The 57,671-nt window shown below is 43.4% G+C and carries 45 protein-coding genes and 2 pseudogenes (1 of these 47 running past the window's edge); 18 read left to right on the top strand and 29 right to left on the bottom strand.

The window, feature by feature from the left end; translation table 11 throughout:
- The 6 genes from recB to AB4135_RS02670 all read right to left on the bottom strand — a co-directional run.
- A protein-coding gene (recB, locus tag AB4135_RS02695; protein WP_371990093.1) for an exodeoxyribonuclease V subunit beta crosses the window boundary here: on the bottom strand, positions 1 to 2,734 show its 5' portion. Its footprint begins 965 nt before the window's first position; the window shows 2,734 of its 3,699 coding nt (coding positions 1-2,734); it begins with the start codon at positions 2,732 to 2,734; the stop codon falls past the left edge of the window.
- A 1-nt stretch (position 2,735) separates the two neighbouring features.
- Positions 2,736 to 6,410, bottom strand: coding sequence for an exodeoxyribonuclease V subunit gamma (gene recC, locus AB4135_RS02690; protein WP_371990091.1), 3,675 nt, complete (start codon positions 6,408 to 6,410; stop codon positions 2,736 to 2,738).
- Positions 6,411 to 6,578: 168 nt separating this feature from the next.
- Positions 6,579 to 8,681: a DUF3488 and DUF4129 domain-containing transglutaminase family protein gene (locus AB4135_RS02685; protein ID WP_371990089.1), complete on the bottom strand. Its 2,103-nt coding sequence runs from the start codon at positions 8,679 to 8,681 to the stop codon at positions 6,579 to 6,581.
- On the bottom strand, positions 8,674 to 9,660 hold the full coding sequence (locus AB4135_RS02680) for a DUF58 domain-containing protein (RefSeq protein ID WP_371990087.1): 987 nt from the start codon (positions 9,658 to 9,660) through the stop codon (positions 8,674 to 8,676). Before AB4135_RS02680 ends, AB4135_RS02685 begins: the two co-directional genes overlap by 8 nt.
- A gap of 44 nt (positions 9,661 to 9,704) precedes the next feature.
- On the bottom strand, positions 9,705 to 10,616 hold the full coding sequence (locus AB4135_RS02675; protein WP_371990085.1) for an AAA family ATPase: 912 nt from the start codon (positions 10,614 to 10,616) through the stop codon (positions 9,705 to 9,707).
- Positions 10,617 to 10,817: 201 nt separating this feature from the next.
- Positions 10,818 to 11,546, bottom strand: a complete 729-nt coding sequence (locus AB4135_RS02670; RefSeq protein WP_371990084.1) for an EAL domain-containing protein — start codon at positions 11,544 to 11,546, stop codon at positions 10,818 to 10,820.
- A 627-nt stretch (positions 11,547 to 12,173) separates the two neighbouring features.
- Here AB4135_RS02670 and AB4135_RS02665 point away from each other — a divergent pair.
- The 5 genes from AB4135_RS02665 (at position 12,174) to AB4135_RS02645 (ending at position 17,255) form a co-directional block, all read left to right on the top strand.
- On the top strand, positions 12,174 to 12,692 hold the full coding sequence (locus AB4135_RS02665) for a hypothetical protein (protein WP_371990082.1): 519 nt from the start codon (positions 12,174 to 12,176) through the stop codon (positions 12,690 to 12,692).
- On the top strand, positions 12,692 to 13,486 hold the full coding sequence (locus AB4135_RS02660) for a TatD family hydrolase (RefSeq protein ID WP_371990080.1): 795 nt from the start codon (positions 12,692 to 12,694) through the stop codon (positions 13,484 to 13,486). Before AB4135_RS02665 ends, AB4135_RS02660 begins: the two co-directional genes overlap by 1 nt.
- Positions 13,486 to 15,363: a diguanylate cyclase gene (locus tag AB4135_RS02655; RefSeq protein WP_371990078.1), complete on the top strand. Its 1,878-nt coding sequence runs from the start codon at positions 13,486 to 13,488 to the stop codon at positions 15,361 to 15,363. The genes AB4135_RS02660 and AB4135_RS02655 overlap by 1 nt, the downstream gene beginning before the upstream one ends.
- A gap of 93 nt (positions 15,364 to 15,456) precedes the next feature.
- Positions 15,457 to 16,467 (top strand): porphobilinogen synthase, encoded by a 1,011-nt coding sequence (gene hemB, locus AB4135_RS02650; RefSeq protein WP_371990076.1) that lies wholly within the window; start codon positions 15,457 to 15,459, stop codon positions 16,465 to 16,467.
- Between the two features lie 248 nt (positions 16,468 to 16,715).
- Positions 16,716 to 17,255 carry a thioredoxin family protein gene (locus AB4135_RS02645; RefSeq protein WP_371990074.1) on the top strand — a complete coding sequence of 180 codons (540 nt, stop codon included), beginning with the start codon at positions 16,716 to 16,718 and terminating at the stop codon, positions 17,253 to 17,255.
- 292 nt (positions 17,256 to 17,547) lie between these two features.
- Here the strand turns inward: AB4135_RS02645 and AB4135_RS02640 are convergent, their stop codons facing one another.
- From AB4135_RS02640 to rhlB, 3 genes are all read right to left on the bottom strand, one after another.
- On the bottom strand, positions 17,548 to 17,688 hold the full coding sequence (locus AB4135_RS02640) for a hypothetical protein (protein WP_371990073.1): 141 nt from the start codon (positions 17,686 to 17,688) through the stop codon (positions 17,548 to 17,550).
- A 401-nt stretch (positions 17,689 to 18,089) separates the two neighbouring features.
- Positions 18,090 to 19,004: an exopolyphosphatase gene (locus AB4135_RS02635; RefSeq protein WP_371990071.1), complete on the bottom strand. Its 915-nt coding sequence runs from the start codon at positions 19,002 to 19,004 to the stop codon at positions 18,090 to 18,092.
- Between the two features lie 16 nt (positions 19,005 to 19,020).
- A complete protein-coding gene (rhlB, locus tag AB4135_RS02630; protein WP_371990069.1) occupies positions 19,021 to 20,334 on the bottom strand; it encodes an ATP-dependent RNA helicase RhlB in 1,314 nt (437 codons plus the stop codon).
- A gap of 406 nt (positions 20,335 to 20,740) precedes the next feature.
- Here rhlB and trxA point away from each other — a divergent pair, with 406 nt between their 5' ends.
- Together trxA and rho are read left to right on the top strand one after the other, a co-directional pair.
- Positions 20,741 to 21,067, top strand: coding sequence for a thioredoxin TrxA (trxA, locus tag AB4135_RS02625; RefSeq protein ID WP_020910647.1), 327 nt, complete (start codon positions 20,741 to 20,743; stop codon positions 21,065 to 21,067).
- 234 nt (positions 21,068 to 21,301) lie between these two features.
- Positions 21,302 to 22,567, top strand: coding sequence for a transcription termination factor Rho (rho, locus tag AB4135_RS02620; RefSeq protein ID WP_371990067.1), 1,266 nt, complete (start codon positions 21,302 to 21,304; stop codon positions 22,565 to 22,567).
- 68 nt (positions 22,568 to 22,635) lie between these two features.
- On the opposite strand, the pseudogene AB4135_RS02615 reads toward rho, so the two are convergent.
- From AB4135_RS02615 to AB4135_RS02590, 6 genes and pseudogenes are all read right to left on the bottom strand, one after another.
- Positions 22,636 to 22,914 (bottom strand): annotated as a pseudogene (locus AB4135_RS02615) (GNAT family N-acetyltransferase); the annotation flags it as partial.
- 237 nt (positions 22,915 to 23,151) lie between these two features.
- Positions 23,152 to 24,033: pseudogene (locus tag AB4135_RS02610) on the bottom strand (LysR family transcriptional regulator); the annotation flags it as partial.
- A gap of 213 nt (positions 24,034 to 24,246) precedes the next feature.
- Positions 24,247 to 24,990 (bottom strand): fumarate reductase iron-sulfur subunit, encoded by a 744-nt coding sequence (locus AB4135_RS02605; RefSeq protein ID WP_371990065.1) that lies wholly within the window; start codon positions 24,988 to 24,990, stop codon positions 24,247 to 24,249.
- Positions 24,987 to 26,984, bottom strand: coding sequence for a fumarate reductase flavoprotein subunit (locus AB4135_RS02600; RefSeq protein WP_371990063.1), 1,998 nt, complete (start codon positions 26,982 to 26,984; stop codon positions 24,987 to 24,989). Before AB4135_RS02600 ends, AB4135_RS02605 begins: the two co-directional genes overlap by 4 nt.
- Positions 26,985 to 27,091: 107 nt before the next feature.
- Positions 27,092 to 27,763 (bottom strand): fumarate reductase cytochrome b subunit, encoded by a 672-nt coding sequence (locus tag AB4135_RS02595; RefSeq protein WP_371990061.1) that lies wholly within the window; start codon positions 27,761 to 27,763, stop codon positions 27,092 to 27,094.
- Positions 27,764 to 27,909: 146 nt separating this feature from the next.
- Complete coding sequence (locus AB4135_RS02590; RefSeq protein ID WP_371990059.1) at positions 27,910 to 28,614, bottom strand: fumarate reductase cytochrome b subunit; 705 nt, start codon at positions 28,612 to 28,614, stop codon at positions 27,910 to 27,912.
- A gap of 370 nt (positions 28,615 to 28,984) precedes the next feature.
- Here AB4135_RS02590 and prmA point away from each other — a divergent pair, with 370 nt between their 5' ends.
- From prmA to fis, 3 genes are all read left to right on the top strand, one after another.
- Positions 28,985 to 29,866 carry a 50S ribosomal protein L11 methyltransferase gene (gene prmA, locus AB4135_RS02585; RefSeq protein ID WP_371990057.1) on the top strand — a complete coding sequence of 294 codons (882 nt, stop codon included), beginning with the start codon at positions 28,985 to 28,987 and terminating at the stop codon, positions 29,864 to 29,866.
- Positions 29,867 to 30,017: 151 nt separating this feature from the next.
- Complete coding sequence (gene dusB / locus AB4135_RS02580; protein ID WP_371990055.1) at positions 30,018 to 30,986, top strand: tRNA dihydrouridine synthase DusB; 969 nt, start codon at positions 30,018 to 30,020, stop codon at positions 30,984 to 30,986.
- Between the two features lie 17 nt (positions 30,987 to 31,003).
- The gene (fis, locus tag AB4135_RS02575; RefSeq protein ID WP_012153658.1) at positions 31,004 to 31,309 is read left to right on the top strand and encodes a DNA-binding transcriptional regulator Fis; all 306 of its coding nucleotides are present in this window, start codon (positions 31,004 to 31,006) and stop codon (positions 31,307 to 31,309) included.
- Between the two features lie 383 nt (positions 31,310 to 31,692).
- Here fis and AB4135_RS02570 read toward each other — a convergent pair whose 3' ends face one another.
- From AB4135_RS02570 to AB4135_RS02545, 6 genes are all read right to left on the bottom strand, one after another.
- Positions 31,693 to 33,810 (bottom strand): multiheme c-type cytochrome, encoded by a 2,118-nt coding sequence (locus AB4135_RS02570; RefSeq protein ID WP_371990053.1) that lies wholly within the window; start codon positions 33,808 to 33,810, stop codon positions 31,693 to 31,695.
- 495 nt (positions 33,811 to 34,305) lie between these two features.
- The gene (locus AB4135_RS02565) at positions 34,306 to 35,091 is read right to left on the bottom strand and encodes a PepSY domain-containing protein (protein ID WP_371990051.1); all 786 of its coding nucleotides are present in this window, start codon (positions 35,089 to 35,091) and stop codon (positions 34,306 to 34,308) included.
- Positions 35,091 to 35,804 carry a PepSY domain-containing protein gene (locus tag AB4135_RS02560; protein ID WP_371990049.1) on the bottom strand — a complete coding sequence of 238 codons (714 nt, stop codon included), beginning with the start codon at positions 35,802 to 35,804 and terminating at the stop codon, positions 35,091 to 35,093. Before AB4135_RS02560 ends, AB4135_RS02565 begins: the two co-directional genes overlap by 1 nt.
- A 63-nt stretch (positions 35,805 to 35,867) precedes the next feature.
- Positions 35,868 to 38,579, bottom strand: coding sequence for a TonB-dependent receptor (locus tag AB4135_RS02555; RefSeq protein WP_371990048.1), 2,712 nt, complete (start codon positions 38,577 to 38,579; stop codon positions 35,868 to 35,870).
- A 605-nt stretch (positions 38,580 to 39,184) separates the two neighbouring features.
- Positions 39,185 to 39,754, bottom strand: a complete 570-nt coding sequence (locus AB4135_RS02550) for a LemA family protein (RefSeq protein ID WP_371990046.1) — start codon at positions 39,752 to 39,754, stop codon at positions 39,185 to 39,187.
- A gap of 9 nt (positions 39,755 to 39,763) precedes the next feature.
- Positions 39,764 to 40,906, bottom strand: a complete 1,143-nt coding sequence (locus tag AB4135_RS02545; RefSeq protein ID WP_371990044.1) for a hypothetical protein — start codon at positions 40,904 to 40,906, stop codon at positions 39,764 to 39,766.
- 172 nt (positions 40,907 to 41,078) lie between these two features.
- Between AB4135_RS02545 and AB4135_RS02540 the strand changes: the two genes are divergently transcribed.
- Entirely contained in the window at positions 41,079 to 42,179 is a 1,101-nt protein-coding gene (locus AB4135_RS02540) for a Kelch repeat-containing protein (RefSeq protein WP_371990043.1), read from the top strand.
- Between the two features lie 110 nt (positions 42,180 to 42,289).
- The gene (ric, locus tag AB4135_RS02535) at positions 42,290 to 42,997 is read left to right on the top strand and encodes an iron-sulfur cluster repair di-iron protein (RefSeq protein ID WP_371990041.1); all 708 of its coding nucleotides are present in this window, start codon (positions 42,290 to 42,292) and stop codon (positions 42,995 to 42,997) included.
- Positions 42,998 to 43,026: 29 nt separating this feature from the next.
- Here the strand turns inward: ric and AB4135_RS02530 are convergent, their stop codons facing one another.
- The 7 genes from AB4135_RS02530 to AB4135_RS02500 form a co-directional block, all read right to left on the bottom strand.
- On the bottom strand, positions 43,027 to 43,491 hold the full coding sequence (locus tag AB4135_RS02530) for an Sbal_3080 family lipoprotein (RefSeq protein ID WP_371990039.1): 465 nt from the start codon (positions 43,489 to 43,491) through the stop codon (positions 43,027 to 43,029).
- A gap of 126 nt (positions 43,492 to 43,617) precedes the next feature.
- Positions 43,618 to 44,334, bottom strand: coding sequence for an HAD-IA family hydrolase (locus AB4135_RS02525; protein ID WP_371990037.1), 717 nt, complete (start codon positions 44,332 to 44,334; stop codon positions 43,618 to 43,620).
- Positions 44,331 to 45,245, bottom strand: coding sequence for a tyrosine recombinase XerC (gene xerC / locus AB4135_RS02520; protein WP_371990035.1), 915 nt, complete (start codon positions 45,243 to 45,245; stop codon positions 44,331 to 44,333). The genes AB4135_RS02525 and xerC overlap by 4 nt, the downstream gene beginning before the upstream one ends.
- Before the next feature lie 12 nt (positions 45,246 to 45,257).
- Complete coding sequence (locus AB4135_RS02515) at positions 45,258 to 45,893, bottom strand: DUF484 family protein (protein ID WP_371990033.1); 636 nt, start codon at positions 45,891 to 45,893, stop codon at positions 45,258 to 45,260.
- Entirely contained in the window at positions 45,890 to 46,717 is an 828-nt protein-coding gene (dapF, locus tag AB4135_RS02510) for a diaminopimelate epimerase (protein ID WP_371990031.1), read from the bottom strand. Before dapF ends, AB4135_RS02515 begins: the two co-directional genes overlap by 4 nt.
- A gap of 65 nt (positions 46,718 to 46,782) precedes the next feature.
- Positions 46,783 to 48,027 carry a diaminopimelate decarboxylase gene (gene lysA / locus AB4135_RS02505; protein WP_371990029.1) on the bottom strand — a complete coding sequence of 415 codons (1,245 nt, stop codon included), beginning with the start codon at positions 48,025 to 48,027 and terminating at the stop codon, positions 46,783 to 46,785.
- A 5-nt stretch (positions 48,028 to 48,032) separates the two neighbouring features.
- Positions 48,033 to 48,209, bottom strand: coding sequence for a hypothetical protein (locus AB4135_RS02500; RefSeq protein ID WP_220736811.1), 177 nt, complete (start codon positions 48,207 to 48,209; stop codon positions 48,033 to 48,035).
- A gap of 421 nt (positions 48,210 to 48,630) precedes the next feature.
- Between AB4135_RS02500 and cyaY the strand changes: the two genes are divergently transcribed.
- Positions 48,631 to 48,963, top strand: coding sequence for an iron donor protein CyaY (gene cyaY / locus AB4135_RS02495; protein WP_371990027.1), 333 nt, complete (start codon positions 48,631 to 48,633; stop codon positions 48,961 to 48,963).
- A 66-nt stretch (positions 48,964 to 49,029) separates the two neighbouring features.
- On the opposite strand, the gene AB4135_RS02490 is transcribed toward cyaY, so the two are convergent.
- Entirely contained in the window at positions 49,030 to 51,453 is a 2,424-nt protein-coding gene (locus AB4135_RS02490; RefSeq protein WP_371990025.1) for a class I adenylate cyclase, read from the bottom strand.
- A gap of 199 nt (positions 51,454 to 51,652) precedes the next feature.
- On the opposite strand from AB4135_RS02490, the gene hemC reads away from it, so the two are divergent.
- The 5 genes from hemC to AB4135_RS02465 all read left to right on the top strand — a co-directional run.
- On the top strand, positions 51,653 to 52,585 hold the full coding sequence (gene hemC / locus AB4135_RS02485; protein ID WP_371990023.1) for a hydroxymethylbilane synthase: 933 nt from the start codon (positions 51,653 to 51,655) through the stop codon (positions 52,583 to 52,585).
- Between the two features lie 9 nt (positions 52,586 to 52,594).
- A complete protein-coding gene (locus AB4135_RS02480) occupies positions 52,595 to 53,323 on the top strand; it encodes a uroporphyrinogen-III synthase (protein ID WP_371990022.1) in 729 nt (242 codons plus the stop codon).
- Positions 53,324 to 53,389: 66 nt separating this feature from the next.
- The gene (locus AB4135_RS02475) at positions 53,390 to 54,538 is read left to right on the top strand and encodes a uroporphyrinogen-III C-methyltransferase (RefSeq protein ID WP_371990020.1); all 1,149 of its coding nucleotides are present in this window, start codon (positions 53,390 to 53,392) and stop codon (positions 54,536 to 54,538) included.
- A complete protein-coding gene (locus tag AB4135_RS02470) occupies positions 54,538 to 55,704 on the top strand; it encodes a heme biosynthesis HemY N-terminal domain-containing protein (protein WP_371990019.1) in 1,167 nt (388 codons plus the stop codon). The genes AB4135_RS02475 and AB4135_RS02470 overlap by 1 nt, the downstream gene beginning before the upstream one ends.
- Before the next feature lie 278 nt (positions 55,705 to 55,982).
- On the top strand, positions 55,983 to 57,671 hold a 1,689-nt coding region (locus AB4135_RS02465), incomplete at its 3' end, for a retention module-containing protein (protein ID WP_371990017.1).

Below are 57,671 nucleotides of genomic sequence, written 5' to 3'. Positions count from 1 at the left end.
GTGGCAGCTCTTTAAGACTGATGGCAATAGGTGCTTTATCAGCCAGCTGTTGTGCTTTATTGTGTAATTCGCTGTACTCGCATATTTTGTTTTCAATGCCAAGTAAGTAACCAACCGCGGTTTCATGCAGTTGGCTGGTCATTCCTTTACTTTTAGTTAAACGGCTGTGATTAGTGATGTATAGGTAACACTTAAGCACTGGTCTTGTTAGTGCTACATACAGTAGCCTAAGATCTTCAGCTAAGGTTTCACGTTTTTGTCGATCCCAACCTTCATCAGTCTGTTCAATATCCCAAACCAGTTTATTGTGCTCATGGTAAAGCATCGGGGCTGGTTTTTTGCGATTATCTCGACTCAAGCTCACAAACGGAATAAAGCAAATTGGATACTCGAGTCCCTTACTTTTATGAATAGTCACGATTTGAACCAGGTTTTGTTCACTGGCGAGCTTTAACTGAGACTCTTCATTGGCTTGGTTGCCAATTAATGCCTGTTCAAACCAATTGATTAACGCACTCATGCCATCAAGTTCGGTAGCCTTTTGCTGTAACAATTCACCTAAGTGTCTAAAGTCAGTTAAACGGCGTTCGCCCTCATTGGTGTGCAGTAAGCGTTCGATGATGTTTGTTTGGCTGGCTAGATTAAGTAAGGCTGGCATAATGCCGCGTTTTAGCCAAAGCTGTTGTAGGGCGGCAAATTGTTCCAGCAATAATTGACGCTGATCTTCATCTTGGTTAAAGGCGTGGATCTCTTCTGCGCGGTAGCCGAGTAGTGAGGTTGCAAGTGCGCTACGTAATGCGCGTTCATCTTTGGGCTCTGCCATAGCGTACAGAATAAGCAGCATTTCACGGGCATCAAGAGTATCAAATACACTATCTCGGCTTAAAAATACTGACCCAACATTGCGCTGTTCAAGCGCTTGCTTTATGACGTTGGCTTCGTGTCTATCTCTTACCAAAACAGCAATGTCTTTGGCTTTTAGTGCGGTAGCGCCGGCAGTGGTTAACCCCTGCTGGGCATCGATAAGCAAGCGGGCTATTTCATCGGCTGTATCATTGGCCAACAACTGTCTAGCAGTGGTCTTATTAAGCCCTTTTTCAGGATCTTCACTGAGCAGCCTTATTCTAAGCGCGCTGTTATCGGCTATCGGCTCGTTCAGTTTTTTCTTGTCTGAAAAACTTGCCGCTTTTACTGGTTCAAATGGAATTGAATCACTGATAAAAGGGTCATCTCTATGTGAGAAGATGCAGTTAACCGCTTCGACCATTTGTCGGTTAGAACGATAGTTGGTATCTAAGTTGTAGTGTTTTGCGGTTTGTTCTCTAGCATGAATGTAAGTGTGGATATCGGCGCCACGAAAAGCATAAATGGCCTGCTTAGGATCGCCAATCATCAGTAAACTTAGCGGCTGTGTCTGTTGATGGTTGGTTGACGATTCTGTAGCGCTTTCGTCTGGAGTTTTTGTTTGATAGATGCTATTAAAAATTTCAAATTGCAGTGGGTCGGTATCTTGAAATTCATCGATTAATGCTATTGGAAAACGCTTGGCAATGGTGTTAGATAGAAACTGATCTTTGGAGTCTGATAAAGCATTAGCTAATGTCAGTAATAGATCGTCTGGGGTTAACAGATTACGCTCTAACTTTTGTTCGGCAAATCGTGCGGCAATTCCGTCTCGAGCGCTGTAAAGAAAACTGGGAATGAGCGCCACAATAAGTGCTGCAAGTCTTTCAATATGCTCAAGCACTGGTGCTTGTTCTCGACTTGGGATCTCGCCGCCTTTATTAAGTTTCAAACCATTAAGTGATAATGCTTCTAACACTTTTTGTGGTGGCAGGGCGGTGCCAAATGCGACCCAGTTATCGAGTGCATCTAACATAACAGCAAGTTTGGGATAGTTATCAGCTTTTTTGCCAAAGCGCGCACCACTCAAAGGTAAGCTGTGCAACAACGCTGCTGTTTGTTCGCGCTCACGTGGCCAAATTAATTTAAGCCTGCTTAAGTTTTGCATCAACTCGGCTGAAACTTTATCAAAAGGAGCGGGTTTAGGTTGCGCGATAGCGTTGCTTGCGCCGAGCAAAGGTCGCAGCTGCCGTGAAAGCTCATCTGGACTGGCAAACTTCTTTTGAATAATACCTGCAAGGCTTTCATTAAGCGGATAGCACTTTTCTCTCCAGAAATCTCGTACAGCATGGTGTAGGAATTCGCTGTCATCAAGGGTAAACTCCGACTCAAACAGCAACGAAGACTCAAATGCCATGTCGGCTAATATGCGCTGACAAAACCCATGAATGGTAAAAATGGCTGCTTCATCAAGGGATTTAAGCGCCAAATCAAGGCGTTTTCTAGCCAGGGCTTTATCTGACTCAGGGGTTTCGTTATAGAGTTGACTAATGAGCTCATCATCAACACTTAAGCCGATAAAGCAGCGATAGGCCAGCTGGATTTTTTTACGGATCCTATCACGCAGCTCGCCGGTTGCAGCATTGGTAAAAGTCACGACCAAAATCTGTTCGCAACTTAACGCATGTTCCGTACCATGACCCAGTAGCAATCTGACGTATAGACCTGCAATTGTGTAGGTCTTGCCGGTGCCAGCACTGGCTTCGATTAATCGACTGCCACCAAAGGGTAGAGTTAGCGTATTAAGCGGCTCGGTGACAATATGATTAGTTCCGTTGCTTTGAGAATTAACCTTTGACTCGGTCGGCGTACCTGATGTCGACACTGGCATGTTATTGCTCCTCACTTTTGTTAGTGGGAGCTGTTTTCGCTCCAGCTTCTACATAAGTACTTAATTCGCCGAGTCTGCCTTTGTAATACAAGCTCAATAACGGTGACAGTAATGTTTGTGCAGTATCACCAAAATCGTGTTCACTAAAGTCATCGGGGAATTGATACAAACGTTGGAAATGTGGCTCCATGCCTTCACCTAATTGGCTTTGCTCATCTAACCATTGCAGCTGCGCCTCACGTAATTTTTGCAAGTGGTCACCCTCGGCTTCAACGTAGGCAAGCGCGGTTCTTGGCATAAACATTAAGGGGTGGACTTGTCCTTGTTTAAATAAGGTTAGCCACTGACTTAATTGTGTTTTTGCTTGGGCTGCGGTGATCGGCGCAAAGACATGGAAATGACCAATATCAAGCAGGTAGCTATTTATAGGCTGATTGAGCCTCGCGATATCAGTGCTACCTTGCATCGCGCATAGGCACAGGTGCCTTAAGTAAACGCGAATTAAATCTCGTCCATTAGCGGTTCCAGGACGATAGTTAACTAGCCCCTTGGCACTTAAATCATCAATACGGCCAACCAGTTTGATAGATGGAACTGTTGCTGCGTGCTTATCACTGGTTAAGGCCAACTCAATAGCAATTTCTACTGATTGGCTTGATTCACCTTTTAGATACAAGCTTCTGCCTATCAGTGGAGTGATATCATGCAGGTATTGGCTGAGTATTAAATCATCAAATGGTTTGAGTGGTATCGTTCCTTGCGCTTTTATGCGTTCAAGCAGTATTTCATCTGCAGATTCCCTTTGATTGTCTATCGCATTTTCTATCAAGGTTGACTGCAATTTATAACGTTCTAACGCATTTAAACTGAAGGGTTCATCATTATCATCAGCTTGAATATCAACGGATAAATCGACTTTTAAGGTTCGATTAAAGAAATATTGCGCAGGATTTCGGAAAAACCGGATCAGAGCTGATAGCTCAACCTCTTCAATGTCCCCACTACCAGGCTCAGCGGTATTTATCATCGCAGTGCTTGAGTCGATAAAATTAATTCGATTCCTTTCTGTAAGTGCTGTACCTACCTGCGGTATGGGAACTGGGCACCACTGAGCACTGTAACTTTGTTGTAACGGTATGCCATCTACAAAGGAGCTATTTTGGTAAAGGCGTTCATCAAACGGCTGAAGTGGCTGCTTACAGATCAGCTGGTTTACGACAGTTTGCTCAATCTGGTCAACGAACTCTGCTGCATCTTGCTCACTAAGGTTATCAGCATCTGCAGTTGTTTCTAACGCAAGCTTTTCTGGAAGGTAAACTAACTGACAGTATTCGACGAGTTCAGAGACGAGCATGGACGGGATCCGTTCAGAGTCATCACGTTCACTGTTACCTATGTAACTAATATATAGCTGCTGCCTGGCTGAAAGTATCGCTTCAAGGAAAAGATATCTATCGTCTAGTCGGCGTGAACGGTCGCCTTTACGAGGCCCCATTTGCGCAACTAAATCAAAGCCGACAGGATGCTGTACTCTTGGATAGATCCCATCGTTCATACCCAGTAAACAGACCACTTTGAAAGGAATTGAGCGCATTGGCATTAAGGTACAAAAATTAACGCTACCTGCAAGGTAACGCTGTCCGACTCTAGATTCTGACAAGCGGCTATTAAACCAGTTTTGTAACACTTCGATAGGAAGGGGAGTGCTATGACCGGATTCGGTTAGCTCCTCAGCAAGAATGACTATAGCATCTCGGATCTCTTGTAACTGCACCTGTTCCTCGTCATCAACGAGGTAAAAATCTAATAGAAGTTGCTCTAACTGCTCGATACGATCCGTTAAACTGCAACTGTTTGCTAAAGCCGCATTTACTTGGTCTAACGATTCGATAAAGTCTAACAGCTTACCTAATGCTTGTGCTGTTTGTCCTTCAATACCGTTGACGGCTAAAGCTTGCTGATAAAGGGGCGCGTCATCGGCGAAGCTATAGCCTAAAATGAGTCGTTTGATGCCGAGTGACCAGGCATTTTGTTCAAATGGAGGAAGCTGATGTTCGGCTCGACTCGCTCCATTTCGGCCCCACCTAACTCCTGCCTGCTCTAACCAGCGCTTAAGGATGGTTAAAGCATCATTGTCCAGTTCAAAACGTCTTAATACACTGGGTACTTCTAAAATGCCAATAATATCAGTCAGCCCAAAGCGGCTTTGATTAATATTAAGCAGGTGTAAGAAGCTGGCAATAAGCGGCGATTCCTGCACCGCCCCGCGGTCGGCAATGGCGTAAGGAATATAATGAGCTCCTTGCTTAGCACTAAATACCGCATCAATATATGGTGCGTATGCGGCCACATCGGGCATCATTATTACAATATCTTTCGGGGCAAGAGCTGGTTGGTTGGCGTTGCTTTGCTTTGACAACATCTCTAGCAGATGGTCGTGCAAGGTTTCGACTTCCCGCAGTGGACTGTGGCAACTACGAATAGTGATAGAGTGGTCGTTTTGTTGCAGTAGCCTACGGCCATCAACCGTTAAATATAGTGAGGCGTCAGGGCCTAAACTTTGGCCACGGGTACTAAGCTGTAAAATATCATGCTGTATGCCATGTAGCATGCAATCAACGCCGGGATCTTGGTAACAATCTAAATTAAATGCGGTATGTTCTTCTGGTAGCTCAAGCATAAGATCTAACAGCTCACGGCCCATTTTACCATTATTAGCGAGTAACGGATTACCAACTTCAAGTTTGTCTTCCCATTCTACTTCTAGTTTTTGTTTATTGGCGTATTGCAGTGCCATGCGCGCTCTGAGGCGAGGATCTACGATATCTCCCCAATAATGTTGGCATGGACTTAGGCTCAGCATGATCACATCAATGCGTTTAGCCAAATGATGCAATACATCTAATGTTTGTGGTGCCATTGACGAAATACCAAACACAAACAAGCGCCGTGGTAAAGATGCCATTGAAGTATTAGGATCATCCAGTTTATCAAATAGCGCTTGATGCAAATTAGCGCGATGATACTGGCTTTTTTGTAATGTTGTGGCGTTAAACTCAATCAAAGCTCGCCATAAAATAGGTTGCCATGCTTGTGCCTGCGCTAATTTGTCTCCTTTGGGAGGTAAAGTCGGCTCATTAGCTTCCCATGCCGCTATCCAATCTGGCCGATAAACTAAGTATTGGTCAAATATATCGGCGATTTGGCCACAGAGCTGATACAGTTTTAGTGGACTTTGTGATTTAGTATTAGCACTTGCATCGGTATCAATATTGTCTGGGGTATCACTGGAGAGGGCGCTTTGGTGATGGCCTTGGTTGCCGTTATAAAGGTAATTAGCCAAAGGGGCGAAATCGTCGTCATTGATAAGCGAGGGCAGGAGCTCCATCAATTTCCAGGTCATTGCCGCTTTAGTAAAGGCATTTTCTTTAGGCACATCTTCTAGCAAGTTATGGCAAAGCTGCCAAATAAAGCTCGAGGGCAATGGAAACTCAAGTGCTGCAGCAATATTATTTTGTCTTGCTATTTCTAGTCTTAACCAGGTCGACATACCAGGGCTTTGAACCAATATATGTTCAGGCATAAGTAATGGCGCATTAGGCAGAGGTGTTGTTAGCTCTGCGGCTAAGATCTGCGATAGTGCTTCCATCTGGTTAGATTGTACTAGGTATAGCATGGCGTTCCTTTAACAATAATGATGTGCTTATTGTTGTCCAATTAAATATTTAATGCATTGAGGGCCACAGTAGACGGCTTAAATGATCGACTTTACTACATTTTTCGAAATGGCTTCTAAACGAAAAATCTACAATAATAATCAGCGCATTTACTGAAGTTATCTATTCTATGTGTTTGTTTTATCGAGTGCCAACCTCTGTTTAATGATATTAAATTTAATCCATCTGGATTGAGCGATAAGTAAGCGAGAAATGCGCTTATAGGCCGCTGGTGTTAGTTTTTGATATTGAATTGCAATGTAATACCGCGTGAGTTTGTCGAAGTCAGTGGCAATGAAAGGCAAGGCGTTTTTTACTCGGCGATTAAAATCGTCAGGACCTTCATTGGCAGCGCGCTTAATGCCCGGGCTTGCAAGCAAGTGACACACAGCCAAATAGGCCTTAACATGCTTATTCTGTGATCGGCCTAAATGCAGTAATCCTGCACTATAGGCTATGGCTAATCCTATGATTGAGAGTGTAATTAACACAAAGAGAGCAACTCTAAGATGAGTCACTTCACCGAGGATCTGCTGCAATACATCTTGTTGTTTATCGGTATTGAAACCTAACACCCAAACGCTCCATAAGTAATCAATACCAGCAAATCGCATCCTTAATTGGTTGAAAATATCACTGGTTCGGCTACCTAGATAACCAAAAGGGCTGTCAAAAAGATAACTCTCATGGGGATCAAATACCGCATCGAAGCCTTGTTCAATTCGCTCTGGGGCAATCATGGCGGTGGGGTCATATCGTGTCCAACCTTGATTAGGTAACCACACTTCAACCCATGCATGTGCCATATATTGATAGATACTATAGTAGCCACCAGCTTCATTATATTCGCCGCCTTGATAACCAGAGATTATTCTTGCTGGGAGACCAGTAACCCTTGCCATAAAGGCAAAAGCGCTAGCGTAATGCACACAAAATCCAGACTTATTGTTTAGTAAGAAATCATCAATTTGCTGCTGACCAACTGCTGGTGGGCGTAAAGTGTAGTAATAAGGCTGTTGGTTAAAGTAATCCATCATCGCTTTGAGGCGGCTTTGAGGGTTGGGGTATTGCTGCTTAAATTGCTGCGCTAATAATCGGGTACCTGGGTTACTTTGCTTTGGGAGTGTTAAGTTAATATCGAGGACTTTTCGAGAAATGACGGGGTCCATTTTTTGTTTAGGAAAAGAGGTCACATTATATAATTTACGCTGATCGATAGGTCGTTTGGCGAATAATCGGTGATCTGCTAGCACGGTAATATCGGAGTCGGGACTGGTGGCAACATCTAAGCCAAATAGCCACTGTTGAGCACTTGCTTCAGCTATGACAGAGTAGGAGATTGAACCAAGTTTCTCACCATCATCTAATTGTCTTAAGGTAGCGTGTCGCCAACTGTGCTTGTCAGTTTTTGGCTGTGACAATGCCTGCTCACTGTTTGTTATTGAGCTATTTTTCGACCACTGTTTACCGTCATAATCCTCCATGACAATTGCTCGCCAATACAATGCTGAGTTTTTAGGGCGTTCTCCTTGTTTAAAGGTCGCCCTAAATGCTAGCTCGGCTGAGCGGGTGAGCTCGGTAATATTGGAGAAATTAACTGTACTGGAGAGACCTGTTGTTGCTCCACCTTGAGCCGGAACTAACCACAGTGGGGGCAGCCGAGGTAGTACCAAAAACAATAGAATGGCGAGGGGGAAGCTTTGAATTACAATTTTAGTACCTAAATTTGCCGTAAAGCGAAACTGGCCTTTATCATGATGGAGGCTAACCAATACACAGGTATTTATCAGTGTGACGATTAATAAATGTATTGCCGACCATAAGCTTTGTTGCTGAATAAAACTTAATGCTATAAGAAAGTAGCCAACCAGAACGACTATATGCACGTCTCGGCGACTACGCATCTCTATGTATTTAAGTGCATAACCTAGCACCAGTAAGTTTATTAATGCATTCAAAGCGCCAATTTGACTGACAACCATAGTTAATGTCATCGCTGACGCAAGGCCGAGTGCAGTGATTAACCATCGCGGTGGTTTAGCAACTTTACCAATGTAAATACCAAGGCGCCATATGATACAGATGGAGCAAATCGCTAAAGACCATAGGGTGATCTGCTCATAGAGTGGACTGATAATGGCGATATTAGTCAGTAACAACCACATTAAAGTTTGGCGAGATAAATTAAACTTATTACTCGTCTGTAGATTAGCTGATTTGATTCTAGGCATGATGCATGCCCTGTTGCTGGTGATAAAGTGCTATTTGAGTTTGTACGTTAATTCTGTGTTGCTCACCATGATTGGGAGCAACAGTCACTGCTGGCAGCTTTAAACCGAAAATTTGCTGCTTTGAAGATAATTGCTCTACTTGCCATGATAGTTGACTGAGGTTGACCTCTAAATTGTAATCGTTATTGTCTAAGGTTATCCATAAAGGGGCGCCTTGTGGCTGTTGAAACTCCTTGGTTAGCATACCGCGCCCTTGCGCTAACTGTTTCCATGCTATTTGTTTAAGCGATTCGCCCTCGACGTATTGTTTTAGGCCGCTAAATTCGTCGACCCCCGAAACGAATTTTCCAGCAGAGTCGATGTTATTGTCGGTATCAATGTTTGTAAGTGCTAAGTTAGCTTTGATTGGCTTAGCAAAAACTATCTGCTCTATGTTTAAGTCGACATGAGACCAAACTCTGCATATACCGAGTGGGAAACGAGATTCAACTTTTATTCGACCGGGTCTAAGACAGCCGCGCACTGGTGCGTTAATTCCTAAACTCGATTCACCTGTTGCAGCGCTTACTTTTTTTATAATCTCAACCTGTTGGCCTGCAAAGCTAAGATAAATTTCAAATGCCTCGTTAGGGCATGAGTGAAGTATAGGAACATAGCAAAGCTGACCAGCAAAGGTATCTGGCACACTTGTTAAGCGGGTTAATGACAGTCCAGCGAGGTTCTTATAGCTATAGATAATACAGGTATTAAATATGCTGAAGAGCAGAAAGCTTAGCCCCATTACGAGGTTGTTCTGATAATTAGTACCAAACACAAATAAAATGACAACAAGTAATAACCAGCTAAAGCCAAATCCGGTTGGCAAAATAAATATGCTTTTATGGCTTAAAGTTATATTGCTAGATGCAGGGATCCTCCGCGATAACCAATGGCCAAATTTTTTTCTAAGCCTTTGTTTTATTCCTTGTTCACTTTTCATCTATGCCTCTGAACTGACCTTATGTTTTAAAGTGAGTGAATAGTTTAAAGGATTGGATTAACCCGGTTGAGAATGATGTTAGAGATAACCGGGCTCTGTTGGTTAGTTGAGCGACTCATTCTATGCTCTGCTACAAGTGGAAATATGGTTTGTACATCTTCAGGAACAACATAATGTCGTCCTTGAACCATAGCCCAAGATTTGGCCGCTTTTAAAATGGCGTTACTGGCTCGCGGTGATAAACCAATTGCTTCGTTTGTCTCTCTTGAGGCTTTAACAAGAGCGAGTATGTATTTTAACAGTGCCTCAGAAGCACTTATTTGATTAACTTGTTGTTGAAGTTCCTTGAGTGAATGGGCATTTAGGCATTGTGGAAGGGGCTCGATTCTAGTTTGTTTATCTTGGTCTTTTAACATTGCCATCTCAGCTTGTGGGCTTGGATAACCAATCGATAGTTTCATCATAAATCTGTCTAGCTGAGACTCTGGTAGTGGAAAGGTGCCTGATTGTTCACTTGGATTTTGAGTGGCGATAACAAAAAAGGGGCTAGGTAATACGTAAGTCTCACCGTCTACGGTGATCTGCTTTTCTGCCATCGCTTCGAGTAGAGAACTTTGAGTCTTAGGGCTAGCGCGGTTAATCTCATCGGCTAAGATCATCTGTTTGAATATGGGACCGGGATGAAATACAAACTTAGCCTGTTGTTTGTCAAAAATGGTCACTCCTAAGATATCAGCTGGTAACATATCACTGGTAAATTGAATACGTTGATAGCTTAAACTCATACTCTGCGCCATGGCCTGTGACAGGCTAGTTTTGCCCATTCCAGGTTGATCTTCTATCAGCAGGTGCCCCTCAGCAAAAATACAAGTGAGTGCAAGTTTAATTTGATGTTGTTTCCCGAGTAAAACTTGTTCTAGTTGTTTGACCAAAATTGCGATATTTTCGTTGGGCATACAGCTCCCTTAATGGGTTGTTTTACACAGAGTTAACTGGTGTCAATTAACTGTGGGGTTTTGAAGAGGTGATAACTAACTATGGCGGAAAGCACTGGTTGTTTCCAGCTTTTATGGTGGCTATTAATAATAGGCGTCGTAAAAGTATAAAACTTAAATGAAAGGGAGCCTTTACTGAGTGAAAGCTGTAGATAATAATTATTAGGGCAATGAATTGTTTATTGCGTTCAACTTTGGGCTGAGGTTAATACTTTCCTTCACCTGTATAAACTTTGCTTTAAACAGAAAACCTTGAACTAGGTCGACGCCAATCCCTTGAGCAAAGAGCAGTTGCTCTTCGGTCTCAATACCTTCTAACACCGTTAGTTTATTAGTGTTGTGTGCAAAACTTATGAGCGCCTTGATCAGGTGTAAATACTCGGGTTTCTGCGCTGTTTTCAACCAATATTTGTCAAATTTAAGGCAACTAACTTTACTCATTAAATCGACCGAAAGCATCGAGTGGGGTGATCCAATATCGTCTAAGCCAACTGGTATATTGGCCTGTACTAATTTTTCTATAAAACTTGTCGCCAAATGTGCATCATTAATACAGGTGTTCTCTATAATTTCAACGTAGATATCCTGCCTTTCTTTTAGTAGCAGCAGCATATCTGCGCTATCGTATTCTATTGCGTGGGGGTCAATATTGACGAATAGTTTACCATTCGTGGGAGCATGTAAAATTTGAAATGATTTGGCTTTCATCTCAACGCTATTGAGTAGTTTTTGATGAGCATGTAGCTCTTCAAAAACAATATTAGGGGCGATGGCTAAACCATTAATATTATAAAAACGTGACAGTGCTTCGTAGCCATAGATAGTTTTTGTGTGAGGGTTAAGTAGCGGTTGGTATTCTGCAGTTAATCGAAGACCTGTTAGATCTAGCATAGCTGTTTATTTTTCTGTGTAATGATAATTATTTACATTAACATAAAAGTAGTGAGATAAAACAATCAAAACCGTTAAGCGCTTTATTAATAGCCATTGTGATTAAAAATCATCTTGAACCATATGAATTTGCGCGTTTCTTACTATTTGTGCCTTAAACACTGCCGATAGTCGCTATGAATTGAATCTTGCAACATTGATTTTTTATAGCTATTAAAGGTTAGGCGGTTTGCAAAAGTCGCTCTAGTCCCAAAGTAAGTCCGATACTTAGTCGGAATAGGGCGACTGATTATGTTGCTAAGTACTAAATGGATAGGGGCTGTTAATCTTTCGAGCTTAGGTTTTGTTCGGTTCTTTACCGAAAGGAATAATGCTTCTAGTACAAGGCTTGAGCGATAAAGCTTAGCTGGCTAAGTGAAAAGCTCATAACACATGCTAGTCATAAAAGAATAGAAGCATTGAGTCGAATCCAAAGGGCAGCGTTTCTTGGCTATTTTTACTGTGTTGTAGACTATTTGTGGAGAATAACTAAACGGCATAGCCTCCGCCTTGTCAAAATAGCCAATAAACTGCGGCAAAAACAACCGTGAAAGTTCAACAGCCCCTAATAATAAAAGGACATTTTTAATGATTAAGCCTCAACTTTTACTGATAACAACAGCCACTATTTTGTTATCAAGCTTTGCACATGCCTCAGTCGAATCTCAATTATCCACATGCGCAGCAGTGCAAGACAAACTAGAGCGTCTTATTTGTTATGATAACCTCGCTAACTCATTGCCAACTCGAAGCCCTAACAGTCAAGTTCCTACAACTGAGACAGTTGCAGTCGCCTCCTCTACAGCAGTTGTGACCAGTGCAGCTAGCACACAAAAAAATGCTGTCGAAGAGTTCGGTAATTTAGAGAAAAGCAAAGAAGAACAGGCTATAGACACTATTCATCTTACAGTTAGCAAAGTGAAAAAAGACGCTTATGGTGCATTAAAAATTGAGTTTACAAATGGTCAAGTCTGGAAACAAACCGACTCACGCCGCTTTAAGTTAAAGCCTGAACAAGCGGTCTTTATTAAAACAGCTGCGCTAGGTTCGTTTACTTTAGGTATCGAAGATCGCAATACCACTATCCGTGTTAAACGCCTCAAGTAATGCCACAGTTTATGGATATTGCTGTCAATTTAATTGGCAGTAAGTTAGAAACTGAAGTTGATCGCGTTGTAGCGGAAGCTGCCGATGTCGGTGTCTCTTCAATGCTGGTTATTGGCAGTCATATCGAAGAGAGCCGCAAAGCGCTTGAGCTCTGCACAGTATTTCCTGAGCAGCTATATTCAACTGCAGGGGTTCATCCTCACCATGCCAGCGAGTGGGCAACTCAAAGCAGCCAACAAATTAAACAACTAAGCTTAGCGCAATGCGTTGTTGCCATTGGTGAGTGCGGCTTGGACTATAATCGAGATTTTTCACCTAGACCAAAACAGAGACAGGCTTTTGCCGAGCAGCTTGAATTAGCAGCGGAGCTTCAAATGCCGGTACTCATGCATGAGCGCGATGCACACGCAGACTTTCTGGCTATTTTGAAAGAGTATCGCTCACACTTACCTGCAGCCCTGTTGCATTGCTTTACTGGAAACCGCGAGAGTTTAGCAGCGTATTTGGAGCAAGATCTGCATCTAGGTATTACTGGTTGGGTATGCGATGAACGTCGAGGGCAAGAGCTTGCAGAGCTAGTACCACTGATCCCAGACAACCGTATTTTAGTCGAGACAGATAGCCCCTATTTACTACCAAGAAGCATGCGTCCTAAGCCTAAATCAAGTAAGAATGAGCCTAAGTACTTACCCTATATCGCAGAATGTGTGGCTCAGCTTCGACAACAGCCTTTTGATGATTTTGCGCTACAAACCTACCAAAATAGTCGCTCATTTTTTGGGTTACCCTATTGATGTCGTCAATTACTCGCCTTCTTTTCGCGCTGACGCTGATATTTTCAAATGTCGTGAATGCTGAAATTGCTTTAACAGTCGACATTAATACTCCAGATAAACTCCCCTTAACTGACTGGATTTACATCACATCAGCTACCCAAAGTGACGATATAGACATCGTGAGCCGCCTGTCTTCTACAAAGTGGAATAAACTATCTCCAGAGATTACTCGCGGATTAGTAGATAAGCAGTTTTGGATTAAATTTAGCCTCAATAGTAATGGAGCATTTGCCGCCAGTAGAATTTTTTCAATCGCTAACTCACATTTAGATCTCATAGAGTTATATCACTTCAACCATCAGCGTTTAGTCAATAAAGTTACCATGGGTGACAGTATTCCTTTTGCGCAACGTCCTATCATCAGTAATGACTTTTCATATCCATTTAGTAGTAAGAATGATGATTTCCATACGTTTTACATCAGAATAACGACAACAGGCTCGGCGAGTCTTCCGCTGACACTTTGGTCAGATAACGCCTATTATCAAAGTGCAGAGCAGGATTCATTACTCTATGGCTTTCAGATAGGTGTACTCATTGCCATTGGTATTTTCAGTTTATTCATCGCCCTCACCTCGCACTCATTCAGCTATACCTATTATGCAGGTTACGTACTCTCTCTGACCTTGTTTGTTGCAACCTTGCACGGCATCGCTTTTCGCTTTCTCTGGCCAAATTGGCCTGTAGTTCAGACCTTTATTCTGCCAATGCTGTTATGCATATCGATGACATTCGCCTACTTGTTTTCAGAAAAGGTGATGCAACTTAAATATCATAGTCGCACTATGTTAAGGATCTGCCGAGCTGGTGCAGCAATTTCTGTTGTACTGTTATTTATAGGTTTATTTCTGGACTATAATCTTGCATTAAAAATAGATATCTGTGCAGTCATGCTCAGCTGCGTATTATTAATGTATATCTCTTTGCTACAAGGGTTTCGTGGCCATAAGCTAGCCAAGCTTTTTGCTATTGGCTGGGCTGGTATGATGCTAGGAGTGCTGATATCCGGCTTGATGTATTTAGGCTACGTAAAGCTTGCAATGCAAACCAAAACCCCTTTTATGCTTGGTCTCAGTTTCGAAATTGTATTTATGGCTGCACTACTTGCTATTCGTTATAACGACGAGCGTCTAGCCAAAATGCAGATCCAAAAAGAAGCTTTGCAACAAGCTGAGAGTCTGAAACAGACTCGGGAAGAGTCACTGCGGATGGAAGCCAGAAGTAGTGAGCAACTTGGGCAGATGGTACAAGAGCGTACATTAGAGCTGGAGATAGCGCTAAGAGAGCTCAATGAGGCCAATCAAAAGCTAACAGAACAAACCACCATTGACAGTTTAACCGGGGTTAAAAACAGAAGTTCGTTCGACAAACGAATTATCGCAGAGGGACGTATTAGCCGTCGCCAACAAACGCCAATGGCAATACTCATGTTAGATATCGACCACTTCAAATCGATTAATGACACTTATGGCCACCTCGCTGGCGACCAAGCTTTGCGAGTTATTGCTGAAGAATTAAAGCAAAAATTAAAACGACCAACCGATCTAGTGTCACGTTTTGGCGGTGAAGAGTTTGCTATTATATTACCGAACACGAATCAAGAAGGCGCCTTGCAAGTTGCTGAGTCAATAAGGAAAGCTATTTTTGAGTTGCCGATTAGCTGGGGCGGCGTTACCATCCCGCTAACGGTTAGTATTGGAGTGAGCGTCGAAATCGTCTCATCTGAACAACATACAACCTTGCTATTGGAACTAGCGGATAAAGCACTTTATCGCGCAAAAAATGAAGGTCGCAATAGGGTCATGCTATACAGCCCTGAAATGCAACAGGACTAAATCCTGAGCCCGATAAAGTATTGAGTGTAAGTAAGCTCTCAGCTAGATTAAGCCTTAAGCAAGATTGACATCACCATAAGTTTGGAGCCGAATGTGAATATTATTACCAGTGCCTATCCACAGCGTAGAATGCGCCGTATGCGAAAACATGAGTTTAGCCGTCGCCTCATGTCTGAAAACCAGCTCACCGCAAATGACCTAATCTATCCAATGTTTGTACTGGAAGGTAACAATCGTACCGAGCAAGTAGCATCTATGCCAGGTGTTGAACGTCTTTCAATCGATCTCCTTCTTAAAGAAGCTGCAGAGTTAGTAGAGCTTGGGATCCCATTGATTGCACTCTTCCCTGTTACGCCTTCAGAAAAGAAAACTTTGATGGCAGAAGAGGCATATAATGCAGACGCTTTAGCACAACGTGCAGTGCGCGCACTAAAAGAAGCCTTTCCAGATCTGGGTGTGATGACCGACGTAGCCCTTGACCCATTTACTACTCATGGGCAAGACGGCATTATTGATGAGACAGGTTATATCATGAATGATATCACCACCGAGATCTTAGTTAAGCAAGCGCTAAGCCATGCAGAAGCTGGCGCAGATATTGTTGCACCATCTGATATGATGGATGGACGAATTGGCGCTATTCGTGAAGCTCTCGAAGCAGCTGGTCATGTTAATACCCAAATAATGGCATACTCTGCAAAGTATTCATCGAACTACTACGGTCCTTTCCGCGATGCTGTCGGTTCAGCAGGTAACCTTAAAGGCGGCAATAAACATAGCTACCAGATGGATCCTGCCAACAGCGATGAAGCATTGCACGAAGTGGCACTCGATATTCAAGAGGGTGCCGACATGGTGATGGTTAAACCAGGTATGCCATATCTCGATATCGTTCATCGCGTTAAAACTGAATTAGCAGTACCTACCTTTGCCTACCAAGTGAGTGGTGAGTATGCGATGCACATGGCTGCGATTCAAAATGGTTGGTTAGCTGAAAAAGCTATCGTGATGGAATCGCTACTTTGCTTTAAACGAGCCGGTGCTGATGGCATCTTAACTTACTTTGCTAAGCGCGCAGCACAGTGGCTTAAAGAAGATAAGTAATACCTAACAAGATACAAAAAGCCACTGTTTCAGTGGCTTTTTTGTTTCAAGTTTGCAATTGGTATAAGTTAAAACGTTAAATTTATTCACTAAACAACACCCTTTCCTAATGTAATATGTGAAGCGCTCCACTAATTAGATAAATAGCAAGTGATCACTCTAACACTGCCGCATTTTCATACTTCACGGCTTAGTTAAGACATGATTGAATAAAGCTGAATTCATTTCTTCTCGCGAAAGGGTTAATCATGCACAATAACGTCAAAGCATTACTTGCCACCACTGTTCTATTTTTTAGCAGCCAGAGTTTGGCTAATAGTGGTTGCGCATTCGAAGAAGGTGAGCAAGAGGGCTTTATGGCCACTTGCAGTGAGGAGAAACAAGAAGTGATCTTAACTGGATTAGTTACCAACGAACAGCTGAATGCATTTGATTGGTTCAGCCAAGAATATAGCGATTACAAAGCTGATCAAGCGACGATTGCTCAGCTAAAAACGATTACTGAACCGACTAAAATTACGGTTATTATCGGTACATGGTGCCCTGATTGTCACCGTGAGACACCGCGATTCATCCGAATCATGGAGCAGGTAAACAACCCCAACATTACGGTGCAGTTCATTGGTGTTGATAGAGCCAAAGAAGATCCGCAAGGCTTAGCGAAGAACTATGAGTTCTCACGCATTCCAACGATTATTGTTGAGCAAGACAGTGCAGAGGTTGGTCGTATTATCGAAAGACCAGAAGTGACCTTAGAGAAAGATTTAGCGAATATTCTAAAGCTCTAATCATTTAATACTCTTTTTGCATGACAAAACCGCTCTAATGAGCGGTTTTTATTTTGCCGTTAGCTAGTCTTTAAAAATCGTAGCGTGCTGACGCTCTCACCTAACGAGGCTGCAGGAAGCTGTCTGCATATCCATAACGCTCGTTCTTCGCACCACTATCAAACTCATACTGCTCATCAACCCCCTTTGCACCCTCAAAGTTGAAGAGGTTGAACACATTAAGTTTCAAGCTAAGCAGTCCTGCATCAGCCAGATCAAGTGTGTATGAAAGGACTAAATCGATATTGTAAATTCAGTCTGTACGACCCATGATGCCGCTTGGTGCTGCTTCTCCATCAGCATAGAATGATGAAGCACCATACCAATATCGGCCGCAGTAACGTCCTATGATTTCAACAGCTGTGACACAATATCCTTGATCTTCAGGATGCACACCGAACGCATTAATTGGACGACCTGATTGAAAGTAAAAGTTTAGTTAACGCAGAACTTCCAGACAAGTTTTGGCTATTCTGATGCGACATTAATGAGCTAGAACCTCGCTTCACCATACTCATCACTCATTGCTAGCGGCTTGGATTATTTTCCTTACAAAATCATCCCTCTATCCCTGCCGGTCAGAGACAGTGAATGCCATTAAAGCATGACGACATAAAATAGAAGGTACGAGATTAAGGAGCTCGAAAGTAGAGTAATTCAGGAACGATTATCGAAAGTTACCCAAGAACTGTTGCCGAGGGTAATTAATGTCTTATCGTTACCCCATCGCTGAGTGAGCAAATCTTCACTTTCAGACCAAGTACCATTGAACACGAAACCTTCGAGATGGGGGAATTAACGTGTACGCTTAGCCAACTGATGCAAAACGCCTTCGCGTAATGCGCCACCAGACAGGTGTAACTTTTCTATATCGAGTAGTTCAAATAGCGCGAGTAGTATCGCAACACCAGCAGCAAAGGTGGGGGCTCTCTCAGGCTTTAAGCCAGCGATGGCAAGCATTGAAGCTGATTTCTGAGTGAGAATTTCATGCTTAAGTGTATGTAAAACATCTAGGCTAATAACCGCAGAGAGGCCACGCGCATTAAGCAGCTCTACAACCGATTGTACGCTACCAGAGGCGCCAACCACACTGTGCCAGCCAAGATGCCTTAGCTGTTGCTCATAATCCCCTAACGCTGCTTTGACGCTGTTTTTAACTTGGTCAAAATCGAGAGTCTGGAAAGGGAATTGATCAAAAAAACGATTATTGAAGGTGACGCAGCCCATTGCCAGGCTGGTTTTCAGTAGAATATTATCACCGTCACCAATAATAAATTCAGTACTTGCTCCACCAATATCAATCACTAAGCGTCGGCCTGAACCTTCAGTGGTGGCAGCCATACCTTGATAGATTAGCTGTGCTTCTTCAATACCGGAAATGATTCGAATTGGATGAGGTAATACAGTGAGAGCTTGCTGACAAAAATCATCAGCATTGCTTATTTTTCTTAAGGTAGCGGTAGCGATGATCTCTACATTATCTGCAGGCACGCCTTCTTTAACAAGCATTTCAGAGAACATTGCGAGGCATTCAATACCTCGCGTCATCGCTGACGAGTTTAGTGAACCATCAGCCTCTATCCCTTCAGCTAAACGTACCTTACGCTTATACTTGGCAACAATTTTAGGATGGTGGCTAACTGTTTTAGCCACCATCATATTAAAACTATTGGAGCCTAACGTAATGGCTGCATAGCTAGCTGAGGTCATTTACGCAGTATCTCTGTTACGAATGTCTACGGGTCTTGTCGTGGCGACGTGGTGCATTACCACGATGGCCCCCTTGTGGACGAGAGCCACTGCGATCACGAGAATTACGACTGTGAGTACTCGGCTTACGATGGATACGCTTTGGCGCAGGGATATCATCGAGCAAAGCTTCACTGTCGTATGAGGTTACTGGAATGGAGTGCTGAATATAGCTCTCTATCGCAGGTAGGTTTAGCGCATACTCTTCACAAGCAAAGCTAACTGAGACCCCTTTTTGCCCTGCTCGCCCAGTACGACCGATACGATGGACATAATCTTCGCAGTCATCGGGTAGATCATAGTTGTAAACATGAGATACATCTGCAATGTGTAACCCACGAGCAGCAACGTCAGTTGCCACTAAAACATCGATGTCACCGCTAGTAAATTGCTCAAGAATACGTAAACGTTTCTTTTGCGGCACATCACCAGTCAGCAAGCCAACGCGGTGTCCATCTCCCTCAAGCCATGACCAGACTTTTTCACAACTGTGTTTGGTATTTGAGAAAACAATGGCTTTTTCTGGCCAATCTTCTTCGAGCAAAGACAGTAACAACGGCATCTTCTCTTCCATCGATGGATAGAAGATCTCCTCTTTAATATTCTTAGAGGTTTTCTCATTCGGCGCGATTTCAACTTTTTCAGGTTCGTTCATATGGTCATATGCCAGTTCTTGCACTTTCATAGAAAGCGTTGCAGAGAACAGCATATTCAAACGTGATTTTGCATCAGGCATACGTCTAAACAAAAAACGAATGTCTTTAATGAAGCCTAGATCAAACATACGATCCGCTTCATCAAGCACTACCGCTTGAATCGCACTCACGTCAATAACGCCTTGGCGAACATAATCGATGATTCGACCTGTTGTACCAATCAAGATATCGATACCTTTATCAAGCACTTTTCGTTGTGCTTCATAACCTTCACCGCCATATACGATGCCGACTTTAAGGCCGGTATGCTTAGCTAATTGGTTGGCATCTTTGGCAATCTGAATCGCAAGCTCACGAGTCGGTGCCATGATGATAGCGCGTGGTTGATTGATTTTACGCCCAGCAGGTGCAGCTTCAGTCAACAGATGGTTAAATGTAGCGACCAAAAAGGCTAATGTCTTGCCCGTACCCGTTTGTGCTTGTCCAGCGATATCTTTTTTCGCTAATAAAATCGGCAATGATAATGCTTGGATCGGTGTACAAAACTCAAAACCAACTTCGTTAAGTGCTTGTTGAACTTCTTTATGTAACGAGAAGTCGGCAAACTTTTTTGTAGATAAATGTGTTTCGCTCATAGCGCAGGCTTACCTGTAAAAGGTTGCAATAAGAAACGTGATCGTTTGAAATAACGATATTATTTTTATCGCTGAAAATTGGTACACACTCAGAGAAACGTTTTTCACGATATTTGCAGCATCGGTGACGGAATCACTATTCCCTCTATTTATGGTGATGCTATGAAATTTTAGCGTGTATTTAGCGTTCTCTTAAGGCGAATTAAATACGTTTTTAGGCGTTAGTCATCGTTGACTTAGGCTCACTATGCCTATAAATCATCGTCTTGTCTAAAGCGTTTTTCGATACCCGAGAGTAGCGGCTTTATAAAATGATTAACTTTTAGCTTGAAAAGCTATTTTACCGACCCAATATACAGGTTAAGCCATTAACAAACCAGCAATGGCAACCAAACTGGAGAACAACATGAGCGACAAGATTGTATACCTAAGCGACGATAGCTTCGAAAATGACGTAATTAACTCAGAACTACCAGTTCTGGTTGATTTTTGGGCAGAATGGTGTGGTCCTTGTAAAATGATTGCCCCTATCTTAGATGACGTAGCTGAAGAGTATGCAGGTAAGATCACTGTTGCTAAGTTAAACGTTGACCAAAACAACGTATCACCAGCTAAATATGGTGTTCGTGGTATTCCAACTCTACTGCTCTTTAAAGCTGGTGAGCTTGCAGCGACTAAAGTTGGCGCCCTTTCAAAAACTCAACTTAAAGAGTTTATTGACGGCCAACTCTAAGACTTTAGTGGTGCTATAAGCCACTAAAGCAAGTTAGAGTGACTCCCGACACAGCTTCAACAAGAAAATGTGTCGGGTTTGACTAAATTCCTAGACGCCCCGCCAAGTTAGTGCTACTTTAATAACCAAAGCGATTCTAACTAACCCACTTCTCGCTATCCGATCGATATTCAAAAAGTTTTAACCTCATTGATCAAAGATGGCATCGTCACGCAAAAAACAAGACCCACCAAGATGAATTTATCAGAATTAAAAGACACATCGATTTCAGATTTAGTACAACTAGCCCAAGACATGAAGCTCGAAAATATGGCCCGTGCTCGCAAGCAGGACATTATTTTCTCGATCTTAAAAGCCCACGCCAAAAGCGGTGAAGATATTTTTGGTGGCGGTGTATTAGAGATCCTCCAAGACGGTTTTGGTTTCCTACGTAGCTCTGATGGGTCTTACTTAGCGGGTCCAGATGATATTTACGTATCACCAAGCCAAATTCGCCGCTTTAATATGCGCACCGGTGATACTATCTTCGGTAAGATCCGCCCACCTAAAGATGGTGAACGTTATTTTGCACTATTGAAAGTAACAGAAGTTAACTTCGATCGTCCTGAAAGCTCTCGTAATAAAATCCTGTTTGAAAACCTAACGCCACTGCATGCAGAAGAACGCTTACGCATGGAGCGCGGTAATGGTTCTACAGAAGATATTACCTCGCGTATTTTGGATTTGTGTTCACCGATTGGTAAAGGGCAACGTGGTTTGATTGTGGCGCCGCCAAAAGCCGGTAAAACACTATTACTACAGAACATGGCGCAAAGCATCACCTACAACAATCCAGACGTTGTATTGATGGTATTGCTTATTGACGAACGTCCTGAAGAAGTTACCGAGATGCAACGTATGGTAAAAGGTGAAGTGATTGCTTCTACCTTTGATGAGCCAGCAAGCCGTCACGTACAAGTCGCAGAGATGGTTATCGAAAAAGCTAAGCGTCTTGTTGAGCATAAGAAAGACGTGGTCATTTTGCTCGATTCCATTACTCGTCTAGCACGTGCCTATAACACTGTTATTCCTTCATCAGGTAAAGTGCTTACTGGTGGTGTTGACGCTAACGCACTGCACCGCCCTAAGCGTTTCTTCGGTGCAGCTCGTAACATCGAACATGGCGGCAGCTTAACGATCATCGCAACAGCACTTGTTGACACAGGTTCTAAGATGGACGAAGTCATTTACGAAGAGTTTAAAGGTACGGGTAACCAAGAGTTACACCTTTCTCGTAAAGCTGCTGAAAAACGTGTATTCCCTGCGATTGATTTCAACCGCTCAGGTACTCGCCGTGAAGAGAAGCTAACCACGCCAGATGAACTTCAAAAAATGTGGATCTTGCGTAAAATCTTGAACCCAATGGATGAAGTCACAGGCATGGAGTTCCTTATCGATAAATTGGCAATGACCAAAACAAACGATGAGTTCTTCACTGCAATGAAACGCGCTAAGACTTAAATCTTAAGCGAGTAACAGCCTAAAAAAACCGCACTTGATGCGGTTTTTTTGTGTCTATGATTTTTAAATCATTCAAGTATCTTGCGCATACAGACTCTAACAAATCCAAAAGCTTCATCTTGCTCTTCTCGTGAAATAGACCAACCATGCTTTTGATAAAAGTTAAGCGCTTGTTGATTGCCCTTAAAGGTTTCTAGCCGTAAATGCTCATATCCCTCAACGTACTGCATCGCTTCAATTTTTTCCAATAAGTAACAGCCTAAGCCAGTACCTTGCAACATAGGGCTTATCATCAGTATGTGGATAAATCCCTCCTCAGCAGCGCAGTAACCCACGATAACACCATCAAGCTCAAGCAGCTTGATATTGGCTAAATGCTCTATAATCTCTTTGTCACTACCGCCACCATTTATAAACCAATCAACGCCTTCGTCACCTAAAAAGGAGCGATAACACTTATCTATTGTCTCTCTAGCCAAAGCTTGTATTGTGGGTATATCAGCCTGCTCTGCTGGCCTAATAACCTTTACAGGCCGCTTTGCAGAAGTGTTTTTTAGACAGCGATCTTTAGTTCTTGCTAACCATGCTTTTGAGCGCTCCCTTAGCATATCTCTAAGTAACAGTACTACTGGTGTAACATGCTCGCGTCCAGGACAAACCAGATATAAGTCTGCCTCTTCACCTGCATATTCAGTTAGCATGGGCACCAGTCGTCCAGCATCAATATCATCGGTCAGATCTAACCATGATTTATACACCACACCTTGGCCGGCAACTGCCCATCGCCTAGCGACATCGGCATCGTTACAGGTGCGATTAGAGGTCACGCGCACTTTATGTTTCTGCCCATCACGGCTAAAGAACCATTGGTCATGGGTACGCTCATCCAACATAAAGAACAAACAGTTATGTTGCTGTAGTTGCTCTAATGAAGTCACCGCCCCCATGCGCTCAATATATTCAGGTGAAGCACATAATACGCGGCTGGAATTACAAATCTTAAAGGCCACCAGCGATGAGTCCTTTGGTTTACCTGAGCGCAATGCCACGTCTATTTTGTCGCGATAAAAATCAGATAAGTTATCGCCAATATGCAGCCGAAGATTAAGTTCTGGATACTCAGAAAGAAAATCGTCCAGCCATGGCAGCAGCACATTACGGCCCACATCTGACGGCACTGCGAGACTGATAGATCCGGATATTTCCGCAAGGCTGGAGGTAATTGCACGCTGTCCCATATCAAGATCTGCAAGTGCACTTCTGCAATGGATCAAGTAGCGCTCACCCGCGGCGGTTAATCTAAGGCTACGTGTACTGCGGATAAAGAGCGAAGTACCAAGCTCTTTCTCTAGCCTTTTAAGCCCTGCGCTCGCAACCGCAGTGGAAATATCCAGCTCAACTGCCGCAGCGGTTAAGCTGCCACAGTCGGCAACTCTTACAAAAAGAGTTAAATCGTTTAGCTGCATTATCAATATTCCATCTATAAATCAGCGAAAATTATCATCTAATTGTAGATAATAGCGCACCAAATTTCACCCACAAAAAAACCTGCAATCGCAGGCTTTTTATGTCGGGAACATTTATGCCAAGGCCCATGGATGGTCAGCCTTGATATTGAAGTCAGGAACACTTATACCAATTCAGCCAAAGCATATTCAGCATTGAGCTTGAGATCGCTCCTAGACTAACGTCACCGCCATCTTGCGTCTCAGGTAAGCTATCTGCTGCATGTGTGGCAAGTCTTTTGGACAGTTATCCTGACAGCCTAATAACGTCATACAACCAAATACGCCATCTTGATTGCCAATCACATGGTAGAAATCTTCAAGCTCACGCCCATCGCGACTATCAAGCTCGAATCGTGCCAGCTTCATCATGCCAACCGCGCCCACAAATGTGTCACGCATCTGCGCTGTCGCACAGGCAGATACACAAACACCACACTCAACGCAGCGCTCTAACTCATAGAGCTTAGCGGCTTCAGCGGGATCCATCGGTGCCTCTAAGCGATGCACATCAATATCATCACTAACAGGATGCAACCAAAGCTTTAAACGCTCAGCAAGTTCACGCATAAACTTACCCGTGTTCACTGAAAGATCGCCAATCAGTTCAAATCCAGGCAGTGGCATCAACATGATGTCGCCTTTAGGGTATTTACTGGTCAGAGTGCGACAGGCTAATGTTGGAAAACCATTAATCACCATCGCGCAGCTGCCACAGATCCCCGCACGGCAGACAAAATCGAATTGCAGAGAGGTATCTTGTTCTTCACGCAAGCGGTTAAGCGCAATAAATACCGTCATACCCGGTGTTTCTTCGAGCTGGTATTTTACCATTTTGGGCTTATCACCCGGCTCTTGTGGGTCATAACGGAATATGTTGAAGGTTAACATGCGGCCTTTATTAGCTTCTTGGCTCATTTAGCCTCTCCTACAACTTGCTGCGGTGTCATTTCACTTAAACGCTGATTTTTTGGTGCTAACGATTCAGGAACTGCAAACGGCATTAGTGCAGCTTGGCGCTCATGTCGGTCAGCTCCATCGCCTAATTGACTCAAGATCTCGGTGATCTGATGTTCACGCTTCTCTGTATCAGGGTGCGCAATGGCATTATTGATACCATAGCCACGGTATCCAGGCGGCAACTCCATCTTCATCACATCCAGCTGTTCGTAATCAAGTTGTGGTGATAACGCCTCAGCATCTGGCCAGCTTGCCAACGTGCGGCTTAGCCAGTCTTTATCATTGCGCTGCGGGAAGTCTTCACGAGCGTGTGCTCCACGGCTCTCCGTACGAGCTGCTGCGCCCACAGCCACCGTTAGTGCAACTTTGAGCATACGTTTAACTCGCAGCGCTTCAACCAGCTCAGGGTTAGCGTGGCGTTTCTTACATTTAAGCCCTAGTGCTTTGGCGCGTTTTAATAATGCTTGTAGCTCATTGACTGCTTTTTCAAGCTGCGGGCCATTACGGAAAATACCGACATAGTCCATCATGATGCGCTGCATCTGCTGCTTAAGCTCAAACGGGTTTTCAGTGCCCTCACCGTTGACTAAGTCATCAATTTCATTTTGCACTTTGCCAACAAAGGACTCAACCAGACCAGTATCAATTTCTAACGTGTTCTGTTGGCAAAAATCAGCAACGTACTTACCGATAATCATGCCGCCCACCACAGTTTCAGCGAGTGAATTACCACCAAGGCGGTTAAAGCCATGCATATCCCAACAAGCGGCCTCACCAACGCTAAACAATCCCTTAAGCTGCGGGTTTTGCCCGGTAGCATCAGTGCGAATACCGCCCATAGAGTAATGCTGTGTCGGTCTAACTGGGATCCAATCTTTAGCTGGATCAATACCTAAAAAGTTCTCACAGATCTCTTTAACTTCACGCAGGTTGGTTTCTACATGCTTACGGCCAAGCAAGGTTATATCGAGCCATAAATGCGGCCCATAAGGACTGTCTACGCCCTTGCCTTTACGCATATGCTCGGTCATACGACGCGAGACAACATCGCGTGAAGCCAACTCTTTCTTTTCTGGCTCATAATCCGGCATAAAACGGTGACCATCTTTGTCACGCAGTAAGCCTCCATCACCTCGGCACCCTTCGGTAGTCAAAATCCCCACAGGTACAATAGCCGTTGGGTGGAACTGCACAGCTTCCATGTTACCGAGCTTGGCGACACCGGTTTCAAGCGCTAATGCTTGGCCAATCCCTTCACAGATAATGGCATTGGTAGAAACTTCATAAATGCGGCCATAGCCACCAGTTGCAATGGTGGTCGACTTAGCAACGTAAGCACGCAGCTCACCTGTTACCAAACAGCGTGCCACCACGCCATGACAACGCTTACCATCATGGATAAGCGACAATGCTTCCATACGCTCGTGCACGGGAATGTCCATCGAGATAGCTTTGTTATCGACGGCATACAGCAAAGAGTGACCGGTACCGTCTGCGGTATAGCAAGTTCGCCACTTCTTCGTTCCACCAAAGTCACGTGCGTTAATCAAGCCATGCGCAGCTTCGGCTTCTTCAATAGTGACCTTTTCAGCGTTAACCACCACTTGCCTTGGTCCTTTAGTGACTCGAGTCCAAGGTACGCCCCAATTTGCTAACTCGCGTACGGCTTTGGGTGCACAATGGGCGAACATACGCGCCACGTCTTGATCGCAGCCCCAATCTGATCCTTTTACCGTGTCTTGGAAATGCACATCTTCATCATCGCCCATACCTTTCACGGTATTACCTAGGCTTGCTTGCATGCCACCTTGCGCCGCCGCTGAATGCGATCGTTTGGCAGGGATCAGTGACAACACCACAGTATCTAGCCCACGCTCTTTCGACGCGATAGCTACTCGTAATCCAGCAAGTCCAGCGCCGACCACTAACGAATCGGTATATATCAGTTTCACACGTGCTCCTTAAGCGGGTGCAGAGTCAGTTTATGGTTATATGTCAATTACTACTTCTACTTAGCCTGATTGCTAAGCAGTTCTAATGTTTTTATAAGTTTTCTCTATTACGCATTTGCATAGGGCAAAAATGCCAATAGAGAAGCGATCCCAACAAGGATGAAAACAACGCTAATAATGCTCTTAATTTTTTTCAATCTGCTGCGGCTATTGAGATCTCGGGCGGCGCCCCACTTTACTGCGACGCGATACATTCCAATCGCAGCATGCAACTCAACACATAGCAGCAGAGGCAAATACAGCAGCCATACGTCTTGTTGCCAAATCCTATCCGCACTACCAAAAGGACCAATGGTCTCTGGCGCTGCGCCTATTAACCACAAATGCACCGGCAGGGTTAGAAATATCACCACCCCCGTAGCGGCTTGCCAAACCCATAAACGAGTATCACCGTGATTAACCACATTAAGCTGCTTTTTAAGGGCTTTTTGCTGACGCAAGTTCAGTGGCATTTTATGAGCCGCAACTAATACATGTACCAACGTAATAACAGCAATAATCATCGCAATAATGGTTACTACCCAAGGATAGCCGTGTCCATCCGCCGTTAAGAAGCTCAGCTCCATGGCTTTGGCTACCCATGTCATCGCCTCTGCACCAAGCAATATCGACGACACCAATATCAGGTGGGTCCACAAAAATATTGCGAGAACAACCCCACTGACGCTTTGACTGATATCAAGCCAACCACTCAATTTACCGCGATTTACTATTCCCATTACGTACCTATCCATGCTGTAAAAGCTTTGCTGAACGACAACACCAATGTCGCTCACTAATCACTTACCAACCGTGAGATAGATCAATAAAAAAGCATTTACTCAAGCTATCGCTAATTTATCCAAACAAGAACAAAAAACCATAGTTAACTTGGACGATAGGCCTCTACCGGCACGCTCAGATCGCTGCCAATCACCAGATATGACACTAAGCTAAGCACACCAATAATAATTAGATAAATAATTAAACCCTTTGCGAGTTTACGTAGCCCTGTACGTTTAGTGGTTAAGCCCCATTTAACTGCCACTCTATAAAGACCAATCATGGCGTGGATCACCACCGCAGGTAGCAATAACGCATACAGTAACCAAGCGTTTTGATGGTAGACACGCTCAGCAGATAGATGCGGGCCAATCTCTGGATTAGCTATCATGGTAAAAAGGTGCACTGGAACTAAGAAGAATAGAACGAAGCCTGTCGCTAACTGCCAGAACCACGCATGGCTATCTTTGTGATTAATCACCGACATATGGCGTCGAAGTGCGCGCCACTGCCCCAGTTGTGCCGGAAAACGACGCAAAGCCACCGCAGCATGTACCATTACCACCAGCAGCATGAACACAGAAAACACCTTAGTCACAATCGGGAAGCCGTGGCCAGTAGAACTAAACATGCCGCCCTCTAAAAACTGCACCACTGTATAAAACGCGTCTTTACCGAGTAAGATGCTAGATTCAAAATGCAGATGAGCTAACAGGAAACAGCCCATCAGCACACCAGTGATACTTTGTATTTTGTCCGCTTTTGCAGATGCGGGGTGTCCATTTGTGCTTATGTAGGATGCTAACATGGTGTCCGTCTTGTTTATCTTACGCCTAGTAGTGGGATTTACACTGTAGCAAGATGTCTCTCATAGCGTTGTGCCACCACTTTCAATCGTGACCTTGCTCACCCTATTTCAGAGCAGCATTAGAGGCAGATCACAAACAAAGGGGTAAAACAAAAACAGTGGTAATACCTTTTAACCAATATTTTTCAGCGACTTGAATAAAACTTTCAAACAAAACAACGATCCTCGCTTTTTACTAACCATTGAAATATTGGGCTATTATCCGACCAATAAGTCGTTAGCTGAAAACATGAATATTATCCTCATCTCCTGCACCTTGTAGCGGTTTGGGTATACAATACGCCGATATATCTAGCAAACGAGAATTCCCATGCCTTGGATCCAACTAAGAATTGATACTGACGGCCCTCATGCAGACGCACTTAGCGATCAGCTGATGGAAGAAGGTTCAATTTCTATTACCTTTGAAGACGGTAAAGACACCCCTATATACGAACCAACTTTGGGTGAAACGCCACTGTGGAACCACACAGTCATTATTGCGTTGTTTGAGGCAGACCACGATTTAGCTCCAGTGGTTGAACGCCTGAAATTGCTACCTTACCTCGGTGAGAACTTCAGCCATAAGATTGAGCAAGTTGAAGACAAAGATTGGGAACGCGAATGGATGGACAACTTCCACCCCATTAAGTTTGGCGACCGCCTGTGGATCTGCCCAAGCTGGCGTGAAATCCCAGATCCAACAGCCGTTAACGTGATTCTAGATCCGGGCCTAGCATTTGGTACCGGAACCCACCCAACTACCGCGCTATGCCTAGAGTGGTTAGATGGCCTTGATTACCACAATAAAGATGTTATCGACTTTGGTTGTGGTTCAGGCATTTTAGCCGTTGCAGCGCTGAAGCTCGGCGCAGAGAAGGTCACAGGCGTTGATATTGATTACCAAGCCATTGAAGCCTCTAAAGCTAACGCAGAGCGCAATGGTGTAGAAGATCAGCTTGCACTGTATCTACCTGAAGATCAGCCTGAAGGATTAATCGCCGACATCTTAGTGGCAAATATTCTTGCCGGACCACTACGTGAACTGGCACCTTTAATTGCCGAAAAAGTAAAGCCTGGTGGACAACTAGCGCTATCAGGTCTGCTAAAAGAGCAAGCTGAAGAAGTTTCAGCCTTCTACAGCCAGTGGTTTAACATGGACGCGCCTGCTCACAAAGACGACTGGAGCCGCTTGACAGGGATACGTAAATAACGGTATTGCGCGGCGCACTCTGCGCCGCGACAGACTTCTCACCTAGCAAAAGTCAAGCAAAAAAGTTGCCCTCAGGTCATTTATTGACCTTTTCACAGGCTTGAAAAAGGCGTACTATAGCGCCCCTTTGACGAGCAAGGTGATTTGATAAATGCAGATTGGACCCTATCGACTGAAAAATCAGCTGATCGTGGCACCAATGGCAGGCGTCACAGACCAGCCCTTTAGAAATCTTTGTATTCGTTATGGTGCAGCCATGGCGGTTTCAGAGATGCTTTCATCTAATCCTGATGTTTGGGACACAGATAAAAGCCGCTTGCGTATGACACACGCAGGTGAAGACGGAATACGTTCGGTTCAAATTGCGGGTTCAGACCCTGAGTTAATGGCGAATGCTGCCGCTGTGAATGTACAGCAAGGTGCTCAGATCATTGATATCAATATGGGCTGTCCGGCGAAAAAAGTGAATAAGAAGCTAGCAGGTTCAGCACTGCTGCAAGATCCACAGCAAGTAGAAGCAATTCTTAAAGCCGTGGTCGCCGCAGTAGATGTACCGGTTACGCTAAAAATTCGAACGGGTTGGGCTCCAGAGCACAGGAATGGTGTTCATATCGCCCAGATTGCAGAAGATTGTGGTATTGCCTCGTTAGCCGTTCACGGCAGAACGCGACAATGCATGTATAAAGGCGAAGCCGAGTACGACACGATTAAAGCGATTAAAAAACAGATCTCGATACCTGTCGTCGCTAATGGAGACATTTTAACGCCAGAGAAAGCACGTTTTGTGCTGGATTATACTGGTGTGGATGCTTTGATGATAGGACGGGGCGCTCAAGGACGGCCTTGGATATTTAGGGAAATCCAACATTATCTGGATACAGGTAATAAGCTAGCGCCCGTTGAGACGGATGAAAAGCGTCATTTGATGCTGGAACACCTTAAAATGCTTTACGCATTGTATGGCGACTATAAGGGCATTCGTTTCGCAAGAAAGCACGTTGGATGGTATCTAAACCAAGAATCACAACGCGCTTTTCGAGCCGAATTTAATCGACTCGAGACCGTTGAAGAACAAGGTTCCATGGTGGAACACTATTTTGATGAATTTGCAGCAAATTAATAAAGAGCAGAATACCAATGTTTGATCAAACAACTCACACTGAAGTTCACCCACTTACTGTTGGCAAAATTGAAACCGCAAGTGGTGCTATCAAGCCACAATTGTTACGCGATGCGGTTAAGCGTGCAGTAACAAACTTTTTCGCTCAGATGGACGGGCAAGAAGCTGAAGAAGTATATGAAATGGTGTTAAGCGAAGTTGAAGCACCTCTGCTAGATATTATCATGCAACACACTCGCGGCAACCAAACTCGTGCTGCAAACATGCTAGGTATCAACCGTGGTACTTTGCGTAAAAAATTGAAAAAATACGGCATGAACTAAGACTCACGTCTTAAGCTGTTGTATTGAAACGGGCTTTCCAGTAATGGAAAGCCCGTTTTTGTTTATATGTACCCCCATATGTACCCCCGTTGTTTTGTTGCCCTAATCCTTAGTCCTTTTCAGTTTTCCCACAAAAATATCATAATGGAATAATCAGCTTCTTGCTATGGGTAGAAAGCCTCTATATCAACCGGTATACAAGTTGAGCTATTCATCACTTTGGTGGCGGACTCCTTTAAGGCGAGTTGGTTTCATAATACTTGCTACCTATGAATGCATTTGACCTAAAAGTCTCGAAGGAAAAGTACCAACTAAAAAGCCGCTATCTATTGATAGCGGCAAGTCTCAATTGCAGGGAGACAGTTAAGGGTACTACGACGAGTTTATAGCTTGTGGGACTCTGCAAGTTTAGCTTCAGAGTGACACACTGAACACGACTCTAGATTGTTGTGCTCAACGATAATCTCACCTTCAATTTCAGCGCCATCGATCGGCGCGTTAAAGATTGCTCCATTACTAATCATGTGTGATTTAAGCGGCTCTCCGCCACTGCTATGACAAGACCAACAAGTCGCTGCTGCTGGCGAGGTTAGCGAGAACTCAGCATCTTCAGAATAAGCATCACGAGTAACGAACATGCCTGATTTCTGAATATCATTAAGCTTCACCGAACCACTAACGTGACACGCTGTGCAGTCTTTAATGTTTGCAGGGTATTTCCAGTCACGAACCGCACCATCTTCTAGATTTTGCTCCTGTCTATCTCCAGCATGCAGTGCATGGACATATACAGACCAACCAAGATGATTTAGCACAGTGTCATCTGGCGCGACTTTAAGAGCATTAAATGTTTTGTCCCAAACAGCGATGTTAGGGTTATGACACGTTGAACATTGCTGCTCTAGATCATTACGACGAGAGTGCATGCCGTAGGCCATATCGCCATGACAAGCAGCACAAGCCTCATTGCTAACCACTTGGCGGCGACTATCTGCTAATCCTTGCATATCGAAAAATGCTGTGACTGAACGTAAGCGGTTTTGAATTGCATCATCACTAGTAGAAGGCTGTAATTCACCTGCCTTATTGATCATGATTGTTGACTCTATCGATACTGCACCCTTAGCATTCTCAGTTCCTGCAGGAATGATTAAGCCTGTATCGTTCTTACTTTGATCTGGATTAAGAGCACCTGAAATCACGAATGCAAATTGACCAGCACCAACAGAAACAACGTCCATCTCATTCAATTTAGCATTAACGCTATGGTCTGCCATACGACCCAGCTTACCGCCCTCTAACGTTTCCATAGTCAGCATGCGATAGTTAGTAGATGCATCCCATGCGAGAGTTGCCCGCAATGCTTTAAAATCTGGCATTTCAGTAACAGGCGATCCGCTTGCATCACGGATCTCCAACACTAATGCAATCTCGGCAGTGCTATAGTCATTGCCACCACGAGTACCGGTGCTCGGCGTCGCTTCAGCACTAATTACTTCAATGCTGAACATATCTCGGGCCGTTGCTAGCGCTTCAACAGGTGCAACATGAATTTCACTGACGTCGTGACAAACTCCACCACAAGTCATTGGCATATCAAAGCCATGACTTGGCGCATAATCACCTGAGTGACAAGTCGCACAAGCTTTAGCGTCATAACCCACTAACCAATCAGCAGCATTTGGTAGCTCGGTGCTATTTTCATTTTCATGACAGCTTAAGCAGTTCTTAGTTGATTCGACGTTAGTCAGATAACTTTCGAAGTGCCAGCGATGTGCACGTTCATTAAGCGTGCCTTTTCCATCTTTCTCACCAGTAGCATGACAAGTAGCACAAGCCTTTAAGTCATTGGCGTAATGCGGCGAGCGATCGTAATCATCGTAACGAGCGTAGGCAATATCAGTATGACAGCCTAAACAAGATTCAGTTGATACTATTTCACGCGTCGAGACCACAGCTTCACCGGACAGCATGAAATCAATTTCAGGCATAATATCTTGGACACTACCAATGACCGGTAAACCACCATAACTTTGAACACGTACCATAAAGCGTTGAGGTAATGCGCTGTCGTATTCATAGCCCTTATCGGTGGTATCAAGATCTAATATCGATGTAGGGTTAAAGACTGAGTAGGTACCATCTTCATTATCCGTTAAACAGGCATCAGCCTCACCTGTTGCAGAGCAAGTTACGTAACCAAACCCTTGACGTTGCGAGCCACCTAATTCAAGTGTGGCCAGTTGGCTATGTAAAAAGCGTACTGAAGGTAAGCCTTTAACAAGCTCATCTTTCTCATTGGTCAGCTTGAATGAAGCAGAACGAATACCTTGCTCATCAATGCCATAAGCTATGTACTCAAGGTTAAGTGTTTCTGCAGTGTTTGCGTACACTGGTGGCATAACGCCATCGGCTCCATCTTTACCATCAGATCCACAGGCAGCTATACCAAATGTCATCAATACCGCTAGCGGCATTCTGAATTGTTTGAGGTTCATCATCATTATCTCTTTTGTAATACCTAATATTAGGTACTCGCATTTTTAGCCCAGACTCTGAACCACAACTTAATAAAACATTAATTTCTACATTTTGTACGCATTTTGTGATCTAGGAACGATTATATTTAACTAACTGATTATCAATGTTATTTCATCATTAAATTATAAATAAACAACTAAATAACTAGTACCTTTAAGCTGAAAAGCCTTGTTTGATGATAATAAACACATAGCCTATGTATTAGATTTTTAAACTCTTGTGATTTAAGCTCTAACGAAAGTAATGAGAAGTGACAAACATGGCGAAACAGGCTAGAAGTAAGCCGTTTTAAAATCGATTAGTAGCTGTTTTACAACATTGACTCACAAACATAGACCTCCTATGTATTTTTAATCGAGAAGCTCTAACATTGCTTAAACTGCTAATTAGTTCGCGTCACTCCGAAGTATGACAAAGCTGTCACTTTGCAGCGGGCTCAGCTCAAATTCATTAGATTAACAACTTTTCCTAACTCGTTTTTCGTTAATATTAACTAAAAATCTAGGCCAGTAACGCCTAAGCAATAAACTCTCAATGACCCAATACAGTCCCGATAGCGACAAAAGCACCATTAACACTGCAAGCAGCCAACTAAATGGATTGTTGAAACTTCCTTGATTGAGGTAATCCATAAAGTGTAGTTTAAACATCAAATCGGCAAGCTCTGTTTGTTGATTCTTATGGCCGACTAACTGTCCATTGACTGCATTAATGTAGATCCGTGTTGATAAATCATCCGCCATATTGACTTGCCACATAGGGTTACATTGTTTTGGCCAATCAGGACTTAACGTAAGCTTATTAATGCTGGCAACTTCCCCTGGTCCCATATAACTTTCTATGGCTAACTGCATAGCGATTTGTTTATCAATGACAAAGGGCTTGCCAGTATAGGCATGGCGCAACGATTGTTGCTGACATTCATGTTGATACCGCTGAACCTGCTCATCCAATAGGTAAACTGGCTGCTCAGCAAGCATCTGTAATTTAAGCTGCTCAACAGTATTGTTTGGGAATAGGCTCAATACTTCCTCAGCACTAAGCAGGCGCTCAGGTGTAATTTTAAGCGCTGTGGGTGCAATATGATGACTATGGTTGTAAACCATGCCTTTTAGCTCATCATGGGGCGTTAGGTTAAAGTATACACCTGTGATTAACCATATCAGTAACTGCAGACTCACGATTACGCCGAGCCAGTAATGTAGCACTCTAATCCAACGTCTAACGGACCTAGTCTGCATTAAAGGTATCTCCGTCTGCGCTGCCAGACTAAAAGTAGTCCTGCGACAACAGCTATGATGGAGATAAGCGCTGTTGTTAGCAGTAACTTATTATCAATAGCCTCACCATCATCGTAATCCATAATGTGCCATTTCCAGAACAGATCGAACAGCCTCCAATAATCGTGCCTGCGGGTAACAACCTCGCCACTCTTGGCAGATATATACAAGGTACTGCTGACACTATCATCAAACTCAATTTTCCAAACAGGTAGGTGCCGCTCGGCAAGTTCGCTAGGTGGATCCTCGCTGATGAATGTTATCTGCAGTAGCTTGGCAGCCGATGAAATTGACTGTTGATGCTGCAATCGCCGTGCTATCGCAATAGCTTGCTGCTCACTCAACAAGTCAACTAGCTTGCCATTGCTAGCATCAATTAACAGTGTTTCACCCTTTAGCTTGAGTTGATAATAGCTTCGCTGGCTTAGGACTTTAAGGCTAATAGCTTCAGCCTCAGGGTAACGCTGATAAACCTCTTTAATCGAATAACCGAACCTATCTGGAGCCAAATAATTAACTTCAGCAGCTTTGATATGGTCACTTCGAATATAACTAAGATCCATGAGGACGAAATAGCTACCCGTTAGCGCCCAAATCGAGATAGGTATTGCTAGAAGTAGCATCAGCCAACGATGTAGTTGATGGGCAGACAACTTAATTTTAAATGAACGCAATGTAATAACAGTCCCTATTTACATCTCGAATTATTCGCTAAGCTAATCAATATGGTAGCCGTTTTATAACGACCAGCTGAACGCAAAGTAGTATCGACGCCCCATCAGGTCATAGGTCATGGTATTTGTATTGCCATCGGTATAACTCTGGTGATATGGCGCCGCTTTATCAAACAGATTATCAACTCCTCCCGTTAAGGCAATAGCATCATTAAGTTGGTAGCGAACTTGGAGGTTATGGTATGCCACCGCATCTACGCTGTCGCCAATATCCCCCTGATTTGCATATTGATCATCCGCGGCTCCAATATACTGAATGTTGTAGCTATAGCGCCACTTTGTATCACTAACATCAAAATAGAGATTTGAACGCCACTTAGTATAACTACCGTCATAACCTATGGTGCCAGCACGAGACTCTACCGGCGCTCCAGCGTACGTTTGAATGTCATACTGATCTAGATAACTGACTTCCCAGGTGGTATTGGTGGTGAACCTGCCCAAATCCTTTTGATAGAACAGCGCCATATCGACACCAGAGACTTTTTCAGTGGCCGCATTGCCTAACTGGGTTTGCAAGTACTCTATTTCACCTGTCATTGGATCACGCGTAAAGTGTTCGTCACTGCAAAACGGGTGCGACATACCATTGCTGTCGTAACATGCCGCGAGTTTGCTTGAACCATTAACCGAATTAATCGCATTTTCAATACTGATTTTGTAGTAATCGAGGGTAATGCTTAACCCCTCAACAACAGCCACATCCCACACAATACCAGCGGTAAAGGTGTCAGCCTCCTCCGGCTTCAAATCAGCATTGCCACCACGGTCAGTCAATATCGTGCCTTCTTGTACGTAATCTGTTGGTACGCTTGCGGCCATACAATTAGCGTAGCGATTAGAGTTGGGATCAAGTTGAGTCCATTCACTACAAGGATCAGTAGTGTTCATGTAACCCTGATCGATACCACCAAATAATTCTGGAATATTGGGAACCCTAAAAGCTGTTGATTGCGTTGCACGTAGTGTCAACTCGTTATTTACAGCCCACTGTAAACCAAGCTTATAATTGGTATCGCCACCGAATGTGTCAAAGTAGGAGTAGCGAACAGCTGCGGTCAAATCTACCTGCTTGGCAAAAGGTAGATCGCTGAGTAGCGGCACCAAAGCCTCAAAATAAATCTCATCAGCAGTGTAGCTACCATTAATCGCATCTTGCTGCGCAGTATTAGCATCACCGCTTATTTTAAGCGGGTCGGGATCATTCCAACCTTTCTCTTTACGGTGCTCTACACCGGAGGCGAAGCTCATCGTGCCAGCGGGTAACTGCCATAAATCACCAGTGATATTTGCAGTAACGCTAAACTGCTCGTTGCCACCATTGTCTTTCATATCAAACAAGAAGTAATCTAACATCTCAGACGTAAGCGAGTTCTCGCCCCACAAGTCGGCACAGGGAATATTAGGGTCGCTACTGCATAGGTTATAATCTGTTGCTTCTGCCAGTCTGGCATTGTTAATCACATTGCTGACTTCATAAGAGCCTCGATTGCTGCCGTAATTGATCGCGACATCCCACTGCCAGCTGTTATCTAGCTCACCTTTAAAGCCTGAAACCACACGCCAAGTATCAGCGCGAATATTAAACTCACGTGGCGCTTCAGCTAACCTGCGACTATTAAGTAAAAAATCTTGTTCTGTTGGATTTGACTCATGCCAAGCGGGAATAACAATGCCAGAGACAGTTTGCGGAGTCGCTGGCAGTTGAGAGGTTCTGTGGGTATACATCGCCTCGGTAAAAAACTGGGTGCTATCGGTGACATCATATTCACCGTATGCAAATAGATTAATACGCTCATTTGGCTGCACTGCATTAAAATATTGATAATAATTATCACGCTCACCGCCATAAGAGGTCGAGCCGTCTGGTAGAAGTTGCACCTCATCGCCAATAGGTTTTCCATTTTCATCTAGAAAATGACCACGTCCTCCCGGCAAAGCGCTACTGCCGCCACATACTAGCTCGCCGTTATCTTCGGTGAGCGGGCAAGCTGCACGGCTTAGCATATCAACCGCTTGGGTTTTATCGTAACTCATTGCAACATAAGCGCTGCCTCTATCACCGACATGGCCTAACGCAATATCAAACTGATATTGTTCGCCATCACCTTGCTCAGTGATCCCGGTGCGCGCTTGCAGCTCAACCCCATCGATTTGCTGCTTAGTGATGATATTAACCACTCCAGCTACCGCATCTGCGCCATACACCGCAGATGCACCATCTTTAAGCACTTCAATGCGTTCAATCACACTCACTGGAATGGTATTCAAATCAACCGATGAGTTGGCGCCAGTACCGCTATTAACCATGCGGCGGCCATTTAACAGCACTAAAGTGCGGTTAACCCCCAAGCCTCTTAAATTTACTTGAGTGGAACCATATCCACCTTCAGTCCAGTAAGCATTGGTCTGGTTACCGGCAAACCCAGCTGAAGCCGACATCCGTTGCAGCAACACATCAACAGAAGTCGCTCCTGTTTTCTCAATATCCTCAGCGGTAAATACCGTCATTGGCGCAGTAGAGGTTATCTCTTCACGAAAGATGCGGCTGCCGGTAACAGCCATGCGCTCTATTTTGTTAGATTGTTCAGTGCTTTTAGTTGTTGAATCAGCGAGTGTTTGCACCTCGATATTGGTGTCAGCGCTATAAACGTGAAACTGAGGTAGAAGGCCTAAAGAAAGTGTAATTGCACTCATCACTGCAGAGCGATACATAAACAGTCCTATGACAAATTTGTTTTGATTATGCAGCGATTTATAAACGATTGATGACAGATAACAATTAAAACCCAACTAACTGCGACACTGTGCCACACCCTAGTGTGACATAGCTTGTAAATCAGCTATTTATGCCAAGTTATACCCCACTTGAAAATGCTCGTTTCAGAGGTGTTGCGCTAGTTCAATTTTAGGCGCGTTAACGTGGAAATGGTTATTCCCTTTTAAGTTGCCGCAACAACGAAGTGGGCTTGCACAACGCCTTCTTCGATGGGCGTTTCTTATATAAAAAGCATGGGCTTTACTCTGTGTTATTGATTTTACCAAGGGAGCGACCATTAGCTGCAATCAATGCCTCGCCTACATGGATGTAGGTGCTTAGGTTCAGCTTGAAGCTATGAACCTGTGACTAAAACCCACTAAACTCCCTCTGAATCTTGCATTTCCAGGAAGGATGGGGATAGTTTTGTTCAAAAAGCAGGCTAACTAGCGATATGTTTGATAATAAAACGCAGTAATGTGACGATAACGCCCCTTAGGGAGCAGCAAAATAAAAAAGCCCATGAAGGGCTTTCGAACACTTAAACCACTAACAGAAAATTCTAAAGATTTGGTGAGTAATCAAAAGAGCCAGATGCAGACGCGTCAACAAAGTTGTCGACCGGCTTTTTCTTATTCAATACGCCGTTAACCATATTGCTTGGAAAGCTCTCAATCCGCGTATTGAAAATAGCAACGTTTTGGTTAAACACTCGCAGTGCTGCACCAACGTGTTCCTCTTGATTAACAATCTCTGCCATGTTCTTGCTAAATGACTCTGATGCCTTCAATTCAGGGTAGCTTTCAGAAACAAATCTTAAGCTCTGCATCAACTGCTCAGAGACATTGCTCACTTCGCTACAGCGACTAGGTTCAATCTCTTTACCATCGAGCTGCTCAACACTGTTTCTCAGTGCTGCTATTTTTTTAAATACATCAGATTCAAACAGCTTATGTTCATTCAGCACTTTTTCCAATTCAGGCAAAATGCGCATACGTTGTCTTTCAATAACAATCACATCGTCCCAAGATTGCTGTACTGATTTATGCTCAGAAACAATACTATTATATAGTGCGATAATGGTACCAATGACAGACACTATAATGGTACCAGCGATTACTTGTTCAAACATTATCAGTTCCTAATTATATATTTTACTATGGACGTTACGGGTATATTGCATAAAAGTTTCAAGCGATGTTTTTTCGAGCAATTCTTCGGTGAAGTTATCGAATGTAATATAACCTTCTAAAGGAGGTAGAATATCAACATCAACCTGTGAAACTAACAGATGACCATTTTTATCCGCTTCAATAGTTAAATTATTGTACTGCTGTGCTAATGCCTCAATGTTTAACATCATCTTCGGCGTTAAAAATTGTGCAACCGCTATTTGAGTTTCACCTTCACTGTAGAATTTTTTATCAAAAGAAATCAGCGAAGGCTTAAAGGTTTCATAACCCGCAGATTTAACCACGCTACCTGAATTAGAGATTTTTATGCCTTTATGACGATCGTCCCCACTCATGACAACACCATAACGCCAGAATGTCTTGTACTCATAGTAGACTCTTTTATTCTTACCAAAGCCTTCAGTACGCTTAATTTGGTTAGTATGCTCAGAGCGAACCAACACAAAGGCGTTTACTCCTGCAAATTCATCACCAAGTTCAAGTAGATAAGCAGCGACACAGTTACTATAGTTGCCACGTTGAAAATCGTGATATGCTGAGCTACTTAATGATTTCATTGTTGCGCCATGGCGCAGCAACAACACCTTGTTATAAACAGCTTTAGTTTGCTTATTAACGTAGTTTACAAATTTGTCTTTTTTATCTTTCTTTAAATTAGCAGTAAACTTAACTAGCAGATACATTAGCGCAAGAGTTGCCACTGTAATGATAAAACCATTACTTGAACTGGAGCCATATGTATACCTCGACTTCAATGAAGTTATATACATCCAACCAATGTAACTAGCAGGCACTAATACTATTAAGCTATGCAAAACATTTACCGAACGACTACAAAGAAAACTGTAGAATAGGTCTCCTTTTTTTGCTTGGTATTCGTCCACTAACTCGGTTAATTCATCGACGGACTCAGATTTCTCAACCCTTTGCAGCACCTCATCCATGTAAGCAACGCGGCGATGATATTTATCACCTTTTAGCCACAAATTAATTTTATTATCTTTAAATGCCATTAAAAAACCTAAAGGGGCGAACTTAACTCGCTCTAAATATAAGAATTTATTAATCGTCATTATATTGATAAAAGCCATCAAATTAATCACCAGCTAACAATAAGCAGCACATAAATAGTAAAACAGGTAAATTTACCAGCATGAATCGGCACTATTGAATACTCAAATTAAAACTTAACCTAATACTATTGAGTGTGAATAATTTTGACGCTGAATGAGATTTTGCTACATTAAACCTCTAGGGAATTTCGTGAGCTTAATCATGCCAAATATCATTATTTTTCTATTAATTATCCTTTACTCTGTCACTGCAACTGCAGAGCCCATAGCAGATCTACCCGAGCCAGTAACCAATAATGCAGTTGCTTTAGTCACTGTGGACTCTGCCGATTACTTACTCAGTTTCATGGGAATGGGGCAAAATAAAAACTATCAGGCTATCCATAATAGATCATGGGCAATAGAAATAAGCAAGGCTGACGCTCAATGGCAACAACTCCCTCCAGTACCACACATCAGTGACTTAAGTGGCCGCCTAGCTGCAATTGCTGTTGGCATTAACAGTGATGCTTACCTTTTTGGTGGCTTTACTGTTTCAAGTGATCATCAAGAGCTATCGACTGCCGATAACTATCGCTTCTCAATTAAGGATAAAAGCTATACTCGCATCGCCGATATGCCGGTAGCTGTTGATGACACCAGCGCACTGGTTTATCAAAACCGATATATCTATCTACTAAGTGGCTGGCATCAACATGGCAATGTCAATTTAGTGCAGGTGTATGACACCCAAACTGATACTTGGGCCCAAGCTAGCCCCTTGCCTATTCCTGCAGTATTTGGCCAAGCTGCTGGTATTGTTGGCAACGAGATAGTCATATGTGATGGCGTAACAGTTACTCCTCAAATCAACCAGCCGAGGACGTTCACAGCATCACCAGTTTGTTTATACGGAAAAATAAAAGCTGATAATCACTTACGTATCGATTGGCAGTTGCTACCTCATTATTCACAACAAGTTATAGGTAACTTGCCACAACCGGATGCAATGGCTCATTACCGAATGGCTGCAGCTGGTGATAAAGAGCATCAACAGATCATTTTTGTTGGTGGTAGCAGCAACCCATACAACTATGACGGCATTGGTTATAACGGCCAACCAAGCCATGCCTCAGATATAATGCACCGTTTCGATCTAGCCTCCCATCAATGGCTTCCAGCCGAGCTAGTAGCAACGCCATCGATGGATCATCGTGGCCTTATTATTTATAAAAACCAATCACTTCGCATTGGCGGTATGCTTAAACAACAACAGGTAAGTAAAAGCGTATTGAGCGTACCTCTAAAGTAAGGTTTTGACCGCTAAAGTGTGATTACCCGAGCATTTTACTCAAGTAATGATTGAGAACACATTAAGATGCAAATAATATACTTGTTATATTAATTTGTTGGAGTGCCACCATGTCTCAATCAAAAGAAGTGCAACTTAATACTCGTGTCGGCGAGTTGGTCGCTAATGACTTTCGTACAGCTCATATTTTCAGTCAACATGGTATCGACTTTTGTTGTGGCGGCGGTATTACGCTAGATCGCGCTATTTCTCGTTTTAATGCCGATGAGGATGCATTGCTCAATGCACTACTCGCACTCGATGAAAATACGGTCACCAACCAAGGGCTTACCGAGCTGCCACTGCCTGATCTGCTTAATTATATCGAGGCCACTCACCATACCTTTGTCAGAGAAAAAGCGCCGCTTTTAGTCGAGTACAGCCAGAAAATGGTACGTGCTCACGGTGAAAACCACAGTGAGATAAAGCCGTTAGCAGGTTGGATTACAGCACTGGTTGATGATTTGATGCCACACCTGATGAAGGAGGAACAGATCCTGTTTCCAGCGATTTTAGGACTGCATAATCAAGTTGAAAACCAAACTTGTTTTGGTCACATCAGTAACCCAATCAATGCGATGCAATATGAGCATGATGATGCGTTGCAGATTATGGAGAAGATTAGCGAGCTCACTAACGGCTTTCAACCGCCAGAGCATGCTTGCACCACTTGGCGCGTTTGTTATGCCAGCCTCGCTGAATTCGATGCGGATCTAAAACAACATATCTACATTGAGAACAACGTATTGTTTCCAAAAGCCATTGCGTTAACGGCTTAAAAAAAGGCTCACATTTGTGAGCCTTTTTTTTAAATAGCAGTTTGGTTTAGTGGAGACCAATTCATTGACGCTTGCTTTTGTTGAATAAGCTGCTCAATTAACTCTCTTATCTTTGGCTCTGCATCGATAAATTTACTCATATTTGCACCGCCGCGGCGAGCATCATAGATAGCTTCACCGTCTAAACGGCCGTCACGAAATACCTTAATTTCGGCATAGACCATGTAAAGCGCAAGATCCCACGCCCAATTGGCCGTATAGGTCGCTGTCCACTCACACTGCTCATCTGCATTTAGCTCTTCGATAATACGGTAATTAATCTTCTTCTCAGCAAGAATGGTTTCCATCTCCTTTAGAAAACCTTCGCGTACATCAGGATTCTTTTGGATACAAACCTCAGCATTATTACTGACCTGCACCGGGTCGACTCGTTGCTTTATAGAGCAAGCACTGGTTAATAGTAATACCGTAATGGCAACAAATAGTTTTTTCATGATAATCCTTATCTAATATAAAACTTTGTTTATTATTAATATTTAGCAGAGCGGAGAATACCAATATCGAGAAGGATAACAAGCGATCACGAAAAAAAGTACAGTGGAAAACTGAGTTAAAACAAGCTAATTGAGTTGCTCTAATTGAAATATAGATTTAATTTGTATGTGTGGAAGATATTTTCCTGCGACTGATAACATGTCAGCACCAAACCCAGGGTTGAGCCACACAGCCTGGCAGCCTGCTTGCCTTGCACCAGCCACATCGCTATTAGCACTATCGCCAACGTGCAGTATTTGTTCTAATGGAATATCTAAACGACTAGCAGCCTGTATAAACATATCAGCAGCGGGCTTTTGCTTGAAGCCCTGCCCTGGGTGCAATACAAATTCCAACATTTCGCCTAAACCAATGCGCTGATAATCGACATTGCCATTGGTAACACCAATCAGTCGATAACGTTGTTTCAACCTCGCGAGTAGCTCCAGCACTTGCTTTGATACTGAAAAGTGACTTCGATGTAAAACAAAGTGGTCAAATACAGCTGTCGCGCCTGCTTTAGCCGTATGTGCATCGTAACCCAATTCAACTAAGCCACATTCAAGCATGGCTTGCCGAGCAAGACTCGGGTCATGGCGCAGTTGCGGGTGCTGCTTTATCAAGGTTAACTTTAATCGATGCCAGTCACCTATTTGCCATGCTTGAGACTTAGGGTATTGCTGATTGAGAAACTGTTGCGATGCCGCCTCAGCTTGACGAATAATAGGGCGATTATCATATAAGGTGTCATCGAGATCGAAGCTGATGACGCTAAAAGGCTGTGGCCGTAGATAGATCTTCATGATTTACCACCTCGCTTCTTCGCTCTGGGGTGCGCGCCGTCGTATACCTTGGCTAAATGTTGAAAGTCCAAGCTCGTATAGACTTGGGTTGTCGATAGGTTCGCGTGACCCAGTAGTTCTTGTACCGCGCGCAGATCTGCACTCGATTCAAGCATATGGGTCGCAAATGAGTGCCGCAGTTTATGGGGATGCACCTTAACATTCAGCGCCTGCTCCTGCCCCCATTTAGCCAGTCTGGCTTGAATGCTGCGGTGCGCCAAACGTCGACCTTTAGCGGTGACGAACAGTGCATCATCTTCACAAGCAATATCTCGCTTAGTATCAAGCCACTGAGAGATTGCAGTTAGTGCTAACTTACCAATCGGCACGATACGTTCTTTACCGCCCTTACCCAGCACCTTTACTTGCGCTTGGGAAAATTTAATATCGCTGACATTCAAGGCTGCCAGCTCTGCCAATCGTAACCCTGAAGAGTAAAACAGCTCCATTATCGCTTTGTCTCGGTAACTTAACGGATCGTTAGCATCAATTTCTAACAGATGGGTTACCGAGTCCACATCCATATTTTTAGGTAAAGGCTTAGCTTGCTTAGGTGCGCTGAGATTAAGTGCTGGATTAACGGAAACTTGCTCTTCTCTGAGTAAAAAATCAAAGAACTGTTTAATTGACGACAAGGTAAGGGATAAAGAGCGTGGACTTAACCCTTTACGGTGTAGTTTAGCGATAATGGCTTGCAGTGATTCGTGCTTTAGCGCAAGCCAGTCATCATCAGCTGAAAATACGGCTTCGACCCGCTTTAATTCAAACAGATAGTTTCTGACGGTATAAGCTGAAACTTGCCTTTCAGTCCTTAAGTATCGTTCAAAATCGATAAGCCAAGGTGACGTGCCCGAAGATACATTGTCAGCCATAAAGCCTCGCTATTAAATTTTGGGCAACTGATGATCCAGTAACTGTTTGAGCTGCGAAAGTAACAGGTGATCCATATCAGGATGAAAATGCATCGGATCTGAGCTTGCGATAGCAAAGATCACTTGGCCGCACTCTTGCGATAATCGAGATAAAGCGACTGAACCGACTTCTGACCCAAATAGACGTTTTGACTCTTCATTGGTTAAACGGCCAAAGTAGTAACCTGAATCTAAGCGTTTTTTCCAGATCTGCGACAGTTCACTATCAATATCATGTACTGTAATTAATCGTACATGGCTGAACTGAAACTGCTCTTTTAAACCACTTGATAATACTTGGCGTAACTCACCCATATCTTCACATTTTAGCATCTGCATCGACAATGCACTGTTAAACATGTAGATCTGCTCATTACGAGATGCCATCGCTAATAAAGAGGTAATCTCCTCTTCAAGCTGAGACACCCGCTGACGCAGCGACTCTTGCTGTCGTTCAACTAATGAAACCGCACCGCGCTCTGCATGAGGAATACGCATAGCCAATAATAACTCTGGATAACGGCTAAAAAAATCAGGGTTATCGAGCAGGTACTCTCTAATCAATATTTCATCAAAAGGAGGTTGCTGTTTCATGTTGCTATCTGTCATTGAGGAATTTGTCCATCATAAACGTGTTCAGCAGGTCCGGTCATCCACAGTGGCTTACCTTCACCATCCCAATTGATCATCAAGGTACCGCCGGGTAGATCAACGCGCACATTTCTTTCAAGCTTTCCTTGTAAAATACCCACAACAACAGCTGCACAAGCACCTGTGCCACAGGCTAATGTCTCAGCCGCGCCGCGCTCATAGACTCGCAGTTTTATATAACCTGGGTTTACCACCTGCATAAAGCCAACATTAACGCCCTTTGGGAATCGTTCATGTTGAGTCAATTCACTGCCAATGGTGTCGACATCGGTATTAGCGACATCGTCGACATCAATGACGCAGTGAGGATTCCCCATAGAAACTGCACCACAAAGGTATGTCCCGCTAGATGCCATCAGTAGGTAGGTTTTCTCTACTTTCTTAGCATTAAAAGGTATTTTCGATGGCTCAAGCATAGGAATACCCATGTTGACCGTCACCTTACCATCACGCTCTAGCCTCAGCGTTATCTTGCCTGATGAAGTACTGACTCGGATTTTATGCTTTTGGGTCAGCCCTTTATTGCGGACAAAACGTGCAAAACAGCGTGCGCCATTACCGCACTGTTCAACTTCGCTGCCGTCGGCATTAAAGATCCGGTAGTGAAAATCAAGATCAGGGTCGTACGGAGGCTCCACCAACAATAATTGATCGAACCCGATGCCAAAATTTCTATCGGCTAAACGCTTGATCTGATCAGGAGAGAAGAACACATTCTGTGTGACCCCATCAACAACCATGAAGTCATTGCCTAACCCGTGCATCTTCGTGAATTGAATCAAGATGGACTTCCTTAAAGGTAACCGTAGCGGATAGTGCTTATCACGCTACATTCTATATATTGAGTTTACGGCAGTAACTGCTCACCTTGCCACAATTGTGCAAGTTTTTCTCTTTCACGGATAACGAAAGCTTTATCACCATCAACCATTAACTCGGCAGCACGTGGACGCGAATTGTAATTCGAGGCCATGGTAAACCCGTAGGCGCCGGACGATCGAATTGCCAAGTAGTCACCGGCTGCAATATTCAATTGACGATCCTTACCTAAGAAGTCACCCGTTTCACAAACAGGGCCAACAACGTCATAACTTTGCGTATCACCACCACGATCGATTGCAGGAATAATTTTTTGCCACGCACTGTACAGAGAAGGTCGAATCAAGTCATTCATTGCGCCGTCAACTAAAGCAAAGCGTTTATCGCTATTCTCTTTAAGGTACAGCACTTGAGTGACAAAGATACCTGCATTGGCGGCAATCGCTCTGCCTGGTTCAAAAATTAGCTTAAGATCTCGACCACCTAAACGCTCCAGTAGAGCAGCAGCATAAACATCTGGTTGTGGCGGTACTTCATCATCATAAGTCACCCCTAGACCACCACCGACATCAAAGTGCTTAATCTCAATGCCTTGATCTGCAAGCCGGTCAATTAGCGCTAACATTCTGTCCATAGCGTCTAAAAAGGGTTTTATTTCAGTAAGCTGAGAGCCAATATGACAATCTACACCTTTGATTTCGATACCAGCTAACTCTTTAGCGCGCAGGAAAATAGCTTCAGCTTCTTCCATCGCAATACCAAACTTATTCTCTTTAAGACCGGTCGAGATATAAGGATGTGTGCCGGCATCTACATCGGGGTTAATCCGCAATGACACTGGCGCAATTTTGCCCATGCGCTGTGCAACAATACTTAATTGTTCTAGTTCAGCCGCAGATTCGACGTTAAAGCAGTAGATACCTATCTCTAACGCCATCTCCATTTCGGCCACTGTTTTACCAACACCTGAAAATACCACTTTAGCAGGATCACCACCGGCTTCTAATACTCTTGCAAGTTCGCCGCCCGAGACAATATCAAAACCACTTCCCAAGCGCGCCAGTACATTTAATACTGCGATATTAGAATTGGCCTTAACTGCATAACAGATAAGGTGTGGATGATTAGCGACGGCATTATCAAAAGCATGCCAATGGCGCTCTAATGTCGCTCGCGAATAGATGTAAAGAGGCGTGCCATGTTGCTTAGCTAATTCGGCAACTTGGCATTGTTCGGCATAGAGCTCGTCTGCTTGATATATAAAATGATCCAACGTCTTTAATCCTTTTTACTTTCTTCGCTTTGCTTTGGCTCTGCGTCAGGCGACTTTGTATCTGTCGCGGCTTGATTAACGTCTTGTGGAGGCGCTCTAAAAAGTGCACTTTTTTGCCCACAACCTAAAAGTACAAGGCTACCAAGCCCGAGTAATAAAAACAGTCTCATTTTTTTCAACATCGATGACCCTTAGTGCAATAACTTGAACTGAGGTAACATCAGTCAATGTCTTGCTGTATGGCAAAAAATAGATACCTTGATGTTTGCAGACTAGGCTATTCACAGTCAACCCTCTAGCGCATTTATATCGGTAGTTTTTATCTGTTATTTTTCGATATTTGGCACTAACAAATAGTATAAAAATGTAATTTTGACGCTGAAATCTGCTTCTATGTGATATTTATCTGGTTTTAATGCAAATAAAGCTCTCAAAATCTCTTTAGTTAAAAGCATAAAAATTACTTATAAACATAAGCTTAAAAAGACTTAATTACTCATTCTGCGTTCACTAAAATAATAACCATAAAATTAATGTGATTGGTAATCACCGATTGGATTGGTAATATATGTGTTAGTAGCTTAACACTGAGGGATAATTCGCATGGCTATTACAGATTTTGAATTTCATCAACTAGCAGATGAAATGTTCCAAGCAATTGATAGTGCGATAGAGGTACTCATTGACGAAGAAGATGCCGACGTCGATGTTGATGGTTCAGGTAATGTATTGCAGTTAGAGTTCAACGGTGATTCTAAAATTGTAATCAACAAGCAAGAGCCGATGCATGAGATTTGGCTTGCCACTCAATTTGGCGGCTACCATTTTGCTTATGTTGACGGCAAATGGTTAGACCAACGCAACGACAACGAATTTATGCCATTTGTCATTGAATCTATTTTTAAGCAAAGCGGCCTGAAACTAGATATTAAGTAACGGTTGATTCAATTATTTGATAAAAAGAGGAGTATAAAGACTCCTCTTTTTTTGCCTGAACAGCCCCTAAAACTCTGCTTCATAGGCCTCTTTTGAGACGCCAAAAGGCAACGCTATCAGCTTGCCATTCAGACGTTCAAGCTTAAAAAACTGCGGCATGTTAAATTGTTCTCGCTCCAGAATTGAATCATTAAAAGCATGGTGATGACTAACTTGGCTCACCAAGCCTTCAATATCAATTTCCTCCTGAACATAATGATTGAGTGCATTGTTCTCATCTAAGATAAATACATCTAACCCTTCACTTCTTGGGCGTAAGAAATACTGGATTGCCCCCCTAGCGGCATAATCTTGGATCACCGAAGGGATCTTCGAAAACGGCTCATTGCCAAGCTCTGGTCTTGGTATTTCAACTAACTTTCTTTTTGATAGCTGCTGGTAAAAAGACTTAGCATCACTCAAATTTTCGAAATGCATGCCTCTATTGTTAAAGAAAATACCGTAACGTATCTTGCCCACTTTAAGCGGATAAACCAATGTTGATGACTCTTGTGCATCACGACCTAAACGTACCGTTCTATCGAGTAAATTTTTAACGCTACGTTCAGTCTGCGAACGTAACTTACTCGCACAACTAATAACTTCCATAGCCACATCTTGTGATGCTCTTCTCATACCTGGAGTAACAAAAGCCAAAGTATCTAACAGTGCTTTTTGTCCTTCAAAATGATGGCAATGCCACTCACCCCAGCTGTTTAGACTGATAACATCGATGGAGCCCAACATATTGCTGCAGCTTTTACCCATAGAAAATACATTACTGTTTAGATAATCAGCCATTATCTCTTGGCCAACCCATTGCTCTGTTGGATCGCTATTAAAATTGAGCAGGAACACCAGTTTCTTAAAGTGCCAAGGCTGGCAGAGTGCTAACTTTGAGACTTTCATCGAACCAATATCAATTAAACCCACTAACCGATCCGCTGCCGTTGTTAAAAAAGTCGCTCTTCGCTTACTCTTCTTAACTTCATACCAGCGCGTGCCCTCAACAGATACGCCATTCAGTGAGGCCCATACCAATAATTTAGCCTTACTTTTTGAGTGATAAACCGCACTATGTTGTAGAAAGTTTCTTGGATGGGGCGCACAGCGATACAGATAATAGTTTCTATCTTGTTCACTATAAATAATCGACAGGTGAGACTCTGTTAGCGAGCGACTCCAGAGTTGGTTGAGCGTCATAATCTGATGCTCATCTTCACTAAAGTAAGTATGTAATTTGCGGGTCAGTAAACCCAACTCTGATATTCTAAGGCTCTCACTCAATCGATGTGCCGAAGCAAAATGCAGCAAGGTTTGATAGCTGCCTAACATTAGCTCATTGAGTTGTTCATTAAACCATTGCAGCTGGCCACAATGCCAATGCTCACAATTATCCAGAGTTTCAACTAAGCTCGGTGCCCAGCCCCAATCTTCGACCAACTGATGGATCTTATAATAACGCCAGTCTTTCGCTTGCTCTGGCAAACTCAACCTAACACCACATTTAAGATAAAAGCAGCGTCGCGTGATCTCTAACCTTCTTGCATCACCAAGCTTTAATAAATAGCTTTCGATTGACTCATACAACAAGTAGTAGGCGTCATTACCCGCTGAGAAATCTCCTTCTAAGGTTCGCTGCCAAATACGTTCGCTCACCAATTGTGTATTAGGATATTCACTAGCATAAGCCTCTAAAAGTAGCACTTTCAATAATGCTTTATGGGGTTTTTCCACGCCTTTATAGAGCTGCCATAATGACGCACCAAAATACTCACTCGCTGGCAGTGATTGGGCGTCTCCGAGTGAGAGTAAATGAGAGTTTTTTACAGCATTAGGCCACCAGGCAATCACTTTTCCCGCAAGCCTGAAGTGACTCCGGTAGAACTCTTCTAGTAATAACCAATGCTGAGCACTACCACTGTGCTCATGTCCCATACAGTTGTATAGATCAGCTTGATCTTCTTGGGCCATGATGAACTGTTCAGGATGAACTAAATAGATATTAACTTCGAAATCATACTGGGCGAACCACTCGGTCAACAAAGTCGCTTTCTGGGCTAATAATTCACACTGATTCTTACTCATTAATTTGCTATGGATAAGCCAAACATCAATATCACTCTGTGAGTTTTGTCCGAAGCTCGCAGTACTGCCCATACTATAAACCCCTTCAATCATAGGGTTATGCTTATTGGTATTTACAGGAACTTGGAGATTCAGCGTGTCACAGGCTTCAAAATCTTCACTGTTTAAATGAAAATCAAATATTCCCTTGGGCGTAAACGGTCCATTGTAACCAGGAAGTTTTTCAGAGTGATGATGCAGAAAAACAGGGATCAAGCGGAGCAGGTAGCGTTTAAGGGGCGACAATAAAGCGCTTGCTCTAGCATATCGAATACAATCCAACCTTTCAGCTGCACATTCTTGCGTGTCGAGCTTTTCTACCAATTTAGGCTAACTCCCTAGTCTATATCGCTATGTCTAATGTATACGGCAAAATGCCTTACAGCAAGCAAATGTGACATCGGTCACACTTTTAACTGAGATATAACTGGGTATACTTCAAAGAATCAGCAGCAGAATGTTACATCTGCTTTCGGGCAATGTTAGCATTGGCGCAACTAAGTTCTAAGATGGAATATTCTGCATGTCTCAAAATGTAATCCGTATCGCAACACGTAAGAGCCCTCTTGCCATGTGGCAAGCTGAATTTGTGAAAGCTGAACTGGAAAAAATCCATGAAGGCCTCACCGTTGAACTGCTGCCGATGAGCACTAAAGGTGACATCATCTTAGACACACCGCTTGCTAAAGTTGGTGGTAAAGGCTTATTCGTAAAAGAACTCGAAGTTGCCATGTTAGAAGACAGAGCTGATATTGCCGTCCATTCAATGAAAGACGTGCCAGTTGATTTCCCTGAAGGCTTAGGACTAGAAGTTATTTGTGAACGTGAAGATCCACGTGATGCATTTGTATCAAACAACTTCAGCAGCATCAATGAACTACCGCAAGGCGCAGTAGTTGGTACTTCAAGTTTGCGTCGTCAATGCCAAATTCGTGCGGCTCGTCCAGATCTTCAAATTAAAGATCTTCGCGGTAATGTTGGTACCCGTTTAGCTAAACTTGACGCAGGCAACTATGATGCAATCATCCTTGCCGCTGCAGGCCTTAAGCGTTTAAAGCTTGAAGAAAGAATTACTAGCTTTATCTCAGCAGAAGACTCACTACCTGCAAACGGCCAAGGCGCTGTAGGTATCGAATGTCGTACTGATGATACTCGAGTAAAAGCACTGCTCGCACCACTTGAGCATTTAGAAACACGTCAACGCGTTATCGCTGAGCGTGCAATGAATACTCGTCTTGAGGGTGGATGTCAGGTGCCTATCGGTGCTTACGCAGAGATTGACGGTGACACATTGAGCCTACGCGGTTTAGTGGGTAACCCAGATGGTAGCCAAGTTATTGAAGCTGCAACCTCTGGCAATAAAAACGATGCAGAGCAACTCGGTGTTGCACTTGCTGAAGAGCTATTGTCAAAAGGCGCCAAGACTATTCTTGATGCCGTATATGCAAAAGCATAAGCAGGCTCAATGAAGGTATTGCTGACGCGCCCACAAGGGCGTAATCAGTTAATGGAAGAGGCGTTATCTAATAGAAACGTCTCTTACCTCACTACGCCTTTATTACAGGTACAACCCACTTCAAACCTCCAATCGAAACAGATCCGCTGCACACTTTCTCAAGCTGATATTATCATTTTTATTAGCACCAATGCCGTCAAGTTTGCTTCTGATAAACTTACAGAGAAATGGCCTCAATCGGCTCAATATTATGCAGTTGGTGAAGCGACATATTTAGCCTTGCAAGCCCTTGGAATTATAGCTAATAAAGCTCCCGATGATTGTCAGCAAACTGAAGGTTTATTGAGTCTACCCGCACTTAATAATGTCAGCGATAAGAATATTGTCATTGTTCGTGGCGTCGGTGGACGAGAAGATTTAGCTATTGAGCTAACCAAGCGCAATGCAAATTTAGCCTACTGGGAAGTCTATAAAAGGGGATGTCCCAAGTTAGATATGAGCGATATTTGTCAGCAATGGCAATCATTCGGTATAGACACTATCATCATTACCAGTGGCGAAATACTCGATAACCTTATCAAAACTGTGCCAAATGAACTATTTGCATGGCTGCAAACTTGTCATATTATAGTCCCTAGCTCCCGAGTATATGATAAAGCTGCTGCGTACGGTCTAATCACCGTAACCAATGCCAAGGCAGCCAATACCAATGCGATGCTGACTGCACTATCCTTATAGTTTAGCCACTTAAGCATTCGTAGATACTCGTTTTACTGCAGCATCATCGCTTTCAAGGACTGTTTAATGGAAAACAAGCACACTGACGCCAGCTCCACAGCGCCCACTCCGGAAGAAACTACTGCGTCACAGTCAGTTATTGACGCTCAGTCTGAACCGCAGAGCAGCCTCGAACAGCCAGTCGCTATTGAGACCCAAGCAACCAATAAAGCCACCCCATGGGGCGTTATTATTACGCTTTTTTTATTATTGATTGTCACTTTTGCCGCCGCTGCCGGCGGATATCACCTGTATCAACAGCTTGAAATACAAAAAGCACAGTCGCTCGCATTAGAGCAAAAACTACGGGCTGAACTCGTCAAGCCAAATCAGCGTATCGCCTTTTTAGAGCAGCAACAGAACCAATTTAAATCTTCTGTAGATTTAGCATTATCTACCGCTCAAAACGAACAAACACAGTTGCAAGAGCGCGTGTCAATTATTGCTCAGCGTAACCCCAACCATTGGCGCGCGGAAGAAGCTAAATACTTAGTCCGGCTGGCAGGGCAAAAATTGTGGTTAGAGAAAGATCCCAGCACCGCAACTAGCCTGCTAAAAGCTGCCGACGAACGCATAAAATCAATGCGCGATCCTTCGCTTATGCCACTAAGAAAAGCACTGGCGAATGATATCGCCGCTACTGCTTCGATTAAAAATACCGATATTGCTGGCACCGTATTAACCCTTGATACCTTAATCGATGGTATTGAAACCTTGCCATTAAACCGTGCCGAAACCCACTTTTCAGCAGAAGAGCTAAAAGATACTCAAGTGAGTGACTCATTGGATGATTGGCAATCAAACCTCGCTAAATCTTGGCAAGCACTGATTGATGACTTTGTCATTATAAGAAAGCGCACTACTGATGCCGCGCCGTTACTAGAGCCCGATCAACAATGGTACCTTGTCGAAAATACTCGTAACAAACTGCTGCAAGCTCAATTAGCCCTGTATCGACAAGATCAAGTTAATTACCGTAACTCAGTTAAGCTGGCTAGAAAATGGATTTATCAGTATTTCGATCTTAAAGATCAACAGGTCACCGATGCTCTAGCCACTTTAGATGCATTAGAAACCTTGAAGATCCAAACAACATCCATTGAACGATTTGGTTCGTCCAACCTTTTAAACCAGTTGGTAACTTACGGTAATTTAATGACTGAGGGGGCGCAATAATGGTTCGCGTTCTGGTCTATCTCGGTATTATTTTACTGGGCTTCTTCATCAGCCCGTTTCTAGCTGGTAATAAAGGCTACCTTTATATTGCCATTGGTGATTATCAAGTAGAGACCAGTATCGTCTTTGCAGTTATTGCACTGGTTATTTTTTACAGCCTGCTACAACTAGCTGAGTTTGTTATTGTTTGGGTGTTAAACCTCATTTTAGGAAGTCGACTACTCCCTGAAAAATGGCGTAAGAAGGCTGCAAGAAAGCACACTCTTATGGGGGCTTTAGCGCTTGCAGAAGAGGATTGGGCCGCAGCTGAAAAAGCCATGGTTAAAGGTGCTGATAAGGGTGAGATCCCTGCACTTAATTTACTTGCAGCTGCTCGAGCAGCACAACATCAGAATAATATTACAGCTCGCGATGAATACCTTGCTAAAGCAGAGCTTGAACCGTTAGCCACAAAAGCGGTGAGTACTACCCGCACTCGTTATCTGCTGCAACAGGGTGAACTAACGCTAGCACGAGAAGAGCTCGACAAATTAAATCCAACCAGTAAAAGCAAAGCTCCAGTATTAAAGCTAGCTGTTGATTTGTACCAAGCGCAGCAGGATTGGCAAGCTCTTAAGCTTATTTTGCCTATCGCCAGTAAAAAGCAGATTATGACCGATGATGCGTTTAAAAAGCTCACCTTTGAAACCAATATCGCTTTACTAAAGCATGCCGCGAATACAAATGAACAAGAGTTAGAAAAATGCTGGCATTGGCTATCGCGTGGCGAACGAAAACAAGCAGAGTATATTGCTGAATATGCTGTCGGCTTAAATCGCTATGACCAAAAAGAGCACGCTATAAAGCTGCTGCAAAAGCAGCTTAAAGCATCTCCTTCAAAAGCAATTTTTGCAGCATTATCTCAAGTACTCACCCCGTCGGATGTTGCAGCTAAAAAGCAGCTATTAGCGCTCGAAACTAGCTTTGAAGACAATGTAGATTATCAGATCTGTTTAGCTAAGTTGTATCACCAGAATCATGACTATCACAATGCTAAAATATGGTGGCAAAAAGCTTGTTACCTCCAGGATGACATCAATAACTTACACGCTCTCGCTGATGTACAGGAACACCAAGGCGAATTAAACAGAGCACTGCAAACCAGAAGAAATGCCGCCAAGCTGTAAGTTTTTTTATATTCTTTTTGTATATAGAAGCCACTGTATAGTGGCTTTTTGTCTTTTAAAGCGCACTATTTTTATTTCCTGCAAGCTAGCTAGCTGAAAAAACTCGCCTTTAAAATCTAACAAAAAACTTCAAAAAAATATTATTGCCTCACCTTGACTTCCCCTGATTTGACAACATTTGAACCACGTACAAACTTTGTACTATTGGTACAACAATTAAAATGACTAAGTACTAATGTTCCTTTATTTCGCTCACGGATGAGATGGTCGAGAATTTTATGATGGATACATATATTTCAAAACAGGATGCCACCATTGTGGAGCTTTCTGGCGTCATTAGCAGTAAAAATAACCAAGGTGAAATGGTCCCTCTTAAGGTAGGTGACACTTTACGCCAAAACACCTCATTTAATGTTGCAGCAGACGCAACGTTTAAACTTGAATATAGCGACGGTACCATAGTCACCCAAGCTGATTTCCAAGACACCACTGAAGTCACTAGTGCAGGATTTGAAGCCACTGAAGCTATCATCGAGACTATCGACCCAGAAATTGCGGCATTACAAGCACAAATTCTAAGCGGTGAAGATCCGACATTAAACTTGCCAGATACCGCAGCAGGTGAAACGAGTCCAACAGGTAACGAAGGTGGTGGTTTTGTTTCTGTAGGCCGTGCAGGTGACGAAACAATTGCGGCAGCAGGACATAGCACCGATGGCTTTATTCAGCCACAAATCTCTCGCCTAGATGAACAACCTAACTTTTTAGAACAGTTTGCTAAGCCTACAATTACTACAAGCTCTGTGACACTGTATGAAGAAAACTTGGCTGAAGGCTCTGCGCCTCAAGTTGCTGCACTGTCACAAGCTGAGAGTGTTTCTGTTGCTGTACAGGCGGGAATTCAAGCCCTTACAATCAATGGTGCACAAGTATTTGTAGACGGTAGCTTCATCGGTCCAGTTACTATTCCCAGTGAATATGGCACTTTAGTGATAACCGCTTATGATCCTACAAACTCCATCCTTACCTACAGCTACACCCTTAATAGCGCATTAGACCACAGTGAGTCTGATATTTTATCAGAACTATTTGTAGTGCAACTTACTGACAATCAAGGGGACAGTACCACTGCAGTAGTCACAGCGAATATTGTCGATGATGCTCCTACGGGCCTCGATGATATTAATGCCATTAATGAAGACAATCTTGAAGGCGTGTTCGGCAATGTCTTAGCTAACGATACTTTAGGTGCTGATTTAGCCCAAGTAACTCAAATATCTTCAAGCTCAGGTACAACAGATGTCGGCGCAGAAAACACGATTGCAGGTGTTTATGGTTCTTTAATTATCGCCGCTGACGGAAGTTACAATTACATTCTCAATAGTCAGGCTGATGACGTTCAATCCTTAGCGCTAGGCGAGCAAATAACAGATACTTTTGATTATCTATTAGTCGATGCAGATGGTGATGAAGTATCTCTCACTTTAGTGATAACCATTACAGGTGAAAATGATGCTCCTGTTATCACCTCTTCATTTGAAGATGCACAAGGTAATGTAGTCGAAGCTGGTGTGCTAGTCGGCGGTAACGAGGCTACAGCTGGTATAGCTGAAACAGGCGGCGTATTAACAGCGACAGATATTGATGATGGAGCCGTTCTTACATGGAGCTTAAATGATGCAGCAGAAACACCTTACGGAATATTTAGTCTCGATGAGTCGACGGGCAGTTGGACATTCATCCTAAGCAATGAACTAGCCAATAGTTTGGCTGTTGGTGACCAAGTTTCCGAAATATTCAACATAACAGTGACCGACGAATACGGTCTTTCAGCAATCCAAGTTGTCACAGTAACGATTAATGGTACTAATGATATTCCGCTTATCACCTCAACCATCCAAGATGCCACTGGCGATGTATTAGAGGCCGGCGTGATGGACGGCGGTAACGTGCCAGAGCCGGGCAAC

The organism is Shewanella sp. 10N.286.54.B9, assembly GCF_041468565.1.
Lineage (GTDB): Bacteria > Pseudomonadota > Gammaproteobacteria > Enterobacterales > Shewanellaceae > Shewanella.
The sequence above is the reverse complement of the archived record's forward strand: the minus strand, read 5'-3'. Positions and strand labels throughout refer to the sequence as shown.

What these genes read in the sequence shown, in the direction of transcription:
- recC (WP_371990091.1), bottom strand. Translation starts at nt 6,410, where the DNA reads ATGCTATACCTAGTACAATCTAACCAGATGGAAGCACTATCGCAGATC.
- AB4135_RS02685 (WP_371990089.1), bottom strand. Translation starts at nt 8,681, where the DNA reads ATGCCTAGAATCAAATCAGCTAATCTACAGACGAGTAATAAGTTTAAT.
- AB4135_RS02680 (WP_371990087.1), bottom strand. Translation starts at nt 9,660, where the DNA reads ATGAAAAGTGAACAAGGAATAAAACAAAGGCTTAGAAAAAAATTTGGC.
- AB4135_RS02675 (WP_371990085.1), bottom strand. Translation starts at nt 10,616, where the DNA reads ATGCCCAACGAAAATATCGCAATTTTGGTCAAACAACTAGAACAAGTT.
- AB4135_RS02670 (WP_371990084.1), bottom strand. Translation starts at nt 11,546, where the DNA reads ATGCTAGATCTAACAGGTCTTCGATTAACTGCAGAATACCAACCGCTA.
- AB4135_RS02665 (WP_371990082.1), top strand. Translation starts at nt 12,174, where the DNA reads ATGATTAAGCCTCAACTTTTACTGATAACAACAGCCACTATTTTGTTA.
- AB4135_RS02660 (WP_371990080.1), top strand. Translation starts at nt 12,692, where the DNA reads ATGCCACAGTTTATGGATATTGCTGTCAATTTAATTGGCAGTAAGTTA.
- AB4135_RS02655 (WP_371990078.1), top strand. Translation starts at nt 13,486, where the DNA reads ATGTCGTCAATTACTCGCCTTCTTTTCGCGCTGACGCTGATATTTTCA.
- AB4135_RS02645 (WP_371990074.1), top strand. Translation starts at nt 16,716, where the DNA reads ATGCACAATAACGTCAAAGCATTACTTGCCACCACTGTTCTATTTTTT.
- AB4135_RS02635 (WP_371990071.1), bottom strand. Translation starts at nt 19,004, where the DNA reads ATGACCTCAGCTAGCTATGCAGCCATTACGTTAGGCTCCAATAGTTTT.
- rhlB (WP_371990069.1), bottom strand. Translation starts at nt 20,334, where the DNA reads ATGAGCGAAACACATTTATCTACAAAAAAGTTTGCCGACTTCTCGTTA.
- trxA (WP_020910647.1), top strand. Translation starts at nt 20,741, where the DNA reads ATGAGCGACAAGATTGTATACCTAAGCGACGATAGCTTCGAAAATGAC.
- rho (WP_371990067.1), top strand. Translation starts at nt 21,302, where the DNA reads ATGAATTTATCAGAATTAAAAGACACATCGATTTCAGATTTAGTACAA.
- AB4135_RS02605 (WP_371990065.1), bottom strand. Translation starts at nt 24,990, where the DNA reads ATGAGCCAAGAAGCTAATAAAGGCCGCATGTTAACCTTCAACATATTC.
- AB4135_RS02595 (WP_371990061.1), bottom strand. Translation starts at nt 27,763, where the DNA reads ATGGGAATAGTAAATCGCGGTAAATTGAGTGGTTGGCTTGATATCAGT.
- AB4135_RS02590 (WP_371990059.1), bottom strand. Translation starts at nt 28,614, where the DNA reads ATGTTAGCATCCTACATAAGCACAAATGGACACCCCGCATCTGCAAAA.
- prmA (WP_371990057.1), top strand. Translation starts at nt 28,985, where the DNA reads ATGCCTTGGATCCAACTAAGAATTGATACTGACGGCCCTCATGCAGAC.
- dusB (WP_371990055.1), top strand. Translation starts at nt 30,018, where the DNA reads ATGCAGATTGGACCCTATCGACTGAAAAATCAGCTGATCGTGGCACCA.
- fis (WP_012153658.1), top strand. Translation starts at nt 31,004, where the DNA reads ATGTTTGATCAAACAACTCACACTGAAGTTCACCCACTTACTGTTGGC.
- AB4135_RS02570 (WP_371990053.1), bottom strand. Translation starts at nt 33,810, where the DNA reads ATGATGAACCTCAAACAATTCAGAATGCCGCTAGCGGTATTGATGACA.
- AB4135_RS02565 (WP_371990051.1), bottom strand. Translation starts at nt 35,091, where the DNA reads ATGCAGACTAGGTCCGTTAGACGTTGGATTAGAGTGCTACATTACTGG.
- AB4135_RS02555 (WP_371990048.1), bottom strand. Translation starts at nt 38,579, where the DNA reads ATGTATCGCTCTGCAGTGATGAGTGCAATTACACTTTCTTTAGGCCTT.
- AB4135_RS02550 (WP_371990046.1), bottom strand. Translation starts at nt 39,754, where the DNA reads ATGTTTGAACAAGTAATCGCTGGTACCATTATAGTGTCTGTCATTGGT.
- AB4135_RS02545 (WP_371990044.1), bottom strand. Translation starts at nt 40,906, where the DNA reads ATGGCTTTTATCAATATAATGACGATTAATAAATTCTTATATTTAGAG.
- ric (WP_371990041.1), top strand. Translation starts at nt 42,290, where the DNA reads ATGTCTCAATCAAAAGAAGTGCAACTTAATACTCGTGTCGGCGAGTTG.
- AB4135_RS02530 (WP_371990039.1), bottom strand. Translation starts at nt 43,491, where the DNA reads ATGAAAAAACTATTTGTTGCCATTACGGTATTACTATTAACCAGTGCT.
- AB4135_RS02525 (WP_371990037.1), bottom strand. Translation starts at nt 44,334, where the DNA reads ATGAAGATCTATCTACGGCCACAGCCTTTTAGCGTCATCAGCTTCGAT.
- xerC (WP_371990035.1), bottom strand. Translation starts at nt 45,245, where the DNA reads ATGGCTGACAATGTATCTTCGGGCACGTCACCTTGGCTTATCGATTTT.
- AB4135_RS02515 (WP_371990033.1), bottom strand. Translation starts at nt 45,893, where the DNA reads ATGACAGATAGCAACATGAAACAGCAACCTCCTTTTGATGAAATATTG.
- AB4135_RS02500 (WP_220736811.1), bottom strand. Translation starts at nt 48,209, where the DNA reads ATGTTGAAAAAAATGAGACTGTTTTTATTACTCGGGCTTGGTAGCCTT.
- cyaY (WP_371990027.1), top strand. Translation starts at nt 48,631, where the DNA reads ATGGCTATTACAGATTTTGAATTTCATCAACTAGCAGATGAAATGTTC.
- hemC (WP_371990023.1), top strand. Translation starts at nt 51,653, where the DNA reads ATGTCTCAAAATGTAATCCGTATCGCAACACGTAAGAGCCCTCTTGCC.
- AB4135_RS02480 (WP_371990022.1), top strand. Translation starts at nt 52,595, where the DNA reads ATGAAGGTATTGCTGACGCGCCCACAAGGGCGTAATCAGTTAATGGAA.
- AB4135_RS02475 (WP_371990020.1), top strand. Translation starts at nt 53,390, where the DNA reads ATGGAAAACAAGCACACTGACGCCAGCTCCACAGCGCCCACTCCGGAA.
- AB4135_RS02470 (WP_371990019.1), top strand. Translation starts at nt 54,538, where the DNA reads ATGGTTCGCGTTCTGGTCTATCTCGGTATTATTTTACTGGGCTTCTTC.